This is a genomic window from Micromonospora saelicesensis (genome assembly GCF_900091575.1).
Lineage (GTDB): Bacteria > Actinomycetota > Actinomycetes > Mycobacteriales > Micromonosporaceae > Micromonospora > Micromonospora saelicesensis.
This window is the reverse complement of the sequence record NZ_FMCR01000011.1, coordinates 54,838-110,841: the sequence shown is the minus strand read 5'-3', so window position 1 is coordinate 110,841 and position 56,004 is coordinate 54,838. Positions and strand designations below refer to the sequence as shown.

The 56,004-nt window shown below is 71.8% G+C and carries 52 protein-coding genes (2 of these 52 cut by a window edge); 36 read left to right on the top strand and 16 right to left on the bottom strand.

Going from position 1 to position 56,004, the window contains the following annotated elements; translation table 11 throughout:
* Positions 1–609: the 5' portion of a hypothetical protein gene (locus GA0070561_RS32880; RefSeq protein ID WP_091409987.1), read on the bottom strand. The gene continues 78 nt to the left of window position 1, outside the view; 609 of the gene's 687 nt are visible here — the first part of the coding sequence; the start codon lies at positions 607–609; the stop codon falls past the left edge of the window.
* 69 nt (positions 610–678) lie between these two features.
* On the opposite strand from GA0070561_RS32880, the gene GA0070561_RS32875 reads away from it, so the two are divergent.
* Genes GA0070561_RS32875 through GA0070561_RS32865 form a run of 3 tightly spaced genes read left to right on the top strand, consistent with a single transcriptional unit; the run spans position 679 to position 5,059 of the window.
* The gene (locus GA0070561_RS32875; RefSeq protein ID WP_091409984.1) at positions 679–3,297 is read left to right on the top strand and encodes a valine--tRNA ligase; all 2,619 of its coding nucleotides are present in this window, start codon (positions 679–681) and stop codon (positions 3,295–3,297) included.
* On the top strand, positions 3,294–4,628 hold the full coding sequence (locus GA0070561_RS32870; protein ID WP_091409980.1) for a bifunctional folylpolyglutamate synthase/dihydrofolate synthase: 1,335 nt from the start codon (positions 3,294–3,296) through the stop codon (positions 4,626–4,628). Before GA0070561_RS32875 ends, GA0070561_RS32870 begins: the two co-directional genes overlap by 4 nt.
* Positions 4,625–5,059, top strand: coding sequence for a DUF4233 domain-containing protein (locus GA0070561_RS32865; RefSeq protein ID WP_091409976.1), 435 nt, complete (start codon positions 4,625–4,627; stop codon positions 5,057–5,059). Before GA0070561_RS32870 ends, GA0070561_RS32865 begins: the two co-directional genes overlap by 4 nt.
* A 38-nt stretch (positions 5,060–5,097) precedes the next feature.
* On the opposite strand, the gene GA0070561_RS32860 is transcribed toward GA0070561_RS32865, so the two are convergent.
* Complete coding sequence (locus tag GA0070561_RS32860) at positions 5,098–6,573, bottom strand: VOC family protein (protein ID WP_091409972.1); 1,476 nt, start codon at positions 6,571–6,573, stop codon at positions 5,098–5,100.
* Between the two features lie 141 nt (positions 6,574–6,714).
* Between GA0070561_RS32860 and ndk the strand changes: the two genes are divergently transcribed.
* Positions 6,715–7,140 carry a nucleoside-diphosphate kinase gene (ndk, locus tag GA0070561_RS32855; RefSeq protein WP_091409968.1) on the top strand — a complete coding sequence of 142 codons (426 nt, stop codon included), beginning with the start codon at positions 6,715–6,717 and terminating at the stop codon, positions 7,138–7,140.
* 37 nt (positions 7,141–7,177) lie between these two features.
* Here ndk and sigJ read toward each other — a convergent pair whose 3' ends face one another.
* Both sigJ and GA0070561_RS32845 read right to left on the bottom strand, forming a co-directional pair.
* Positions 7,178–8,056, bottom strand: coding sequence for an RNA polymerase sigma factor SigJ (gene sigJ / locus GA0070561_RS32850; RefSeq protein ID WP_091409965.1), 879 nt, complete (start codon positions 8,054–8,056; stop codon positions 7,178–7,180).
* Positions 8,053–8,484, bottom strand: a complete 432-nt coding sequence (locus tag GA0070561_RS32845; RefSeq protein ID WP_208603902.1) for a carboxymuconolactone decarboxylase family protein — start codon at positions 8,482–8,484, stop codon at positions 8,053–8,055. The genes sigJ and GA0070561_RS32845 overlap by 4 nt, the downstream gene beginning before the upstream one ends.
* A gap of 230 nt (positions 8,485–8,714) precedes the next feature.
* Here GA0070561_RS32845 and GA0070561_RS32840 point away from each other — a divergent pair, with 230 nt between their 5' ends.
* The gene (locus tag GA0070561_RS32840; protein WP_091409959.1) at positions 8,715–10,265 is read left to right on the top strand and encodes an alkaline phosphatase D family protein; all 1,551 of its coding nucleotides are present in this window, start codon (positions 8,715–8,717) and stop codon (positions 10,263–10,265) included.
* Positions 10,266–10,578: 313 nt separating this feature from the next.
* Here GA0070561_RS32840 and GA0070561_RS32835 read toward each other — a convergent pair whose 3' ends face one another.
* The gene (locus tag GA0070561_RS32835; protein WP_091409956.1) at positions 10,579–11,598 is read right to left on the bottom strand and encodes an ArsR family transcriptional regulator; all 1,020 of its coding nucleotides are present in this window, start codon (positions 11,596–11,598) and stop codon (positions 10,579–10,581) included.
* 308 nt (positions 11,599–11,906) lie between these two features.
* On the opposite strand from GA0070561_RS32835, the gene ileS reads away from it, so the two are divergent.
* Both ileS and GA0070561_RS32825 read left to right on the top strand, forming a co-directional pair.
* On the top strand, positions 11,907–15,053 hold the full coding sequence (ileS, locus tag GA0070561_RS32830; RefSeq protein WP_091409953.1) for an isoleucine--tRNA ligase: 3,147 nt from the start codon (positions 11,907–11,909) through the stop codon (positions 15,051–15,053).
* 105 nt (positions 15,054–15,158) lie between these two features.
* Complete coding sequence (locus GA0070561_RS32825) at positions 15,159–15,848, top strand: lysophospholipid acyltransferase family protein (RefSeq protein WP_091409949.1); 690 nt, start codon at positions 15,159–15,161, stop codon at positions 15,846–15,848.
* 268 nt (positions 15,849–16,116) lie between these two features.
* On the opposite strand, the gene GA0070561_RS34465 is transcribed toward GA0070561_RS32825, so the two are convergent.
* Positions 16,117–17,154: a hypothetical protein gene (locus tag GA0070561_RS34465; protein WP_244166532.1), complete on the bottom strand. Its 1,038-nt coding sequence runs from the start codon at positions 17,152–17,154 to the stop codon at positions 16,117–16,119.
* 398 nt (positions 17,155–17,552) lie between these two features.
* Between GA0070561_RS34465 and GA0070561_RS32815 the strand changes: the two genes are divergently transcribed.
* The 11 genes from GA0070561_RS32815 (at position 17,553) to GA0070561_RS32765 (ending at position 30,837) form a co-directional block, all read left to right on the top strand.
* Entirely contained in the window at positions 17,553–19,553 is a 2,001-nt protein-coding gene (locus tag GA0070561_RS32815; protein WP_091409946.1) for a TIGR03960 family B12-binding radical SAM protein, read from the top strand.
* 261 nt (positions 19,554–19,814) lie between these two features.
* Complete coding sequence (locus tag GA0070561_RS32810; RefSeq protein ID WP_091409942.1) at positions 19,815–20,255, top strand: hypothetical protein; 441 nt, start codon at positions 19,815–19,817, stop codon at positions 20,253–20,255.
* Positions 20,256–20,265: 10 nt separating this feature from the next.
* Entirely contained in the window at positions 20,266–21,753 is a 1,488-nt protein-coding gene (locus GA0070561_RS32805; protein WP_091409938.1) for a WXG100 family type VII secretion target, read from the top strand.
* A gap of 10 nt (positions 21,754–21,763) precedes the next feature.
* Positions 21,764–23,173, top strand: coding sequence for a type VII secretion-associated serine protease mycosin (gene mycP, locus GA0070561_RS32800; RefSeq protein WP_091409934.1), 1,410 nt, complete (start codon positions 21,764–21,766; stop codon positions 23,171–23,173).
* Positions 23,174–23,330: 157 nt separating this feature from the next.
* Entirely contained in the window at positions 23,331–24,143 is an 813-nt protein-coding gene (locus GA0070561_RS32795; RefSeq protein ID WP_091409931.1) for a TIGR03936 family radical SAM-associated protein, read from the top strand.
* A 131-nt stretch (positions 24,144–24,274) separates the two neighbouring features.
* Entirely contained in the window at positions 24,275–27,391 is a 3,117-nt protein-coding gene (locus tag GA0070561_RS32790) for an Rne/Rng family ribonuclease (protein WP_091409928.1), read from the top strand.
* Positions 27,392–27,507: 116 nt separating this feature from the next.
* Complete coding sequence (locus GA0070561_RS32785; RefSeq protein ID WP_091409926.1) at positions 27,508–28,008, top strand: hypothetical protein; 501 nt, start codon at positions 27,508–27,510, stop codon at positions 28,006–28,008.
* 166 nt (positions 28,009–28,174) lie between these two features.
* Positions 28,175–28,489, top strand: a complete 315-nt coding sequence (rplU, locus tag GA0070561_RS32780) for a 50S ribosomal protein L21 (RefSeq protein ID WP_007464063.1) — start codon at positions 28,175–28,177, stop codon at positions 28,487–28,489.
* A gap of 11 nt (positions 28,490–28,500) precedes the next feature.
* Entirely contained in the window at positions 28,501–28,755 is a 255-nt protein-coding gene (gene rpmA / locus GA0070561_RS32775) for a 50S ribosomal protein L27 (RefSeq protein ID WP_030491740.1), read from the top strand.
* Between the two features lie 95 nt (positions 28,756–28,850).
* Positions 28,851–30,317, top strand: coding sequence for a GTPase ObgE (obgE, locus tag GA0070561_RS32770; protein ID WP_091409923.1), 1,467 nt, complete (start codon positions 28,851–28,853; stop codon positions 30,315–30,317).
* A 70-nt stretch (positions 30,318–30,387) separates the two neighbouring features.
* Positions 30,388–30,837 carry a GNAT family N-acetyltransferase gene (locus GA0070561_RS32765; protein ID WP_091410017.1) on the top strand — a complete coding sequence of 150 codons (450 nt, stop codon included), beginning with the start codon at positions 30,388–30,390 and terminating at the stop codon, positions 30,835–30,837.
* A 30-nt stretch (positions 30,838–30,867) separates the two neighbouring features.
* Here the strand turns inward: GA0070561_RS32765 and GA0070561_RS32760 are convergent, their stop codons facing one another.
* Both GA0070561_RS32760 and GA0070561_RS32755 read right to left on the bottom strand, forming a co-directional pair.
* The gene (locus GA0070561_RS32760; protein ID WP_091409920.1) at positions 30,868–31,527 is read right to left on the bottom strand and encodes a DUF6766 family protein; all 660 of its coding nucleotides are present in this window, start codon (positions 31,525–31,527) and stop codon (positions 30,868–30,870) included.
* Between the two features lie 66 nt (positions 31,528–31,593).
* Positions 31,594–32,085 carry a DUF4383 domain-containing protein gene (locus GA0070561_RS32755; RefSeq protein ID WP_091409916.1) on the bottom strand — a complete coding sequence of 164 codons (492 nt, stop codon included), beginning with the start codon at positions 32,083–32,085 and terminating at the stop codon, positions 31,594–31,596.
* A gap of 229 nt (positions 32,086–32,314) precedes the next feature.
* Between GA0070561_RS32755 and GA0070561_RS32750 the strand changes: the two genes are divergently transcribed.
* Genes GA0070561_RS32750 through GA0070561_RS32740 form a run of 3 tightly spaced genes read left to right on the top strand, consistent with a single transcriptional unit; the run spans position 32,315 to position 34,273 of the window.
* Positions 32,315–33,160, top strand: a complete 846-nt coding sequence (locus GA0070561_RS32750) for a hypothetical protein (protein ID WP_091409913.1) — start codon at positions 32,315–32,317, stop codon at positions 33,158–33,160.
* Positions 33,161–33,191: 31 nt separating this feature from the next.
* Positions 33,192–33,659 carry a phage holin family protein gene (locus tag GA0070561_RS32745; protein ID WP_091409908.1) on the top strand — a complete coding sequence of 156 codons (468 nt, stop codon included), beginning with the start codon at positions 33,192–33,194 and terminating at the stop codon, positions 33,657–33,659.
* Complete coding sequence (locus GA0070561_RS32740) at positions 33,656–34,273, top strand: DUF3618 domain-containing protein (protein WP_091409904.1); 618 nt, start codon at positions 33,656–33,658, stop codon at positions 34,271–34,273. Before GA0070561_RS32745 ends, GA0070561_RS32740 begins: the two co-directional genes overlap by 4 nt.
* Before the next feature lie 105 nt (positions 34,274–34,378).
* Here GA0070561_RS32740 and GA0070561_RS32735 read toward each other — a convergent pair whose 3' ends face one another.
* Complete coding sequence (locus GA0070561_RS32735) at positions 34,379–35,458, bottom strand: glycosyltransferase family 2 protein (RefSeq protein WP_141710519.1); 1,080 nt, start codon at positions 35,456–35,458, stop codon at positions 34,379–34,381.
* A gap of 157 nt (positions 35,459–35,615) precedes the next feature.
* On the opposite strand from GA0070561_RS32735, the gene GA0070561_RS32730 reads away from it, so the two are divergent.
* Both GA0070561_RS32730 and GA0070561_RS32725 read left to right on the top strand, forming a co-directional pair.
* On the top strand, positions 35,616–36,254 hold the full coding sequence (locus tag GA0070561_RS32730) for an SRPBCC family protein (protein ID WP_091409900.1): 639 nt from the start codon (positions 35,616–35,618) through the stop codon (positions 36,252–36,254).
* A complete protein-coding gene (locus GA0070561_RS32725; RefSeq protein WP_091409897.1) occupies positions 36,251–37,420 on the top strand; it encodes a zinc-dependent alcohol dehydrogenase in 1,170 nt (389 codons plus the stop codon). Before GA0070561_RS32730 ends, GA0070561_RS32725 begins: the two co-directional genes overlap by 4 nt.
* Positions 37,421–37,467: 47 nt before the next feature.
* Here the strand turns inward: GA0070561_RS32725 and GA0070561_RS32720 are convergent, their stop codons facing one another.
* Positions 37,468–38,715: a cytochrome P450 gene (locus GA0070561_RS32720; RefSeq protein ID WP_091409894.1), complete on the bottom strand. Its 1,248-nt coding sequence runs from the start codon at positions 38,713–38,715 to the stop codon at positions 37,468–37,470.
* 146 nt (positions 38,716–38,861) lie between these two features.
* Between GA0070561_RS32720 and GA0070561_RS32715 the strand changes: the two genes are divergently transcribed.
* A complete protein-coding gene (locus GA0070561_RS32715; RefSeq protein WP_091409890.1) occupies positions 38,862–39,263 on the top strand; it encodes a hypothetical protein in 402 nt (133 codons plus the stop codon).
* Between the two features lie 120 nt (positions 39,264–39,383).
* On the opposite strand, the gene GA0070561_RS32710 is transcribed toward GA0070561_RS32715, so the two are convergent.
* Positions 39,384–39,602 carry a DUF397 domain-containing protein gene (locus GA0070561_RS32710; protein WP_030336536.1) on the bottom strand — a complete coding sequence of 73 codons (219 nt, stop codon included), beginning with the start codon at positions 39,600–39,602 and terminating at the stop codon, positions 39,384–39,386.
* 69 nt (positions 39,603–39,671) lie between these two features.
* Between GA0070561_RS32710 and pepN the strand changes: the two genes are divergently transcribed.
* Complete coding sequence (gene pepN, locus GA0070561_RS32705) at positions 39,672–42,188, top strand: aminopeptidase N (RefSeq protein ID WP_091409886.1); 2,517 nt, start codon at positions 39,672–39,674, stop codon at positions 42,186–42,188.
* 148 nt (positions 42,189–42,336) lie between these two features.
* Here pepN and GA0070561_RS32700 read toward each other — a convergent pair whose 3' ends face one another.
* Both GA0070561_RS32700 and GA0070561_RS32695 read right to left on the bottom strand, forming a co-directional pair.
* Positions 42,337–43,542: an FAD-dependent monooxygenase gene (locus GA0070561_RS32700; protein ID WP_091409882.1), complete on the bottom strand. Its 1,206-nt coding sequence runs from the start codon at positions 43,540–43,542 to the stop codon at positions 42,337–42,339.
* A 189-nt stretch (positions 43,543–43,731) separates the two neighbouring features.
* On the bottom strand, positions 43,732–44,475 hold the full coding sequence (locus GA0070561_RS32695; protein WP_091409879.1) for a PadR family transcriptional regulator: 744 nt from the start codon (positions 44,473–44,475) through the stop codon (positions 43,732–43,734).
* A gap of 277 nt (positions 44,476–44,752) precedes the next feature.
* On the opposite strand from GA0070561_RS32695, the gene nadD reads away from it, so the two are divergent.
* The 5 genes from nadD (at position 44,753) to GA0070561_RS32670 (ending at position 48,173) form a co-directional block, all read left to right on the top strand.
* Positions 44,753–45,349: a nicotinate-nucleotide adenylyltransferase gene (gene nadD, locus GA0070561_RS32690; RefSeq protein ID WP_091409875.1), complete on the top strand. Its 597-nt coding sequence runs from the start codon at positions 44,753–44,755 to the stop codon at positions 45,347–45,349.
* 110 nt (positions 45,350–45,459) lie between these two features.
* Positions 45,460–45,867 (top strand): ribosome silencing factor, encoded by a 408-nt coding sequence (gene rsfS, locus GA0070561_RS32685; protein ID WP_091409872.1) that lies wholly within the window; start codon positions 45,460–45,462, stop codon positions 45,865–45,867.
* Positions 45,864–46,493 carry a histidine phosphatase family protein gene (locus GA0070561_RS32680; RefSeq protein WP_091409869.1) on the top strand — a complete coding sequence of 210 codons (630 nt, stop codon included), beginning with the start codon at positions 45,864–45,866 and terminating at the stop codon, positions 46,491–46,493. Before rsfS ends, GA0070561_RS32680 begins: the two co-directional genes overlap by 4 nt.
* 48 nt (positions 46,494–46,541) lie before the next feature.
* On the top strand, positions 46,542–47,396 hold the full coding sequence (locus tag GA0070561_RS32675) for a DegV family protein (RefSeq protein WP_091409866.1): 855 nt from the start codon (positions 46,542–46,544) through the stop codon (positions 47,394–47,396).
* 3 nt (positions 47,397–47,399) lie between these two features.
* Entirely contained in the window at positions 47,400–48,173 is a 774-nt protein-coding gene (locus GA0070561_RS32670; RefSeq protein ID WP_091409864.1) for an SDR family NAD(P)-dependent oxidoreductase, read from the top strand.
* Positions 48,174–48,202: 29 nt separating this feature from the next.
* On the opposite strand, the gene GA0070561_RS32665 is transcribed toward GA0070561_RS32670, so the two are convergent.
* On the bottom strand, positions 48,203–48,424 hold the full coding sequence (locus GA0070561_RS32665; protein WP_091409860.1) for a GntR family transcriptional regulator: 222 nt from the start codon (positions 48,422–48,424) through the stop codon (positions 48,203–48,205).
* Between the two features lie 249 nt (positions 48,425–48,673).
* On the opposite strand from GA0070561_RS32665, the gene GA0070561_RS32660 reads away from it, so the two are divergent.
* Together GA0070561_RS32660 and GA0070561_RS32655 are read left to right on the top strand one after the other, a co-directional pair.
* Positions 48,674–48,877 (top strand): hypothetical protein, encoded by a 204-nt coding sequence (locus GA0070561_RS32660; protein WP_141710518.1) that lies wholly within the window; start codon positions 48,674–48,676, stop codon positions 48,875–48,877.
* Between the two features lie 228 nt (positions 48,878–49,105).
* On the top strand, positions 49,106–49,480 hold the full coding sequence (locus GA0070561_RS32655; RefSeq protein WP_091409853.1) for a VOC family protein: 375 nt from the start codon (positions 49,106–49,108) through the stop codon (positions 49,478–49,480).
* Between the two features lie 41 nt (positions 49,481–49,521).
* Here the strand turns inward: GA0070561_RS32655 and GA0070561_RS32650 are convergent, their stop codons facing one another.
* Together GA0070561_RS32650 and hemC are read right to left on the bottom strand one after the other, a co-directional pair.
* Positions 49,522–49,917: an integrase gene (locus tag GA0070561_RS32650; protein WP_112680979.1), complete on the bottom strand. Its 396-nt coding sequence runs from the start codon at positions 49,915–49,917 to the stop codon at positions 49,522–49,524.
* Positions 49,918–50,035: 118 nt separating this feature from the next.
* A complete protein-coding gene (hemC, locus tag GA0070561_RS32645; RefSeq protein WP_091410013.1) occupies positions 50,036–50,971 on the bottom strand; it encodes a hydroxymethylbilane synthase in 936 nt (311 codons plus the stop codon).
* A 187-nt stretch (positions 50,972–51,158) separates the two neighbouring features.
* Between hemC and GA0070561_RS32640 the strand changes: the two genes are divergently transcribed.
* The 4 genes from GA0070561_RS32640 to GA0070561_RS32625 all read left to right on the top strand — a co-directional run.
* Positions 51,159–52,001 carry a ComEA family DNA-binding protein gene (locus GA0070561_RS32640; RefSeq protein ID WP_091409848.1) on the top strand — a complete coding sequence of 281 codons (843 nt, stop codon included), beginning with the start codon at positions 51,159–51,161 and terminating at the stop codon, positions 51,999–52,001.
* A 53-nt stretch (positions 52,002–52,054) separates the two neighbouring features.
* Positions 52,055–54,457 (top strand): ComEC/Rec2 family competence protein, encoded by a 2,403-nt coding sequence (locus GA0070561_RS32635; protein ID WP_091410009.1) that lies wholly within the window; start codon positions 52,055–52,057, stop codon positions 54,455–54,457.
* Positions 54,458–54,758: 301 nt separating this feature from the next.
* Positions 54,759–55,739, top strand: coding sequence for a DNA polymerase III subunit delta (holA, locus tag GA0070561_RS32630; RefSeq protein WP_091409844.1), 981 nt, complete (start codon positions 54,759–54,761; stop codon positions 55,737–55,739).
* Positions 55,736–56,004 carry the 5' portion of a hypothetical protein gene (locus GA0070561_RS32625; protein WP_091409841.1) on the top strand. The gene runs 154 nt beyond the window's last position, so 269 of the gene's 423 nt are visible here — the first part of the coding sequence; its start codon is at positions 55,736–55,738; its stop codon lies off the right edge, out of view. Before holA ends, GA0070561_RS32625 begins: the two co-directional genes overlap by 4 nt.

Here is a 56,004-nt window from a genome sequence, read left to right as displayed (position 1 = left end):
CGCCATGACGACGCTGCCGTGGTCGGCCCAGCCGCACACCGCGAAGTCCCCACCCTCGCCGCTGGTGCTGCCACACTTCAGCACCCCTCCGAGATCACCCGCGGGCAGCTCCCGCAGGCCGTTCACCGCACCGGTCTCGTCCGACATCAGGCGGAAGAGGCTGTCCAGGTCCCGTTCCGGCTGCCAGAGCAGGGTGGTACCCCCGAAGATGAGCACCGAGCGCTTGTCGTCGGCGGGGTCGCGGTAGACCGTGCCGAAACTGCGGTCCAGTTCGATGTTCGCCGCCAGACCGTTGCGCAGATAGTCGGCCGTGCTCTTCGCCCGCTCGCTGTCGTCGCGGGTCAGACCCGCCACCCGATCGGGTGAGGCCAGTTGGGTGTCCTTCTGCTGCGCCACCCGCCACCCACCGACACCAAGCACGCCGGCACCGGCGAGACCAACCACCAGTGCGACCGTCCAACCGATCTTGCGGCGGCGTGACCAACCGCTGGACCGCTCGTCGGGGTCGCCTCCGGAGTCCCGGGTGCTCAGCTGGATCGGCTCTTCGGTCAGCTCGACCGGCTCGCGGCCGCCGTCGCGCGACCGCTCGGTGAGATGTGCGTCGGACATAGCCGACACCGTACGCGAACGGCAGGTGGCGCACGTCAGGTCTGCGAGAGCCCTCCGTAGACTTGTCCGGTGACCGAGAGACTGGATGCCCGACGCCCCGACGCCCCGACCCTTGCCGGCCAGTACCAGCCCGGTGAGGTAGAGCAGCGACGGTACGAGCAGTGGGTAGCCGGCGGGCACTTCCGGGCCTCCGCCGACAGCGACAAGCCCCCCTTCACCATCGTCATCCCGCCGCCGAACGTCACCGGCTCGCTGCACATGGGCCACGCGTTCGAGCACACGCTGATGGACGCGTTGACCCGGCGTAAGCGGATGCAGGGCTTCGAGGCGCTGTGGCTGCCGGGTATGGACCACGCCGGCATCGCCACCCAGAACCTGGTCGAGCGTCAGCTCGCCGCCGAAGGGCTGTCCCGGCACGATCTCGGCCGGGAGAAGTTCGTCGAGCGGGTCTGGCAGTGGAAGGCCGAGTCCGGTGGCGCCATCCTCGGCCAGATGCGCCGCCTCGGCGACTCCGTCGACTGGGACCGCGAGCGCTTCACCATGGACGAGGGGCTGACCCGCGCCGTCCAGACGATCTTCAAGAAGCTCTTCGACGACGGCCTCATCTACCGGGCCAACCGGATCATCAACTGGTGCCCGCGCTGCCTCACGGCGCTCTCCGACATCGAGGTCGAGCACACCGAGGACGACGGCGAGCTGATCTCGATCCGCTACAGCGACGAGGTCGTGGTGGCCACCACCCGGGCCGAGACGATGCTCGGCGACACCGCCGTGGCGGTGCACCCCGACGACGAGCGCTACCAGCACCTGATCGGCACCGAGGTTGAGCTGCCGTTGACCGGCCGCCGGATCCCGATCGTCGCCGACGCGCACGTCGACCCGTCCTTCGGCACCGGCATGGTCAAGGTGACGCCGGCGCACGACCCGAACGACTTCGAAATCGGCCAGCGGCACGACCTGCCCGCGCTGACGGTGATGGACGAGCGTGGTGTGATCACCGTGCCCGGCCCGTTCGAGGGGCTGGACCGGTTCGAGGCGCGACCGGCGATCGTGGCGGCGCTGCGGGAGCAGGGCCTGATCGTCGCCGAGAAGCGCCCGTACGTGCACGCGGTCGGGCACTGCTCGCGGTGCAAGACCACCGTCGAGCCGCGGCTGTCGCTGCAGTGGTTCGTCAACACCGCCCCGCTGGCCCAGGCCGCGGGTGACGCGGTGCGCGACGGTCGGGTGCGCATCGAGCCGGCCGAGCTGGCCAAGCGCTACTTCGCCTGGGTCGACAACATGCACGACTGGTGCATCTCCCGCCAGCTGTGGTGGGGGCACCGCATCCCGGTCTGGTACGGCCCGGCGGGCGAGATCGTCTGCGTCGGCCCCGACGAGGCGCCGCCGACCGGTGAGGGCTGGCACCAGGACGAGGACGTCCTGGACACCTGGTTCTCCAGCGGTCTGTGGCCGTTCTCCACACTGGGTTGGCCCGAGCAGACCCCGGACCTGGCGAAGTTCTACCCGACCAGCGTGCTGGTCACCGGGTACGACATCCTGTTCTTCTGGGTCGCCCGGATGATGATGTTTGGCCTCTACGCGATGGACGGCCGGCCGCCCTTCGACGTGGTCGCGCTGCACGGCATGGTCCGCGACCAGTTCGGCAAGAAGATGTCGAAGTCGTTCGGCAACGTGGTCGACCCGCTGGACTGGATCGACCGGTACGGCGCCGACGCCACCCGGTTCACCCTGGCGCGGGGCGCGAACCCCGGCCAGGACGTCCCGGTCAGCGAGGAGTGGTGCCAGGGCTCCCGCAACTTCTGCAACAAGCTCTGGAACGCCACCCGGTTCGCACTGATGAACGGCGCGCACACCACGGGGGACCTGCCCCCCACCGAGCAGCTCTCCACCGTCGACCGGTGGATCCTGTCCCGGTTGGCGCACGTCACCGCCGAGGTCGACGAGCAGTTCGAGGCGTACGAGTTCGCCAAGGTGTGCGACCTGCTGTACCACTTCGCCTGGGACGACGTCTGTGACTGGTACGTCGAGCTGAGCAAGCCGGTGCTCGCCGAGGGTGGTGAGCGCGCAGAGGCCAGCCGCCGGGTGCTCGGGCACGTGCTCGACCAGCTGCTGCGGCTGCTGCACCCGGTCATCCCGTTCGTCACCGAGGAGCTGTGGCTCGCGCTGACCGGCGGCGAGACGGTGCAGGCCGCCGCCTGGCCGGTGGCCGACCGGTCGCTGGTCGACGACGCCGCCGAGGCCGAGCTGGTCGGCGTGCAGCGGGTGGTCACCGAGATCCGCCGGTTCCGTTCCGACCAGGGTCTGCGCCCCACGCAGCGGGTGGCTGCCCGCCTGGACGGGCTGTCCGGCGCGGGTATCGCTGCCCACGAGCCGCTGATCCGTTCGCTGGTCCGGTTGGATCCGGCCGGTGACGACTTCCAGGCCAGCGCCACGTTGGCCATGCCCGGCGCCGTCGGTGTCGCGTTGGACACCCGGGGGTCGATCGACGTCGCCGCCGAGCGGGCCCGGCTGACGAAGGACCGCGCGGCAGCCGAGAAGGAGGTCGCGCAGGCCCGGGCGAAGCTCGACAACCCTGCCTTCATCGGCAAGGCCCCCGAGCCGGTGGTCGCGAAGATCCGCGACCGGCTCGCCACCGCCGAGGCCGACCTGGTCCGGATCGACGCTGCTCTGGAGACACTGCCCTCGTGACCGACCGTACCGATTTCGCCGCCGTCGAAGCCGAGCTGAACGCCCGCGGCTTCACCCGCATGGTCTTCGAGCTGGACCGGATCGAGTCGCTGCTCGACCTGCTCGGCAGCCCGCAGCGGGCGTACCCGGCGATCCACCTGACCGGCACCAACGGCAAGACCTCCACCGCGCGGATGATCGACTCGCTGTTGCGGGCGCACGGGCTGCACACCGGGCGGTACACCAGCCCGCACCTGGAGACCGTCCGGGAGCGGATCAGCCTGGACGGGGAACCGGTCAGCGAGGAACGGTTCGCGTCGGTGTACCGGGAGATCAAACCGCTGGCCGAGCTGGTCGACGCGCGGTCGGACGAGCCGCTGACGTACTTCGACATGACCACCGCGCTGGCGTTCGCCACCTTCGCCGACGCGCCGATCGACATCGCGGTGGTGGAGGTCGGCCTCGGCGGGGCCGAGGACGCCACAAACGTTCTCCAGGCCGGGGTCTGTGTGATCACCCCGATCGGGCTGGACCACACCGAGTGGCTCGGTGACACGCTCCAGGACATCGCGCTGGCCAAGGCCGGCATCATCCACCCGGGGGCCACCGTGATCTCGGCGGCCCAGGAGGAGGAGGCCGCTGGTCCCCTCCTCGAACGCTGCGCCGAGGTCGGGGCCACCATCGCCCGGGAGGGCGGCGAGTTCGGCGTGCTGGGTCGGGCGGTCGCGGTCGGCGGTCAGGTGCTCACCCTCCAGGGGCTGGGTGGCGTGTACGACGACGTGTTCATTCCGCTGCACGGTGCCCACCAGGCGCAGAACGCGGCCATGGCGCTCGCTGCCGTGGAGGCGTTCCTGGGCGCGGGGGCTCGACGTCAGCTGGACATCGAGGCGGTCCGGGAGGGCTTCGCCTCGACCAGTTCCCCGGGTCGGCTGGAGCGGGTCCGTAACGCCCCGACCATCCTGTTGGACGGTGCGCACAACCCGCACGGCATGAAGGCCACCGTCACCGCGCTCCAGGAGGAGTTCGCGTTCAGCAAGCTGGTGGCCGTGATCGGCGTACTGGCCGACAAGGACGCGGAAGCGCTGCTGGAGTTGCTGGAGCCGGTGGTCGACCAGGTGGTGGTCACCCGCAACACCTCGCCACGGGCGATGCCGACGGAGGAACTCGCCGCGCTGGCCGCCGAGATCTTCGGCGAGGAGCGGGTGGCCTCGGCCGAGGAGATGCCGGATGCGATCGAGCTGGCGGTGGCGATGGCCGAGGAGGACGTCCCCGGTGAGCTGAGCGGGGTCGGGGTGCTGGTCACGGGGTCCGTGGTGACGGTCGCCGACGCGCGCCGGCTGCTGAAGCGATGACCAGTTCGGAGCGGGACCCGCACCCCACCGAGGACCCGACCGGCGCGCCGGTCGAGCAGCCGGTGGGGGAGGAGCCCACGGCCGGGCAGCCGCGACGCTCCGGGTTGCGCAACCCGGAGCGGGCGGTACGCGGTCTTGGTGCTGGCACGCTCAGCCTGGAGGCGCTGGTGCTGTTGCTGGCGATCCAGCCGATCCGGGTGGTCGGCGGTGACCTCGGCGGCGCCGCGATCGGTGCGGTGGTGGCACTGGCGGTCGCCGCCGTGGTGCTCGCCGGCATGATGCGTCGCCAGTGGGCCTGGAACGCCGGCACCGTGCTCCAGGGCCTGCTGTTGCTGGGCGGTCTGCTGCACTGGTCGCTGCTCGGGCTGGGCATCATCTTCGCCCTGGTCTGGGCGTACGCGTTGCACGTTCGCCGCGTCATTCTCGGCTGACGCCGGACCCGGCGGGCGCCGTCCGAAGGCGGGCCGGGTCAGGCGTCGGCGCGTTCGCGCCACTGGGTGAGCGCGACGCCGTGGCCATCCGGGTCGCGGAAGGCCGCCGCCCACACCTCCAGCTTGGTGCCCCGGTTGACCACCCGGGGCGCGTACGTGAAGCGGACGCCCGACTCGCGCAAGCGCTCGTACGCCGCCTCGATGTCGCTCACCTCAAGGTTGACGTGCACGAGTCTGCGGCTGATGGGCGCCGCCCCGGTCACCTCGCGCAGGACGATCCGGGTCGTCCCGGAGGCCAGGACGGCGTTGTGGGCACCCTGGTCGACCTCGCTGAAGCCGAGCACGTCGCGGTAGAAGCCGAGCGACCGGGGCAGGTCGGTGACCAGCAGGGTGAGACCCACACCGCTGATCGGCGCGGCGGGGTCCGCGGCCGAGCCGGCCTCGAACCCGAAGATCGCCTGGTCCAGCTCCTCGTCGGTCACGGTCGTGCCTGCGGCCCCGGCCGGGGAGGGATCGTCCAGCGGAAGATCGAGTGGGTCCAACGGGTCGGCCGCTCCCGGGCCGGGCCGCTGCGCGGGCGGTGGGTCGAAGCGCCGCGCGCCGGGCTGCTCGAAGCGCTGCGCGCCGGGCGGGTCGACGGGGTCCTCGGCGGGTGGGGCGGTCGTGCCGCTCTCATCCGAAGCGTCGAACCGGTCGGCGGTGGGCTCGTCGAAGCGCTCCTCGGCGGGCGGGCGCGGTGCCGGAGTGGTCGCCCGTCGGGGCAGCCCACCGGACTGCGGCTCGACGACGACGCCCTCCAGAACCACCGGACCGCCCGGGCTCTGGTGCATCACCACGGGCTCGCGCTCCTCGGGCATGACGCCCGGGTCGTCGCGACGGAGGTCGTCGCGCGAAGGGTCGGTGCCCAGCGGGTCACCGAGCGGGTCGCGGAACGGGTCACCGACCGGGTCCCGGAAGTCGTCGCGGAAGTCGTCGTCGGGTGCGCGGTCGGCCCACGGCGGCGCGTCCTGCTGGATCAACAGCTCGTCCATCGCCTCCGCGTCGGCGAACTCCGGCGGAAGATCGGCGACGGCAGCGGCGGTCTCGGCATGGGTCGGCACCTCGTCCCAGAGGACCTTGACGTGCCGCTGGTCGTCCAAGGCGACCCGGATCGGCAGGGTCTGGCCCAGCGACGGCCACTTGGAGACCGGCACCCTGGGCTCAATGATCTTCTTGGACCGCGGCGGCAGGCCAGGGGCGTCAATCACCAGTTGCAGTTCGCAGCGGCCGAACGCGTACTGGGTGGGTGGTTCGGAGGCGCTGTGCACGTGCCCGACGCCGACGACCCACGTGCGACCGCCGCCGCGTACGGTCGCCAGCGCGATCGCCAGCACCAGCAGGGCGACCCCGAGAGCCACGATGGCCCAACTCGTCATGCCGAGCCCGAACAGGACGACGAACGTGGCCACGGTGCCCAGCACCGCGCCGATCAGCTTGCGTACCGGCGCGATGGGTCGGTTCCCGCCATTCGCCACAGTGGACCTCCCGGGGTCAGGACCAGGCTAGGCCGGATCGGCCACCGGGGGAAAGACCGGCCGCCGCGCCGGCGCCGGGACCGGGTCGCTAGGCTGACCGTACCGATCCCGAGCGTTCAGCGCGTACAGGAGGAACCCAGCGTGTCCAGCAACAGCCCGGATGAGCGCAGCCTCGTTCTGATCAAGCCCGACGCGGTTCGCCGCGGCCTGGTCGGCGAGGTCCTCTCCCGCTTCGAGCGCAAGGGGCTGCGGATCGACGCGATGGTGCACCGGACGATGGATGCCGCGCTCGCCGACGAGCACTACGCCGAGCACGTCGACAAGGCGTTCTACCCGCCGCTGAAGGACTTCATGACCGGCGGCCCGCTGGTCGCCCTGGTGCTCTCCGGCGACCAGGTCATCGACGTGGTCCGCGGGCTGGTCGGCGCCACCGACGGACGCAAGGCCGCCGCCGGCACCATCCGGGGTGACCTGTCGCTGTCCAACCGGGAGAACCTGGTGCACGCCTCCGACTCCACGGACAGCGCCAAGCGCGAGATCGCGCTCTGGTTCCCCGAGCTGGGCTGACGCCCACCGGCCCGGGGCCGACCGCCGAGGTCCGGGTTCAGCCGAGCGCCGGCACCTTCGCCGGGTTGCCGACCACGTAGATCCCGGTGATCCGTCCGTCGGCCGCGGCGATGGTCAGCGTGTACCGACTGCCGTCCGCGCGGGTGATCAGCATCGCCGGTTCCCCGTTGAGCTCGACCGGATCCATCGCCACTCGGTGACGCGGGCCGTAGACCCCGGCGTAGAACCGGGCGATCCGGTCCGCGCCGGTGACCGGGTTGAGGGCGGCCCGCGCCCGACCGCCGCCGTCGTTCCACGCGGTGGCGTCGGCGGCCACCAGGTCGGTGAGCCTCGCCAGGTCACCGTCGCGGGCGGCGGCGAGGAACGCGTTCAGCAGCCGCTCCCGCTCCGGGCGACTGGCGGTGAACCGACGCTGCTCCTGCCGTACCCGTGCGGTCGCCCGGTGGTACAGCTGCCGACAGTCGGCGACGGACCGGTCCAGGATCTCGGCGATCTCCGCGTACGGCAGGTCGAAGGCCGTGTGCAGGACGTACACCGCCCGCTCCGGCGGGGTGAGCCGCTCCAGGACGTGCAGCAACGCCGTGGAGAGCGAGTCGCGTAGCTCCACCCGGTCCAACGGCCCGAACGGCGAGGGCGCGGTCGGCACCGGCTCGGGCAGCCAGGTCCCGACGTACGTCTCGCGGGCCGCCTGCCGGGCGCGCAGCCGGTCCAGGGCCAACCGGGTGACCACCCTGGACAGGTACCGGCGCGGCTCCTCGACCCGGGCCCGGTCCACACCCAGCCAGCGCAGGTACGCCTCCTGGAGCACGTCCTCCGCGTCGTGCCGGCTGCCGAGCAGGCGGTACGCGAGCCCAAGCAGCATCGGCCGGTGCGCCTCGAGCGCACCGGCCGCCTCCGCTGCCGCCTCGGTGGTCACGCCTGGGCCGGAGGCTCCAGCCGCATCGTCACCCCGATCCGATTCCACACGTTGATTGTGGCAATCGCGATGACGAGGTCGGCCAGTTCCTTCTCCGACCAGACCTTCGCGGCGTCATTCCACACCTCGTCCGGCACCCCGTGCTCGCCGAGCCGGGTGACCGCGTCGGTGAGGGCCAGCGCGGCCCGCTCCCGCTCGTCGAAGAAGGGCGCCTCCCGCCAGGTGGCGACCGCGAACAGCCGCTGGCTCGACTCGCCGCCGGCGAGCGCGTCCCGGCTGTGCATGTCCACGCAGTACGCGCACCCGTTGATCATCGACGCCCGCAGCTTCACCAGTTCCAGCACGGTGTGGTCGACGTTCGTCTGGACGTACTTCTCCAACCCCATGACGGCCTTGTACGCCTGCGGTGCGACCTCGGCCGGGTTCATCCGTTGCACGACTACCTCCTGATCGGTCCGACGCCGGTACGACGGGTGGGCCGGGCCGGGTCGTGACAACACCGGCTGTGATCCCGCTCATACCGCCGAGGTGGCGGGGGTGGGCGGCACGCCGACCGACCGACCGACGACCGGCGTTCGCGTTCGCGTCACCCGGGCCGCCGCTCACGGTCACCTCCGCCCGATAGACCCACGGGGTCAACCCATGATCGGGAGGAAGCATGACCGAGCTTGATCGACGTACCCTGCTGCGGACCGGCCTGGTGGTCGGTGCCGGAGCCGCCGGCGGCGCCCTGCTGGGTGGTGCCGGCGCGAACGCCGCCCCGGCCTGGCGCCCGGCGGCGCGCCCGGTGCTCACCCATGGCGTGCAGAGCGGCGACGTGACCGCGGACTCTGCGCTGGTCTGGACGCGGGCCGACCGGCCGGGCCGGATGCTGGTCGAGGTGAGCCGTCGGCCGGACTTCCGGGGGGCGCGCAAGCTGCGCGGCCCGGTGCTCAGCCCGAACGGCGACTTCACCGGAAAGGTCCGGCTGCGGGGCCTGCCGGACGCCGAGCGGCTGCACTACCGGGTGCGGGTGGAGAGCCTGGATCGGCACGGGGTGGTCAGCGAGCCGCTGACCGGGACGCTGACCACCGCGCCGGGGCGGCACCGGCGGCGCGACGTGAAGTTCGTCTGGACCGGCGACGTGGTCGGGCAGGGCTGGGGGATCGACCCGAACTTCGGCGGCATGTCGATCTTCCGGGCGATGCGGCAGACCCGGCCGGACTTCTTCCTGTGCAGCGGGGACACGGTGTACGCCGACGGCCCGCTGGTCGAGTCGGTGACGCTGCCCGACGGGCGGATCTGGCGCAACCTGGTCACCCCGGAGAAGAGCAAGGTCGCCGAGACGCTGACCGAGTACCGCGGGCAGTTCGCGTACAACCTGCTCGACGAGCACCTGCGGGAGTTCGCCGCGGCGGTGCCGCAGATCAACCAGTGGGACGACCACGAGGTCCTGAACAACTGGTACCCGGGCGAGATCCTGGACGACCCGCGCTACACCGAGCGGCGGGTCGACGTGCTCGCCGCCCGGGCCCGCCAGGCGTTCAACGAGTGGCTACCGGTGCCGGTCGACGGGCCGATGTACCGGCGGCTGTCGTACGGGCCGTCGCTGGACGTGTTCGTGCTCGACATGCGTACCCACAAGGACCCGAACGACGGCAACACGTACGCCGACCCGAAGCGTGGTCTGCTCGGCCGGCAGCAACGGGAGTGGCTGATCCGGGAGCTGAAGCGCTCCACGGCGACCTGGAAGGTGATCGCCAACGACCTGCCGATCGGCGTGGTGGTGCCGGACGGCCCGGGCGCGCAGGAGGGTGTCGCGCAGGGCGACCCGGGCGCGCCGGCGGGCCGGGAGTTGGAGTTCGCCGAGGTGCTGCGGGCCACCCACCGGGCCGGGGTGACCGGCATGGTCTTCCTGACCGCCGACGTGCACTACTCCGCCGCGCACCACTACGACCCGTCCCGCGCGGCGGTCGGCGACTTCACCCCGTTCTGGGAGTTCGTCTCCGGCCCGGCGCACGCCGGTGCGTTCGGCCCGAACGCGCTGGACGGCACGTTCGGGCCGCAGGCGGCCTTCGTGCACGCACCGCCGGTGGCCAACACGGGCCCGGCGGGAGGCTTTCAGCACTTCGGTGAGGTCACCATCGACGGTGAGTCCGAGGCCCTGACGGTCCACCTGCGCGACCGCGAAGGTGCCTCGCTGTGGAGCACCACCCTCCCGGCCCCCTGACCGCACCCCCCGGTTGATCATGAAGTTGTTGCCACGACACGCCGACGAGGGAGGCGACAACTTCATGGTCAACCGGGAATGGGGTTGGGGGTGCCCAGCGCCGTTCGGCCCGAGCAGGCCGAACAGCTCCCCGTTGCCAACCGTCAGGTTGACGCCGCGGACTGCCTGAACCTCCCGGCGCTGGGTCGCCACCATCCCCTGCGGCTGCGGTACCTGCGGCACCCCCGACCGCCTCGATCGCGTGTTCGTTCGTGACCCGCACGCTAGGAGCGACCGGGACGGGTGGGAAACGAATTCGGATCGAGCCGAATGCTCAGGCCGAGGCGCTCGCCGGCTCGTCGCCGATGAGCTGCACCAGTGCCACGCCGGCCGGTTCCAGGCCGTACAGCACCCGTCGGCCCACCCGACGGCGGTGCACCACACCGGCGGTGAGCAGCGCGGAGAGCTGCTCCGAGACGGTGCTCGGGGCCAGCCCCAGGGTGGCCGCGAGGCCGGCGGTGGTCGCCGGCCGGGTCAGCGCCCGCAGCACCTGGGCACGACCTCGGCCGACCAGCACCGCCAGCCGATCCGTGGCCGGTGCCGCCCGGGGCGCCGAGCTGGGCCCACCCTCGGCGAGCACCACCGCCCCGCGCGCCTGGTAGGAGACGGCGATTATCTCCGGATGGTCGGTGGCGCAGATGAGTGCTCCCTGCGAGAAGATCAGTGGAATCAGCAGGAGCCGTTGGTCCACCACCGCGAACTGCTGCTCCGACGGCTTCACCAGCGTCAGCACCGGCTTCTCCCAGCGCACCCGCTCGTGCAGGTCGGCCAGCAACGCGTCCGGACCGTGCGCGGCGAGCGCCCGCGCCCGGTGCAGCACCTCCTCGTCCAGCGCCGCCCGCATCGCCGGCCACCACGGCGCGATGGCCGCGTCCCAATACGCCTCGATGCCGTCGGCGAGCCGGTCCAGGGCGGCCCGCCGGTCCCTGACGAACGGGCCGAGCCATCCCGGCAGGTCGTCCGGGTCGTGGTAGCGGGGGATCTGCTCGGCGATCACCTCAGCTGGCGTCGCGCGCAGTTCGGCGAGCTGTTCGGCCAGGGTCGGCGCGGCCGACGTGGGGACCGGGCTGAGGAAGTCCGGTGCGGGTAGGCCGATGGTCAGCAGCCGGGCCGGTGCGGTCGCCGGCACCTCGTCGAGCACCCGCCGTGCGTGCCGCGCCCAGGCGGTGTACGGCCAGGGCGCCTCTTTCGGATGGCGTTGCAGCACGAACAGGCTGGTCAGCACCTCCCAGAGCGGGCTGGTGGCGATCCGGGTGCGGGCCAGCGTCGGCTCGTCCAACTCGATCCGGATCATCCGGACAGCCTAGGGTGCCGGCGCGTGCGTTCACTCGGCGGCGGGTTGGGGGTGGGGTCTTGTATCGTTGGGCACCGTAAGGCGATGACCCGGCCATCACCGGTGAGCCTCCGGAAGAACAGCCGGGCAACCGGCCCAGTAGAACCGGACGGGTGCGGCCCGTCACAGCCAACAATGAGCGGGCGGTCGATCCTGACCGCCAAGCGGGGTGGTACCGCGGGCCACCCGGGAGCGCCGTTCCAGGCGTACCCGGAGGTTCGTCCTCGCAGACCCACGTTGAGTGAGCTGCATGAGGAGAGCGACCCCCGATGGCCTATCCGTTGCACGACCCGACCGCCGCCGGTGTGCCGGCGAGCCCGGACCTGCCCGCGGTCGAGCGCCGGGTGCTGGAGCACTGGACGGCCGACAAGACCTTCGAGGCCAGCATCGAGGCCCGCCCTGCCGGCACGGACGGCAAGAACGAGTACGTCTTCTACGACGGCCCGCCGTTCGCCAACGGCCTGCCGCACTACGGTCACCTCTTCACCGGCTACGTCAAGGACGTGGTGCCGCGCTACCAGACCATGCGCGGCCGGCACGTCGAGCGGCGCTTCGGCTGGGACTGCCACGGCCTGCCCGCCGAGGTGGTGGCCGAGAAGCAGCTCGGCATCACGAGCAAGGCGGAGATCATCGACCTGGGCGTGGACCGGTTCAACGAGGCGTGCCGTACCTCGGTGCTGGAGTTCACCCAGGACTGGGAGCGGTACATCAACCGGCAGGCCCGCTGGGTCGACTTCACCAACGACTACAAGACCCTCGACCTGGACTACATGGAAAGCGTCATGTGGGCCTTCAAGACCCTGCACGACAAGGGTCTGATCTACGAGGGCTTCCGGGTGCTGGCGTACTGCTGGCGCTGTGAGACGCCGCTGTCGAACACCGAGACCCGGATGGACGACGTCTACCGGGACCGGCACGACCCCACCCTGTCGGTGTGGTTCGAGCTGACCGCCGACGAGTCCGCGCCGGAACTGGTGCGCGGGCCGGTCAAACTGGGCGTCTGGACCACCACGCCGTGGACCCTGCCGTCGAACCTGGCGCTCGCCGTCGGGCCCGACATCGAGTACGCGGTGCTCGAACACGACGCCGACCGCTACCTGGTGGGGGCGGCGCGGCTGGCCGCGTACGCCAAGGAGCTGGAGGGCTACGAGCAGGTCGGCACGGTGTACGGCCGGGACCTGGCCGGACGCCGCTACACGCCGCTGTTCGACTTCCTCGTCGAGCAGGCCGGGGAGAACGCCTACCAGGTGCTCGGCGCGGAGTTCGTCACCACCGAGGACGGCACCGGGATCGTGCACCTGGCCCCGGCCTTCGGTGAGGATGACCAGAACGTCTGCAACGCCGCAGGCATCCCCACCATCGTCACTGTGGACGACCACACCCGGTTCACCGCGCTGGTCCCGCCGTACCAGGGTGAGCAGGTCTTCGACGTCAACAAGCCGGTGATCCGGGAGCTGAAGGACCGGGGGGTGGTGCTCAAGCAGGACACCTACACCCACTCGTACCCGCACTGCTGGCGATGCGACACCCCGCTGGTCTACAAGGCGGTGTCGTCGTGGTTCGTCGCGGTGACGCAGTTCCGGGACCGGATGGTCGAGCTGAACCAGGAGATCAACTGGACGCCCGGCCACATCAAGGACGGCTCGTTCGGCAAGTGGCTGGCCAACGCCCGGGACTGGTCGATCAGTCGGAACCGGTTCTGGGGCTCGCCGATCCCGGCGTGGAAGTCCGACGACCCGAACTACCCGCGCCTGGACGTCTACGGTTCGCTGGCCGACATCGAGCGGGACTTCGGCGTACGCCTGACCGACCTGCACCGGCCGGCGGTGGACGACCTGGTCCGCCCCAACCCGGACGACCCGACCGGGCAGTCGATGATGCGCCGGGTGCCGGAGGTGCTGGACTGCTGGTTCGAGTCCGGGTCGATGCCGTTCGCCCAGGTGCACTACCCGTTCGAGAACGCCGACTGGTTCGAGCACCACTACCCGGGTGACTTCATCGTCGAGTACATCGGGCAGACTCGCGGCTGGTTCTACACGATGCACGTGCTGGCCACCGCGCTGTTCGACCGGCCGGCGTTCCGCAACTGCCTGAGCCACGGCATCCTGCTCGGCTCGGACGGGCGCAAGATGTCCAAGAGCCTGCGCAACTACCCGGACGTGTACCACGTCTTCGACGCGTACGGCTCGGACGCGATGCGCTGGATGCTGATGTCCTCGCCGGTGCTGCGCGGTGGGGACATGGCGGTCACCGAGGCGGGCATCCGCGACGCCGTCCGGCAGGTGCTGCTGCCGCTGTGGAACGTGTGGTACTTCTTCACGCTCTACGCCAACGCCGACGGGTACCAGGCGCGGCGACGCACCGACTCCACCCACCTGCTCGACCGGTACGTGCTGGCGAAGACGAACGAGCTGGTGTCCACGGTCGGCGCGCAGATGGACGCGTACGACATCTCCGGTGCCTGCGCCACCGTCCGGTCCTACCTGGACGCGTTGACCAACTGGTACGTGCGCCGGTCCCGGGACCGGTTCTGGTCCGGTGACGCCAACGCCTTCGACACCCTGTCGACGGTGCTGGAGACCCTCTGCCGGGTGGTGGCGCCGCTCGCGCCGCTGACGGCTGAGGAGATCTGGCGTGGCCTGACCGGGGAGCGTTCGGTGCACCTGACCGACTGGCCGGAGGCGAGCGAGTTCCCGGCCGACCACGACCTGGTCGCCGCGATGGACAACGTCCGGGCGGTCGCCTCGGCGGCGCTGTCGCTGCGCAAGGCCAAGGGACTGCGGGTGCGACTGCCGCTGTCGAAGCTGACCGTGGCCTCGCCGGCCGCGGAGCAGCTGCGGCCGTTCGCCGACCTGGTCGCCGACGAGGTCAACGTGAAGGATGTGGAGTTCAGCGCGGAGCTGTCCGCGTACTGCGAGCAGGTGTTGACGGTGGTGCCCCGGGCGCTCGGCCCGCGGGTCGGCAAGCAGGTGCAGCAGGTGATCAAGGCGGTCAAGGCGGGCGAGTGGGAGCTGGTCGACGGCGCCCCGGTGGCCGCCGGCGTCACCCTCGCCGAGGGTGAGTACGAGTTGCGCCTGGTCGCCGCCGACGCGGAGCACTCCGCGCCGCTGCCCGGCGGCGAGGGCGTGGTGGTGCTGGACACCGATGTCACCCCGCAGTTGGCCGCCGAGGGGCTTGCCCGCGACGTGGTGCGGGTGGTGCAGCAGGCCCGCCGGGACGCCAACCTGGATGTCTCGGACCGGATCGTGGTGTCGGTGTCGGCGTCCGACGAGGTACGCGCGGCGGTGTCCGCGTACGTCGACTTCGTCTCCGCGGAGGTGCTGGCCGACTCGGTGGACTTCGCCGAGGGCCCGGATGGCTTCGCCGGCGAGGTCGGCGATGGTGAGCCGGTAACGGTGGTCGTCCGCCGGGTATAACGGACCATCGCCAGGGTGCGGGCGCCTCACCACCTCCGTCCGGGAGGTGTGGAGGCGTCCGCTACCGTGACACCGCCTGTTCGCACCTGATCTGCCGGAGGACCAGTGCCCCTGCTCTACACCATCGGCAAGCTCACCGTGGCGCCCACGCTGCGGTTGGCGTTCCGCCCGACCGTGGAGGGGCTGGAACACGTGCCGGAGATCGGTGGCGCGGTCTTCGCCGGCAACCACCTCTCGGTGGCCGACGAGTTGTTCCTCGGCACGGTCGTGCCCCGGCACCTGGCGTTCTGGGCCAAGTCGGAATATTTCAAGGGCACCGGCGTGAAGGGTGCGATCTCCAAGTTCGTCCTCACCGGCCTGGGTGCGATCCCGGTCGAGCGGGCCGGTGGCCGGGCGGCGCTGTCCGCGTTCGACGCGGCGATCCCGGCGCTCAAGGGCGGTGACCTGGTGGTGGTCTACCCGGAGGGCACCCGCTCGCCGGACGGCAAGCTCTACCGGGGGCGGACCGGCGCGGCCCGGCTGGCGATCTCGGCCGGCGTGCCGATCATCCCGGTCGGCATGATCGGCACGGACAAGGCGCAGCCGATCGGTGCCCGGGTGCCCCGGCCGGGCACTGCCAAGATCACGGTTCGATTCGGCAAGCCGCTGGACTTCACCGGCCGACCGGACGACCGCACCTCGCTGCGGCAGATGACCGACGAGCTGATGAGTGAGATCCAGAAGCTCACCGGCCAGGAGTACGTGCCCCGCTACGCCCCGCCGCGCGCCCACCCGGACCCGACCCGCGACGCCTGACCCCGTCGGGCACACCCTGCCCGTCAATCAGCCGCCCGGCACGTGGTCGAGGGGCCTCCCGCCCCCTGGCCTCGCGGCCGGGAGGCACCCGCTCTCAAAGGCGCTATACCTCTGAGTCATAAATATGACTCAGAGGTATAGCGCCTTTTGCCTTGTGGCCTTGCCGTGGCGCGTGACGCTACGTCACGGCTGCTGCCGCTGGTGCGCGTGCCGCGCGGGCCGAGCGCCCCGGGTGCGGATCACCGCACCCCGGCCGGCGGGGTGCGGATCAGCCCCGCTCGGGTTGGACGATCTGGGCGCGCAGGGTGCCCAGCAGTTCGGCACTGTCGGCGACGGAGAGCCGGGTGAACACGCCGGTGGCGATGCTGCCGTGGTCGACCGACGTGCAGACCACCACGGCACTGCCGTCGGCGCTACCCACCGCGCACCGTTCGTGCCTGCCCCGCACACCGGTGTCCACGCTCTCCGGGGCATCCAACGCGTACCGCTCGGTGAGCCGGCTGATCTCGGCCTCCGCGTCCGACTCCGGGCTCAGCCGGAAGCCGGTGCCGCCGAAGACCGTCACCCGCTTGCCGCTCGTCGTGGCGTAGACGCCGGCGAACGTGTCCTCGGCGAGCCAGTGCTCCTTGCGTACCTCGCCCTCCAACTTCTTGGCCGTCTCCGTGCTGCGGCTGTCCTGTCGCAGGCTGAGGTCGTCCACCTGGACGGGCACTGTCGCGCGCGCCGGGTACTGGGCCGAGATCGGGAACCCGTAGTAGGCGGGGCAGCCACAGCAGCAGGCCAGGGTGAGCAGCAGCAGCCACGGCCAGCGGCGTCGTCGGCGTACCGGGACCGGCACGTACCCCTTGGGGGCCTGCCAGCCGGGCGGTGGCGTCGGTGGCGCGGTGGATCGCCGACCCCGGCGCTGCTTCGGCACCTTCGGCGGCGCGGGTGGTGCGGGTGGCGACATCGGCCGGGCCGGAACCATGGGTCCGATGGCCCGCGGTGCGCTCGGGGCGGCCGGCGGCGGCACCGGGTGCGGCCCGGCCGGGGAAGCGGGCGGCCCGGACCACTGCCGGGTGTCCCGCGATACGGCCGGAGGAGCGGGCGGCCCGGACCACTGCCGGGTGTCCGGCGGCGTCGGATACGAAATCGTGGGCGGCAGCGGGGGCAGTTCGGCGGAGGGCAGGTCCCAGCCGCCGGTGTCCACGCCGGCCCACGGGTCGACCGGGGTCTGGTGCTCCGGCGGCCCGACGGCCACCGGCGGGGGAGGGGTCGGCTCGGCCGACTCGCCCCAGACGGGTCGGCGGGGCAGCGGCGGTGGCACCGGGGCCGAACCGCTCCACCTGGGCGCCGGCACCTCCGCGGTCGCGGCAGGCTTCGGCTGGTCCGAGGGTTCTGGCGGGCCCGGGGCTTCCGGCTGGTCCGAGGGATCCGGGGGTTCCGGCTGGCCCGGAGGTTCTGACTCGCCCGGGGGTTCCGGCTGGTCCGAGGGTTCCGGCTGGTCCGGGGGTACGGGTGGGGAGGTCGGCTCGTCGGCGACCGCCCGGTCCCGCTCCGGCTCCGCGCCTGGCGTGCTCCCGTCGGCCGGCCGTGCTCCCGGCTGGGGCTCCGGCATCGCGGCAATCTCCTCTCGCGCCGATCCGAGGTTAGTACCGCGCCGCCACCAACGCCGATCGGGCGTGCGCGCGATCGCCGCCGGACGAACGCGTACCCTTGGGCATCATGAGTGCCCCGTCCACGACGCCGCGCCCGGCCGCGACCAACTCCGTGTGGTCCCAGCTCGAGCCGCTGCTACCCCAGGTCTCCAAGCCCATCCAGTACGTCGGGGGCGAGTTGGGTGCGGTGACGAAGGACTGGGACGCCGCGACCGTGCGTTGGGCGCTGATGTATCCCGACGCCTACGAGGTGGGCCTGCCCAACCAGGGCGTGCAGATCCTCTACGAGGTGCTCAACGAGCTGCCCGACACCCTCGCCGAGCGGACGTACGCGGTCTGGCCGGACCTGGAGACGCTGATGCGCAAGCACGGCGTGCCGCAGTTCACCGTCGACGCGCACCGGGCGGTGCGCGGGTTCGACGTGTTCGGCATCTCCTTCTCCACCGAGCTGGGTTACACCAACATGCTCACCGCGATCGACCTGGCCGGCATCCCGATGCTGGCGGCCGACCGCACCGACGCCGACCCGGTGATCGTGGCCGGCGGGCACGCCGCGTTCAACCCGGAGCCGATCGCCGACTTCATCGACGCCGCGGTGCTCGGCGACGGCGAGGAGGCGGTCCTGGAGATCACCGCGATCGTCCGGGAGTGGAAGGCCGAGGGCTCGCCGGGCGGCCGCGACGAACTGCTGCTGCGGCTGGCCCGCACCGAGAGCGTCTACGTGCCGCGCTTCTACGACGTCGACTACCTGCCAGACGGCCGGATCCAGCGGGTCGTACCGAACCGGGCGGACGTGCCGTTCCGGGTGCACAAGCGCACGACGATGGACCTGGACGCCTGGCCGTACCCGAAGAAGCCCCTCGTTCCGCTGGCCGAGACGGTGCACGAGCGGTACGCGGTGGAGATCTTCCGGGGCTGCACCCGGGGTTGCCGATTCTGCCAGGCCGGGATGATCACCCGCCCGGTGCGCGAGCGGTCGATCACCACTGTCGCGCAGATGGTTCGCGAGGGCCTGGAGTTCTCCGGCTTCTCCGAGGTCGGCCTGCTGTCGCTCTCCTCGGCGGACCACTCCGAGATCGGCGACATGTGCTCGGGCCTCGCCCAGCAGTACGAGGGCACGAACGTTTCGCTGTCGCTGCCCTCGACCCGGGTGGACGCCTTCAACATCGACCTCGCCCAGGAGTTGTCCCGCAACGGGCGGCGTACCGGCCTGACCTTCGCCCCGGAGGGCGGGTCGGAGCGGATCCGCAAGGTCATCAACAAGATGGTGTCGAAGGAAGACCTGATCCGTACGGTCGTCACCGCGTACACCAACGGGTGGCGGCAGGTGAAGCTCTACTTCATGTGCGGCCTGCCCACCGAGACCGACGAGGACGTCCTCGAGATCGCCGAGATGGCCCACGAGGTGATCAGGGCCGGCCGGGCCGCGACCGGCTCCAAGGACATCCGCTGCACGGTCTCCATCGGCGGGTTCGTGCCGAAGCCGCACACCCCGTTCCAGTGGGCCGCGATGGACCGTCCGGAGGTCATCGACCACCGGCTCAAGATCCTCAAGCAGGCCATCAACGCGGACCGCTCGCTGGGCCGGGCCATCGGCTACCGCTACCACGACGGTGAGCCGTCGCTCATCGAAGGGCTGCTCTCCAGGGGTGACCGCCGGGTCGGTTCGGTCATCCGCAAGGTCTGGGAGAACGGCGGCCGGTTCGACGGGTGGAGCGAGCACTTCTCGTACCAGCGCTGGGTGGACGCGGCGGCCGAGACGCTGCCCGCGTTCGGGGTGGACCTCGACTGGTACACCACCCGTCAGCGCGACGAGCTGGAGGTCCTGCCCTGGGACCACCTCGACTCGGGCCTGGACAAGGACTGGCTCTGGCAGGACTGGCAGGACTCGTTCAGCGAGTTCGAGCAGGACGACTGCCGGTGGACGCCCTGCTTCGACTGCGGCGTCTGCCCATCGATGGACACCGAGATCCAGATCGGCCCCACCGGCAAGAAGCTGCTGCCGCTCACCCCGCTGGGCGGCAACGGCATGAAGGTCCCGTCGGGCCACTCGCACTCGCACCCCTGACCGCGCTGCCTTCGGCCAGCGCCGGCTGGCGGTGACCCTCCACCCTCCACATCCGACATGTCGCCCAACGGGTCCGCGTCTCGCGGGCCCGTTGGCGTTGTTCGGGGTCGGCCGTACGGTGGCCCGGCGCCGAGCCTTCCGCGAGATCGGCGTCCATCTGTACCAGGTGCTGGTGGCTGGGGCTGCCCCGACTAGGTCAGACTCGATACGCTGCGTCTGACATGGACCGACCCGGCGGGTCGGGGACGGGGGAGGAATCGCATGGGTAGCATCCCGCCGCCGAGCATCGGCGATCTGCAAGTCAGCGTCGAGGACCTGGACGCCGCCGCCACGTACGTCGAGCGGCTCAGGCAGTACATCGACGACACCATCAAGTACGAGATGGAACGCATCAAGGAGCGGATGAAGGGCGACAGCAACAACGCCCAGACCGTCCCGAACGGCACTCCCTTCGGCGCGTACGAGGACGCCCGCATGCAGTGGCGGGCCCTGGAGACGTCAACGGCGAACATGGAAGCGCACCTCACGACGCTCTCCCAGAAGCTCGCCGCGCTGAAGGAGGGCACCGAGGAGATCGCCAAGGCGTTCCGCGACACCGAGGCGCGCAACGGCGCCAACGGCAAGGAGATCGAGCGGCTGCTGGAGTCGGCGGCGCCACCGCCCACCGCCAGTGGTGCACCCACCTACCCGTACACGGCCTGAGGGGGACGTCATGGCTGGAGGAACCTGGGAGCGGTGCGTCCGCGAGGTGACGCTCTCCGCGGACCCGGAGACGGTCGGATCGGTCGGAGCGGGCTGGAGCAATCTCTCCAGCGGCCTGCAACAACTGCGGGACGCGCTCGTCGGTCGCTCGTTCGTCGGCCCGATCGCGACCGGCCAGGAACGCCCGCACGTCGGCGGTCTGCCGGGGATGCTCGCCGGTTGGAAGGGCAGCGGCGGCGACGCGTACCGCGAGCACCTCGGCAAGATCGGCAAGCAGATCGAGGATCTCATCACCGACGCGACGAACGTCAGTGGCGCGTTGACGCGGATCGAGGGCGACATCCGCAAGTCGGTCTCCACGATCCCGATCCCGCTGATGGACGACTTCGGCTTCAACGAGTGGAGCCTGCCCAACGGCACCGAGCTCGACGATGCCCGCGACGGCGAGAGCTCGTCGGGGTTCCTCGCCGCGCTGCGCAAGGACTACCAGAGCAATCCCGGCTCGTACGCCGACGGCGCGTTCCGTGACAAGGCCGACGACCTGGAAGCGACGATGAAGGTCGACGGCCAGGCCGGCGACCAGAAGCGGGGCGGCTGGTGGGACACCGGAGCCCACCTGGACAACTGGTACCGGGACAATCAGAACGCGGCGAACACCGCGATGGCCCCGCTGCCCCAGGCGGTCTACACGGAGCGCCCCAAGCTCACCGTCAACGGCCCGGATGCCGGAGCCGAGGTCAACGACATCACTCGTGACACCCGGGTTCCGCCAACGGGGCGACCCGACATCGGTGGTGGCGACTTCGGCGGGAAGCCCGACATCGGTGGTGGCGGCCCCACGATCGGCAGCAGGCCGCCGGGCATCGGCGACACGGGCGGTCCGACGTCCACAGTCGACTCGTTCTCCCCGACCAAGCCCGGTGGGATCGGCGATGGCTCGCCCACCGGCGGCACCGGTCAGCTCACATCCCCGTCAACCGGCTCCGGTTACCCGGGCTACCCGGACGGCGACGCCGGCTACAGCAGCGGTCTGGCTGGCGCTAGCCCGAGCGGCGTCGGTGGCCTGGGCGGTGGCATCGGCGGTGGCGGGGTCGGCAGCGCCGGCCTCGGTGGCGCCGGCGGTGGTTTCGGCGGCGGTGCCGGCGTCGGCTCGGCCGGCGGAATCGGCGGCGGTGCCGGCGGTGGCCTGGGCGGTGGTGCCGGGATCGGCGTGGGCGGCATCCCCGGCATGGTGGGTGGCGGCAACGGAAAGCTGCCGCCGATGACGAGCGCGGCGAACGCGTTGCGCACCGCCCAGGCTGCCGGTGGCGCCGGGATGGCGGGCGGCGCGCGTGGTGCGGGCGTCGGCGGTGCCGGAATGATGGGCGGCGGCATGATGGGCGGCGCGGGTGGCGCCGGGCAGGGTGGCGGCACCGGCTCCGAGCACTCGTCGTGGTTGACTGAGGATGACGATCCGTGGGGCCCTGGTGACGGGGCGTCCCCGGGTGTCCTTCGATGAGGATGGACGGATGAGGGTGAACGTCGGAAGCCTCAGGCCGGTGGTCGCCTGTCTGCTGGCGGGGTTCCTGGTGGTGGGAGCCGCTCAACCGGCGGCCGCCGCGCCCCGACGGGCCGAGCAGTGGTATCTGGACGAGCTCCGGATCGACCAGGTGCACAAGATCTCGACCGGGCGGGGCGTGGTCGTGGCCGTGATCGACAGTGGCGTCGAGGCCAGCCACCCGGATCTGCGCGGTCAGGTGCTTCCCGGTGGTCGCAGCTACGGCACCTCCGGCGACGGCCGGTCCGACGACGACGGACACGGCACGCACATGGCCGGCATCATCGCGGCGAAACCCAGCGGCGACGGGGTGGTCGGCATCGCCCCCGGTGTGAAGATCCTGCCCATCAAGATGCGCAAGGACGACGGGGTCTACAGGGGCGCGGGGATCGCCCGGGGCGTCCGGATGGCCGTCGACGGCGGCGCCAAGGTAATCAACATTTCCATTAGTGGCCCGGGCCTCGCCAACCCGGTGGAGCGGGACGCGATCAAGTACGCGTTGGACCGTGACGTCGTGGTGGTCGCCTCCGCCGGTAACACCGCCAAGGGCCACGTCGCGGTCGGAACCCCGGCCAACACCCCTGGTGTGATCGCGGTGACCGGGACGACCAAGGGCGGCGCGTTCTGGTCCGGCTCCGTCCAGGGGCCGGAGGCGGTGGTCGCCGCTCCTGGCGACAGCGTTTACAACGTCACCAACGAGGGGGGCTACGGCTGGGGTGACGGCACCTCCGACTCCGGTGCGATCGTCTCCGCTCTGGCCGCGCTGATCCGGGCCAAGTACCCCGACCTCAACGCTCCGAGCGTGATCGACCGGATCATCCGGACCGCGCGGGACGCGGGCCCGTCCGGGCGAGATCCGCAGTACGGCTTCGGGGTGATCGACCCGATGAAGGCGCTGACCGCGAACGTGCCACCGGTCACTGCCAACCCGCTACTCGACCCGGCCGCGGCGGCGTCGACCGATCCGGGCGCGACCCGTGCCGAGGGTGCGGACGAGGAGTTCGACGTCACTCAGCACGGCGACCGCGGCGGCCCCACCGACCAGCAGGTCATGGTGGTCGGCATCGGCATCGCCGTGGTGCTGGTGTTGCTGCTGGGTCTGGTGGTCTTCCTCATCTGGAACCGCCGTCGGTACCGGCGGGAGGCGGCCCGGGCCGCCGACATCCCGGACGAGGTGCTCGACCGGGCGGCCCAGGGCGGGTACCCGCCGCCTGACGCGGGTTACGCCCCACCGCCGGGCTACCCGGCCCCACCCGGCCACGCCCCTCCTGCCGGGTATGCCCCGCCTTCCGGTTACGCCCCGCCCTCGGGCTACAACCCGCCCCCCGGTTACGGCCCGCCGCCGGGCGGGGTACCGCCCGCCCCGCCGAGGGAGCGGTAACCGGTCCCGATCATGGTGGCCGGCCGGTGACCTCCGCGTCACCGGCCGGCCACCGGCTTTCGTGGCGGGTTGTCGCGACCCTGGCGACCGGTTCGTCCCCGACTGCCGGGGCGATCCGGCCGCCCCGGTTGGGTACCGTCACGAGCACTGCGCCAGGATGGGCGAACACGCAGGTACACCCGAGGAGCCCACGATCGCCAGAAAGCCTCAACCCGAGGGCGGCCAGGCACCGGTCGTCCAGCGCGTCCGCATCCGGTACGCCAAGCGCGGGCCGCTGCGATTCACCTCGCACCGGGACTTCGCCCGGGCGTTCGAGCGCGCGCTACGCCGGGCCGCCGTGCCGGTCGCCTTCTCCCAGGGTTTCCACCCGCACCCGAAGATCTCCTACGCCAGCGCAGCCCCGACCGGGGTGGCGAGCGAGGCGGAGTACCTGGAAATCGCCCTTCAGACGGCCGTCGACCCGGAGGCGTTGCGTGCCGCGTTGGACGCCGCGCTCTCCCCGGGGCTGGACGTCCTGGACGCCGTGATCGCCGAAGGCGGCAACCTGCCGGACCGGATCGAGGCGTCGCACTGGCACATCGAGTTGCCTGAGGTCGACACGGCGGTGCTGCGCGCCGCGGTGGACGCCTTCGTCGCGGCCGAGGAGGTGCTGGTCGAGCGGATGACCAAGCAGGGTCGACGCACTTTCGACGCCCGAGCCGCCGTGATATCGATCGATGTCCAAATGCCTACGCCGACGCCTTCCGGGGCGCCGGCCGTACCGTGTGCGATACTCGAACTGGTCGTGCGGCAGGTCACCCCGTCCGTACGGCCCGATGACGTCCTTTCCGGCCTCCGCGTGGTGGCCGACCTGGAGCCGCCGGTTTCGCCGAGGGTGACCCGGCTGGCTCAGGGCACGTTGACCGCGCAGGGTGCGATCGTGGATCCGTTGGATGCGGACCGCGACGGGGCAGCCATCGTTGGGCACTGACCGACGGTCGGTGTTCTGGCAGGCAGACTTCGGCGGTCGCGCACCACGCGCGCCCGGCGGAAACACTTTTGCGGCGACCCTGCGTGGCAGCGCTCACCCGCGCCCGGGCTAGCCAGAACTGGAGAACGTCCATGCTCGAGAACGAGCCCGAGGGCGGCGAACGGACCGGTTCACAGCCGGCCGGTGAGTCCGCCGACCAGAGCACCACGGCCGACGGCGCCGCCGTCGAGACCTCCACCACGGCCGTCGGTTCGGCCTCGGTGGAACCGGCCGGCGCGGAGAGCGCTCCCGCTGAGGCCGCCGAACCGGCCGCACCGGTGCGGCGCACCCGGGCGACCCGTCGTCGGGCCGCTCCGCTCAACCAGCCGGAGCAGACCGACGCCCCGATCGAGGCGCCCACCGGTGGCGCCGGCAACGTCGAGTCGCCGCAGGCGGAGGTCTTCGCCCCGGTCTCCGGCGACCTGGACGTCGCACCGAAGACTCCCCGGCGCCGCCGCAAGGCCACCCCCGTCGAGACGACCGCTGAGGAGCCGCTGGTCGCCGCCTCTGCGGAGGAGGCCTCGGCCGAGGTGGTGCCGCCGGTCAAGGTGACCCGTACCCGGCGCAAGAAGGCCACACCGGCGGCCGTCGAGGAGCCGCCCGCCACCGAGGAGCCGGTCGCCGCCGACGAGGTGCCCGCGGTCGAGGAGCCGGTCGTCGAGGAGCCGGACCTCACCGAGGAGCCGGCGGAGTCCGACCTGCGCGAGGCCGAGGCCGAGCTGAACGACTCCGAGGCCCTCCCGAGCACGTCCGCCGCCGAGCTGGCCTGGAGCAGCGGGGCGCAGGACCGCTCCGGCGAGGTGCCACCGGGTGCGGCCGTCTCCAACGTGACAGCTGAGCCGGCCGAGATCGAGCCGGAGCAGCCCCGTACCCGTCGTCGGCGTGCCGCGCTCTCCGCGCCCACCGTGCTGTTCATGGCACCCCAGCCGGACGCCGTGCCGGTGACCCGACCGGTGGAGCCCGCCGCAGCGACCGAGGAGCCGGCCGTCGAAGAGGCCGCCGAGCCGTCCCGCCGCCGTCGGCGTGGTCGCCGCGAGGTCGAGCCGGTGGAGCCGATCGAGGCCGTCGAGGCCGAAGAGGAGCCGACCGAGGAGGCCGACGAGGCCGCCGAGGCGGATGAGGACGACGAGGACAGCGCCGCCGCGCGCCGCCGCCGCCGGCGTGGTCGCCGCGGCCGGGGCCGGGGCAAGGGCGGGGCCGACGACGCCGAGGACGAGGAGTCCGAGGAGGCGGCGCAGGCCGACGAGGAAGAGACCGCCGAGGTCGAGGCCGAGAGCGACGAGGACGAGGAGTCCGAGGGTGGGGACGGCCTGACCCGTCGTCGTCGCCGCCGTCGCCGTCGTGGCGCCGGTGAGACCGAGGGAGGCGCGGCCGACGACGGCGTGCCGACCGTTGTGAAGATCCGCGAGCCGCGTCGGAGCGTCGACGAGGTGCAGGGTGTGTCCGGCTCGACCCGGCTGGAGGCCAAGCGCCAGCGCCGCCGGGACGGTCGGGAGCAGCGCCGTACCCGCCCGCCGATCCTCAGCGAGTCGGAGTTCCTGGCGCGCCGGGAGGCCGTCGACCGGGTGATGGCGGTCCGCCAGCGCGGCGACCGCACCCAGATCGCCGTCCTGGAGGACGGCGTGCTGGTCGAGCACTACGTCACCCGCAACTCCTCCGGGACGATGGCCGGCAACGTGTACCTCGGCAAGGTGCAGAACGTGCTGCCGAGCATGGAGGCCGCGTTCGTCGACGTCGGTCGGGGCCGCAACGCAGTGCTGTACGCCGGTGAGGTCAACTGGGACACCTCCGGGCTGGAGGGGCGGGCCCGCTCGATCGAGCAGGCGCTGCGCTCCGGCGACTCGGTGCTGGTCCAGGTCACCAAGGACCCGATCGGGCACAAGGGCGCACGGCTGACCAGCCACATCGCGCTCTCGGGCCGGCACCTGGTCTACGTGCCCAACGGCAACGCCTCCGGGATCAGCCGGAAGCTTCCGGACAACGAGCGCAAGCGGCTGCGGGACGTGCTCAAGAAGCTGGTCCCGGACGGCGCGGGCGTGATCGTCCGGACGGCCGCCGAGGGCGCCACCGAGGACGAGCTGGCCCGTGACGTCAAGCGGCTCCAGGCGCAGTGGGAGGACATCCAGGCCAAGGCCGCCGAGGGTGGCGCTCCGGTGCTGCTGTACGGGGAGCCCGACCTGGTCATCCGGGTGGTCCGGGACCTGTTCAACGAGGACTTCCGCGAGCTGGTGATCGAGGGCGAGCAGTCGTACGACATGGTCGAGTCGTACCTGTCGCACGTCTCCCCGGACCTGGTCGACCGGGTGCGCCGGCACGTCGGCACGAGCGACGTCTTCGCCGAGTACCGGATCGACGAGCAGATCATCAAGGGCCTGGACCGCAAGGTCTTCCTGCCCTCCGGCGGCTCGCTGGTGATCGACCGCACCGAGGCGATGACGGTCGTCGACGTCAACACCGGCAAGTACACCGGCTCCGGGGGCAACCTGGAGGAGACCGTCACCCGCAACAACCTGGAGGCGGCGGAGGAAATCGTCCGCCAGCTCCGCCTGCGGGACATCGGCGGCATCGTGGTGATCGACTTCATCGACATGGTGCTGGAGTCGAACCGTGAGCTGGTGCTGCGCCGGCTCACCGAGTGCCTGGGCCGGGACCGCACCAAGCACCAGGTCACCGAGATCACGTCGCTCGGCCTGGTGCAGATGACCCGTAAGCGGATCGGCGCGGGCCTGCTGGAGGCGTTCAGCGAGACCTGCGAGTGCTGCAAGGGCCGGGGCGTCATCATCCACACCGAGCCGGTGCCGGAGAAGCCGCGTCCCGCCGGTGCGGGGGAGAAGGTCAAGGCGGTTGCCTCGGCGGTGGCTCCCGCTCCGGCGGCCGAGGCTGCTGGCACCTCGTCCCGCCGCCGGGCGCGCAAGAACGCCCCGGCTGCGGCCGAGCGGACCGCGGTCGAGGTCGTCGACACCGACACGTCGGCCGAGCCGGACGCCGACTACCAGGACACCATGGGCTACGACCTGTCCCGCTACGAGTCGGACACCGCCGCCGCACCGGCGATCTCCGACGCTCAGCAGGGCGAGTCGGCTCGCCTGGCCGCGGCGGACGACCCGGACGCACTCGCCGACGGTGAGGGCGACGAGGAGACCAGCGAGGGTGGTGGCGGCCGTCGCCGGTCGCGTCGCGGTGGCGCCCGTCGGCGGACCCGCCCCTGAGCGCCTGACCGGCCACGTGTTTGACGAGGTCCCTCTCCCGGCAAAGTGACGGGGGAGGGACCTCGCCGTTGCGGCCACCCGGCCCTCGATCGGCCGTCCCAGGTCAGGAGAAGAAGATGCGCCGTCTGCTCGCGGTCACCGCGCTGCTCACCATGCTCTCCGGCGCGGCCGGCTGCTCGACCGGTGGGACCGGCGATGGCGCTGGCCCGGCGGCGGCGGGCACTCCTCCCGGCCCGACCGGCATGCCGGCCAGCAGCGGTGTGGCGGCCAGCAACGGTGTGACGGGCGGCAACGCCACCCAGGTCTGCGCCGCCGCGCAGGAGGCCAGCACCACTGCCGTCCGGACGTACGTGGCGGAACTGGGTCAGATGCTCGCGGCGGTGGGCGCCGGGGACAGCCGCACGGCCGAGGCCGCCCGGGGACGGGCCGAGGCGGCGCTGGCGACCTGGCGGACCGTGCTGCGGGAGCAGTCGGAGCGGACCGACGATCCGCAGCTCAAGACGCTGCTCACCGACCTCGGCACCGAGGTTTCCGCGCTCGGTGCCGACGTCGAGTCGATCGACGAGACCGAACTCGACCGGCTCCAGCAGCGCCTCGACCAGCTCTGCGCGCGCTGACCAGGGCGGGCCGGTTTGGGGTCCGGGCCAGCGATGGCGTACTCTTGCCTGCGGCCCACCTTTGGTGTGCCGAGTTCCCGTGTGCCCGCGCCGCCGTGCACTGCTACCCGGCGAGCCGCTGCGGGAACGACCGCCAGCAGCCTCAACGACAGGGAGTCCGCCTCCGATGTACGCGATCGTCAAGACCGGCGGCAAGCAGTACAAGGTCGCCGAGGGCGACGTGATCGAGGTCGAGAAGCTCACCGGTGCCCCCGGTGACGCGGTGAAGCTCACCGCGGTGCTCCTCGTCGACGGTGACGACCTGGTGACCGACGCGGCGAAGCTTGCCGAGGTCGCGGTGTCCGGCGAAATCGCCGCGCACACCAAGGGCCCGAAGATCCGGATCCACAAGTTCAAGAACAAGACTGGCTACCACAAGCGCCAGGGTCACCGCCAGCCGTTGACCCAGGTCAAGGTGACCGGCATCTCCAGCGGGAAGTAGGTCGTCCTCCAATGGCTCACAAAAAGGGTGCGTCCAGCTCGCGTAACGGTCGTGACTCCGCGGCCCAGCGACTCGGCGTGAAGCGCTTCGGTGGTCAGGTCGTCAGCGCCGGTGAGATCATCATCCGGCAGCGTGGCACCAAGTTCCACCCCGGTGACCTGGTCGGCCGTGGCGGCGACGACACGCTGTTCGCGCTGTCCGCCGGTTCGGTCCTGTTCGGCACCAAGCGCGGTCGCAAGACCGTCAGCATCGTTCCGCAGCAGTAGTTCTCGGGCTAAGCGGGCCGCGGACCTCCGGGTCCCGGCCCGCTTAGCCTTTTTCGCGAAGTGCGAGGTCGAGCCTCGCTGGAAGGATTGACGCCGTGGCAACGTTCGTTGACCGGGTCGTTCTGCATCTGCAGGCCGGCGATGGCGGGCACGGTTGTGCCTCGATCCACCGCGAGAAGTTCAAGCCCTTCGGTGGGCCGGACGGCGGCAACGGTGGGCACGGGGGCAGCGTGTCCCTGGTGGTCGACCCGCAGGTGACCACGCTGCTCGACTTCCACTTCCACCCGCACGTCAAGGCCGACAACGGCAAGGGCGGCGCCGGCTCGAACCGGGACGGGGCCAACGGCCACAACCTGGTGCTGAAGGTGCCCAACGGCACCGTGGTGCAGACCACCGACGGCACCGTGCTGGCCGACATGGTCGGCGCCGGCACCACCTTCGAGGTCGCCCGCGGCGGGCGTGGCGGGCGGGGCAACGCCTCGCTGGCCAACGCCAAGCGCAAGGCGCCCGGCTTCGCCGAGCTGGGGGAGCCCGGCGACCAACTGGACATCGTGCTGGAGCTGAAGAGCGTCGCCGATGTGGGTCTGGTGGGCTTCCCGTCCGCCGGAAAGTCGTCGCTGATCTCGGTGATCTCCGCCGCGAAGCCGAAGATCGCCGACTACCCGTTCACCACCCTGGTGCCCAACCTCGGCGTGGTCCGGATGGACAACCACACCTTCACCGTCGCGGACGTGCCGGGCCTGATCCCCGGCGCGGCCACGGGTAAGGGCCTGGGCCTGGAGTTCCTGCGGCACATCGAGCGCTGCGCCGTGCTGGTGCACGTCATCGACTCGGCGACCCTGGAGCCCGGCCGTGACCCGGTGGCCGACATCGACGCCATCGAGGCCGAGCTGAGCCAGTACGGCGGCCTGACCGACCGCCCACGGCTGGTCGCCATCAACAAGGTCGACGTGCCGGACGGCCGCGACCTCGCCGAGATCGTGCGCCCCGACCTGGAGGAGCGCGGTTACCAGGTGTACGAGGTCTCCGCGGCCACCCGGGAGGGGCTCAAGGAGCTGACCTACGCGATGGCCGAGCTGGTCGACGCAGAGCGTAAGGCCGCTCCGCCTGCCGAGCCGACCCGGATCGTCATCCGCCCGATCGCCGTGGACGACGACGGTTTCACCATCACGGCCGAGACGGACGGCTCGTTCACCGTGCGCGGTGTCCGGCCGGAACGCTGGGTCAAGCAGACCAACTTCGACAACGACGAGGCGGTCGGCTACCTGGCTGACCGGCTGGCCCGGCTCGGGGTCGAGGACAAGCTGGCCAAGGCCGGCGCGCAGCCCGGTGATCTGGTCCGGATCGGCGCGCGCGAGTTCGACTGGCAGCCGACGCTCTTCGCTGGTGTGGACTTCGTACCCGGCAATCGGGGCACCGACGTCCGCCTGGAGGAGAAGTCGAACCGGGCCTCCGCTGCGGATCGGCTCGCCGCCCGAAAGGCTCGCCGGGTGCGCTCGGCCGACGAGGTGGGCGCGGACGCGTCCGACGACAACATCGACGACGAGGACGACGCCGAGTAGTTCGTTGCGGTCCGTGGTGGGGTTGATTTCCGGAAACCTCCCCGAAATCCACGCGTCCTAGCGTGGGGTGATGCTGATCGAGTCCCGGCCTGCCACCGATCCGGAGATCGCCGCCATGGTCATCGCGCAGCAGCGTGAGCTGCGCGAGGCCGATGGTGGGTTGGACGGGCAGGTCTTCGTCCCCCATGACGACGTCCGCTACCTGGCGGTGGTCGTGAACGGTCGGGCGGTCGCCTGCGGCGGGCTCCAGGCGCTCGATGCCGAGACCGGCGAGGTCAAGCGGATGTACGTCCGGCCCGCGTACCGGGGGCGGGGGATCGGTCGCCAGTTGCTCGCCGCGCTGGAGGAGTGCGCGTTCCGGCAGGGGCACTCGGTGGTCTGCCTGGAGACGGGCACCTACCTGCCGGCCGCTGTCGCCCTGTACACCGCGTGTGGCTACCAGCAGATCCCGGTCTACGGCGAGTACGTCGGCAACCCGTACAGCGTCTGTTTCGCCAAGCGGTTGCCGGTCGCGGCCTGACGGCCGCGTCGCCGCTGCCGCGTCGCCGTTTCAGGCGCCGGTGCTGGCGTGCTCGACGGTCACCGGCTTCGACTCCGGCGAGGCGTGCTGGCGCAGCACGATGCTCAGCAGGATCAGCGCGCCGACCGCGAGAAACTCGCTCTGCCAGTTCTGCATGGACTGGAACCAGAAGTCGCTGGTGCCGAGGAACTCCCACACCCCGATCGGCGGCGCCCCGCTCTGGAGCGCCTGCTCCTGGTTGTACGCGGCGGTGCCACCGAGCAGGTGACCGACGAACGAACCGGCGAAGATCAGCAGCAGCGCGAGGGAGAGGCTGTTCCGGTAGATCACCAGCGGCAGGCCGCCGACGCGCACCGGCCAGGGTGACTGCGGGGTCGCCCGGCGCTCGTCGTCCTCCGGTCGGTCGGTCTGGTCCATCGGCTTCGACTCGGCCGAGCCCCGCTGCACCAGGTACGCGGTGAGCAGCACGTACCCGCCCATCTGGAGGAACTCGGACTCCCAGTTCTCGAAGACCGACTCGGCGAAGTGCCCACTGGTCAGGTACGCCGGCCAGCTCAGCGGCGCGGCCCCGAACTCGGTCAGCTCCTCATTGTGGGTCTGCCACCCGAAGACGCTCTGCAACACCAGAAAGACCAGGAACGCCCCCAGCATGGCGACTGCCAGGGCGTTGTCACGTAGCCAACGAGGCATGATCGCACCTCCTTCGCCGGTCGATTTACCCCTGCGGGCGTGACCGCGAAACCACAGAAGTCCAGTTCAGCGCCGGTCGGCGGGGCTGTCCAGGCGTCCGCCGGTGCCGGCCTGGTTCGACAGCAGCAGCCCGAGCGCGAGCATCCCGAAGCCGAGCGCGAGGTGCAGCCAGTTGTCGGCGTCGTTCAGCGGCAGGATGTTCGCCCCGCCCTCCGGGTTGATCGCCTCGATCCCCAGACCGTACAGCCAGAGGGCGAGGTAGATCGCGCCACCGGCGGCCAGGAAGACGCGGGCCCCGGCGACGCTGCGGGCCAGCACCAGGCCGACCAACCCGAAGAGCAGGTGCACCGCGTTGTGCAGGATCGACACCTGGAACAGCCCGAGCAGGCGCGCGTCCGAGTGGTGCCCGGCGAACCGCAGCTCGCCGTAGTCGGTGGTGATGCCGGGTATGAAGCCGAGGACGCCGATCAACAGGAAGACCCCGGCCACGACCAGCGCGGCCAGCTGGACCCGGGGTCGTGGGCCGGCCGCTCGGCCGCCTCGTGCGTCTCGTGCCATCGCTGCCCCCTCCGTGGATCTACCGGCCTCGCGAACCTCACTGTCCGCAGCGGCGACGTGACGCAGCCCGACGATCCTCCATTTTGAAGACCAACCAGTGGCCTGCGCAGATAAATGCACGAAGAGGTATGGAAGCCAGAACGCAGGGTAGGTGAATGGTCAGCGGCGGCGGCAACGCGTCGCATCCCCCCAGCACAACCGCGACGACTTTCTGAGCGGAAGGGAAATCATGACTTACGATCTTTCACCCACGTCTTCCACGTACGGGCAGCAGTCGACCAACGGCGGTGGCGTCCGCGACCAGGCGCGCCAGGTCGGCTCGGAGGCCGCACAGGCTGGTGGCGCGGTCGCCCAGACCGCCAAGGAGCAGGGCACCGAGGTCGGCCGTGAGGCGGCCCGGCAGGCCCGCAACCTGTACGGCGAGGCCCGCAGCCAGCTCGCCAGCCAGACCGGCGAGCAGCAGCGCCGAGCCGCCGGTGGGCTGCGTTCGCTGGCCGACGAGATGCGCTCGATGGCCGAGCAGGGTGGCCAGGCCGGCCCGGTGACCGAGCTGGCCCGCCAGGCCGCCGACCGGGTGCAGGGCGTCGCCGGTTGGCTTGAGCAGCGCGAGCCCGGTGACCTGATCACCGAGGTACGCGACTACGCGCGGCGTAACCCGGGCACCTTCCTGGTCGGCGCGGCGGTGCTCGGTGTGCTGGCCGGCCGGCTGACCCGTGGCATCTCGGCCGCCGGCGACGACTCCGGCAACGGGTCCTCGACCTTCCGGGGCGCCGGGGCGTACGACCCGGAGCAGACCGCCGTGATCCCGACGCAGCCTCCGGCGCCCCGCGCGGTGCCGGACGCCGTTCCGCCGGGCGGCTACCTCGACCCGACCCCCGGTACGCACACCCCGCCGACGTCCGGTGGCTACACCGACCAGACGCCCGGTACCTACGCCGACCCGGCGCCCGGCGGCTCCGTCGAGCCGGGCCAGGGCGACTACCCGGAGCACTCCGGCACCGGCCAGCCGCTGCCGCCGGTGACCCAGACCGACCCGCTGCCGGGCGTGCCGTCCAGCGGCAGCCCTCGCCCGTGAGCCGCCGAGTCATCCGAAGGGAGGCGACGGCATGAGCATGCCGACGCAGGGGTCCGGACTGGACTCCGGTTACCACCCTGACGCGGGTGCCCCGCACACCGCGTCGGAGGTGAAGGGCAGCTCGCTGGGTGACCTGATGCGTCAGGTCACCACCGACCTGTCGACGCTGATGCGTCAGGAGGTCGAGCTGGCCAAGGCCGAGATCCGCCAGGAGGGCAAGAAGGCCGGCAAGGCCGCAGGCCTCTTCGGCGGTGCCGGCTTCGGCGGCTACATGGTGGCCCTCTTCGTGTCCATCGCCGTATGGCAGTTCCTGGACAACGTCATGGACTCCGGCCTGGCCGCGCTGATCGTGGCCGTGATCTGGGCCGTGGTCGCCGCGGTCCTCTACTCGAAGGCCAAGAAGAACGCCCAGCACGTACGCGGGCTCAAGCAGACCAACGACAGCGTGCAGCGGATCCCCGACGCGCTCAAGCCGCACCCGGAGGGAGTCACCCGATGAGCACCGATCCCGATCAGATCCGCCGGGAGATCGAAGCCACCCGTAACAGCCTCAGCTCCGATGTGGATGCGCTGGCGTACAAGGTCAGCCCGAGCCGCATCGTCGACGACCGTAAGCAGCGGGCCCGTTCCGCTCTGCAGAATGTGAGGGACAAGGTCATGGGAACCGCGTCTGACCTCGGCCACGGCACCGGCCAGGCCGCCCACTCGGTGGGTGACCGCGCCTCGTCGGCGGCCTCCAGCGTCAGCGACGCCGCGCACTCGGCGGCGACCACTGTCAGCGACGCCGCGCACAGCGCGCCGCAGGTGATCCGGCAGAAGTCCCAGGGCAACCCTCTCGCCGCCGGCCTGATCGCGTTCGGGGTCGGCTGGCTGGCCTCGTCGCTGATCCCGGCCTCCCGCCGCGAGCAGCAGGCCGCCACCCAGGTGAAGGCCAAGGTCAGCGAGCACAGCGGGGCCGTGAAGGAGAAGCTGGGCGAGGTGGCCAGCGAGCTGCGCGAGCCGGCCCAGCAGGCCGCCGAGTCGGTGAAGTCCACCGCTCAGGACGCCGTGCACGCGGTCAAGGACGACACGAAGTCCGCCGCCCACCAGGTCAAGGACCACGCCACTCCCTGACCCACCCCCAACCAGCACGACAGCTCGCGGTCACCCTCCGGTGCCCGCGAGCTGTCGCGTTGGGGTCAGCGCCGATCTTGCGGTTTCGGCTGGAGTTCTGTGGTTCTACCGACGGTTTTGTCCCAACCGGAAGTGCAAGATCGCGGGGAGCCGTGGGTTGCGCGGAGCGGGGTTGGCGGCTCGGCGGATTCGGGTGTCGCCGTAGCGGACGCCGCCCAGCAGGAGGCGTCGGGTGACCGCCAGCCAGCCGCACACACCGCGTTCCAGCAGCCAGAGTGGGGCCGCCAGCGCCGTGGCCGGCGGGAACACCCGGGTGCCGCCGGCGCGGCGGCGACCCGTCTCGGCCAGGGCAACGACACCGGCCGCCGCGCCGACCAGCAGCCTGGGGCGGCGCGACGCGACCGCCGCCACCAGCGCCGGCAGCACCGCGAGCGAGGTCAGCAGGCGAGCTGGCTGAGCCAGATCGTCGTACGCCTGACGGACCCGTTGACCACGGAAATGCGCGGCGTCCGGAGGGAGCCGGCGGACGTACAGCCAGGCCGGGGCGGCCTCGGTGCCGCCGTACCCGCGCACCGTGCGGATCAGCTCCAGGTTCTCGAAGAGCACGTCCGGGTCGTACCCGCCCATGGCGACGAAGGTGCTGCGCCGCACGGCAAGGGTGCCCGGGTAGTCCGCCCCGAGCGCCCGGTTGAGCAGCGTGCGGCCGGTGTCCCACCAGGCGTGCCAGGGCAGCGGGTCGAAGTAGTTCTGCGGTCGTACCAGGTCGGCCCGGCCCAGCAGCCGGTGTACCGCGCTCAGCGCGGACTCGTCGTACCGGACGTCGTCGTCGGCGATCACCACGTGCTCGTGGCCGGCCGCGCGGACGCCGGTGTGTACGCCCAGCACCTTGCCGTTGAGCCCACGCTCGCTCGGATCCGGTGGGAGGTGCCGGACCAACCCCCGCCACGCCTCGGCGTGCCGGGCGAAGAGGGGCGGAGGGGAGCCGTCGACCACCAGCACCTCCACCCGGTCACCGAGCCAACGCAGGTAGTCGGTCAGCTCGGCCAGGCCGGTGTCGGTGTGCCAGCGCAGCGGCAGCACGTACGTCATCGGTAGGCGGACCGGCGACGTGCTGGCGCCCCCGGGTGCGACCTCCCACCGGCGGGTGGCGCACCGGGCGTCTTCAGTAGGGCTGAACGAGGACATGGCAACTCCGTGGCGGACAGGGTCGCGGTCGGTGTTGAGCAGCATCTGCCCGCATTTCCGTCGATCAAACAGCGGGCCGTTTCGACTGCCGGACCCGGGGTAGCGCTGCCCTGAGAGCTGTCCATGCCCGGTTGTCCGGGTGGAGGAGATAGACGTGATGACCAACAACGGAACCAGGTGGGCGCTGCTCGGCGTCACCGCGGCGACGGCGGTCGGCGTGGGGCGGGCGGTGGCGCGCCGCCGGCATCGGCATCAGCCGGAGCGACAGGACGGTTGGTACGTGGTGCGTCGCGGGGTGACCGTGGACCGGTCCCGGGACGAGGTGATCGGCTTCTGGACCGACCGCGAACGGCTGGACCGCGCGCTGGCCGGGTGGGCCACGTTGCAGCAGCTCGACGAGCGGCGTTGGCGGTGCGTGGCCCGCGACCGGGCCGGTGGGGAGACGCAGTGGCAGGCCGAGATCACCGTCGAGGGGACAGGCACCCTGATGTGGCGGGTCGAGGACGGGCAGACGCCACAGCTGGGACGGATCGAGCTGACCGAAGCACCCCAGGGCCGGGGCACGGAGATCCGGGCCGAGCTGCGCTACCGCTCCGGTCCGGTGCGTCGGTTGGCTGGCCTGGTCGGGGGCGATGAGCCGGACCTGGCCCTGCGGGACGCACTGCGGCGGGTGAAGGCGCTGATCGAGTGTGGCCAGGTGGTGGACACCCGGGACGACCCGTCCGGCCGGAGCCCCGCCCAGGAGAAGGCGACCGACAAGGTCCGGGAGAAGCTGATGACGGGAGGACGGGCGTGAGGGCGCTCTGCTGGGAAGGCGTTGGCAAGCTGGCCGTCCGGGACGTGCCGGAGCCCCAGATCCGCGCCGAGGGGGACATCATCGTCCGGGTCCGGGCCAGCAGCGTCTGCGGCTCCGACCTGCACCTGATCAACGGGTACCTGCCGGCGATGCGGGAGGGGGACATCCTCGGCCACGAGTTCATGGGCGAGGTGGTGGAGACCGGGCCCGGCGTACGGCGACACCGGGTCGGCGACCGGGTGGTGGTGGGGTCGGTGGTTGCCTGCGGTGGCTGTTGGTACTGCCGGACCGAGCAGTACTCGCTCTGCGACAACTCCAATCCGCAACCGGTGTTCACCGAGAAGCTGTGGGGGCACTCGCCGGCCGGCATCCTGGGCTACTCGCACGCCGCCGGCGGCTACTCGGGATCACACGCCGAGTACATCCGGGTGCCGTTCGGCGACATCGGCGCCTTCGCCGTACCCGACGGGGTACCGGACGATTCGGTGGTGTTCGCCTCCGACGCGATGCCCACCGGGTGGATGGCGGCGGACTTCTGCGGGCTCACCGGTGGCGAGGTGGTGGCCGTCTGGGGTGCCGGTGGAGTCGGTCAGATGGCGGCCCGTTCGGCGCAACTCCTGGGCGCCGAGCGGGTCATCATGATCGACCGATTCCCGGATCGGCTCAAGACCGCCACCGAACGGATCGGGGTCGAGACGATCAACTACGCGGAGACCGACGTGCTGGAGGCGCTGCGTGAGCTGACCGCCGGGCGCGGGCCGGACGCCTGCATCGAGGCCGTCGGCATGGAGTCGCACGACGTCGGACCGACCTACGCGTACGACCGGGTGAAGCAGGCGGCGCGGTTGCAGACCGACCGCCCGACCTCGGTCCGCCAGGCGATCATGGCGTGTCGCAAGGGCGGCACGGTGAGCATCGTCGGTGTGTACGCCGGCCTGGTCGACAAGTTTCCGCTCGGCGCGGCCATGAACAAGGCCCTGGTGCTGCGGATGGGGCAGATGCACGCGCAGCGCTACATCCCGATGCTGCTCGACCGGCTCGCCGCCGGTGAGATCGACCCCGGTTATCTCGCCACCCACCCGCTCTCCCTGGAGCAGGGCGCCCAGGGGTACGAGCTGTTCGAGAAGAAGGAGGACGGCTGTCTGCGCAGCGTCCTGCATCCCTGACGGCTGGGCGTACCCGCCTCGCCGGTCGCTGCGATCGGCGGGGCGGGTCAGCCGGCGCGGCGGACGTTGGTGAGGGTCAGCCCGAGGGGCGGCAGCGCTGGCATCCGGTGCAGATCCAGGGCCAGGTTCTGGACGGGAACGTCGTAACGCATGGTGGTGACGAGGTTGGTGACCGCCCGCTTCATCAGGTCGATGGTGATCCACTCGCCGGCGCAGCGGTGCCCGGCCCAGTGGTCGCCGCCGCCCTGCGGGATCAGCTCGAACGGGTCCACCCGGCGGCCGGCGAACCGCTCCGGGCGGAACAGCTCCGGTTGCGGCCAGAGCGCCGGGTGGTGGTTGGTGCCGTAGAGGTCGAGCAGCACCCGCCGGCCGCGCGGAAAGTGGTGGCCCTGCCAGTCGAAGGTCCGCCGGACCCGGGCCGCCGCGATCGGGAAGAACGGGTAGTAGCGGCGTACTTCCTGGACGAAGTGCTCGGTTGCCTCGTCGTCGTCGCGGACCCGATCCCGCCAGGTCGGATGGTCGTGCAGGGCGAGCGCGGCGAAGGTCATGTACTGGTCGACGGCGACCACCGGGCGCAGCACGTTGAGCAGCTCCACCGCCGCGATCCGCCGGGGGAGGAGGTTGCCGCGCACGTCCCGGTGTTCGGCGATCACGGCGAGGGCGCTACCGGCCGGCGCCGGCGCGAAACCGACCCGGGTCCGTTCGATGAGGTCGGCGAGCCAGCGTTCGGCGCGGTACCGGGCCAGCCGTCCCCGCCAGTGCCGGGGTCCCAGCACGGCCGGAGCCTCGATCATGGCGTGCAGCTCGACGGCGCGGCGCTCGACCTGCGACGCGGGCAGCGGCACCCCGGCCCAGGCACAGACCACCCGGGTCAGCATTCGGCCCAGCTCGTCGTAGAGCGACACCGGGCCGGCGCCCTCCCAGGCCGCGACCCGGGTCCGCCACTCGTCGTCGAAGAGCTGACCGAGCCGCTGGATCGCCGCCGGTGTCATGATCGACATGAACATGGCCTTGCGGTCGGAGTGTTCCGGCCCGTCCAGCCCCTGCACCCCGCCCCGCCCGGTCAGGGTTCGTTGCACCCGTAGCGGCATCGCGGTGGCGCGTTGGAAGCGGTCGTTGTCGTAGAACAGCTCCGCCGCCGGCCGGCCGCGCAGGCAGATGGTCGGGGCGAGCAGGATCCGGGTCTTGAAGACGTCGCTGCGGTACCGCTCGCAGCGTTCGCCGATGAACCGGTAACCGGCGCGGAGCAGCGCGAGTGTGCTGTCCGGGCTGCGGTCGGCCGGCATGGTCGCCATCGGGTCTCCTCACGAGCAGGTGCGGCTGGTCGCCGTTTGCCGGTGCGCTTACCCCCGTCCACGCCGCTGAACCCCGCCCGGCTGGCCCCTCCCAGGGGCGGCGGAACCTGGTTTGCTGCTGGTGGGACGAGCACGGGGAGGGCGCAATGCGCGACAACAGATCACCGCACTGGCGGCAGCGGCGAGCGGCCGGGGCACTCGGCGGAGGCCGCGACGGGCGGTCACTGATCGGGCCGCCGCGGCGGCCCACCCGTCCGCACCGGTTCTTCACAGTGCACCTGGGCTTCACCGCGCCCGGCCCGGCCGAGGCCCGCGAGCTGGCCGTGGCGTACGCGGAGGCGCTGAGCCTGCTCCGCTCGGAGGTCGCACTCGGTGCGGCGGCCCTGTCACCGGCGGACGCCTGGCAGCGGGCCGAGCGGCTGTTCTGCGGCGCGGTCGGCCCGGACGGCGAACGCTGCGTCGACGTGGCCGACCATCCGGGCTTCCACCACGCCCCGGGCCCGGGTGGCCTCGGCTGGGGCGGCGGCGACGGCCCCGCCGATGGTTGACCACCAGCCCCGGGTGGCCGATCCGGGGGTGCGCCGGCCGACCGGCCAGCGTGGCCGTGCCGGTGTCCCGACCACGGGCACCGGCACGGCGATCCACCACCGACGGGTCGGCGGGCACGCTCAGTCCAGGTCGAACTCGCCGTCCTGCGCGCCGGCCACGAAGGCGTCCCACTCGGCCTGGGTGAAGACCAGCACCGGCCCGTCCGGCTCGGCCGAGTTGCGCATCCCGATCAGGTCGTCGACGAAGGCGACCTCGACGGCGCTGTCGGAGGTGTCCCCCTCGGCCCGCTGCCAGACCGCCCGAGAGAGGTCGAAGTCGCCCTTGGGGTGCTGCGCCATGGTTCTTTCCTCCAGTGCCGAGGGTCGTGTGGTGACCGGGTGCCGATCCCCATCGGGCAGGATAAGCGGATGCCGAGCCTGACCCGTGTAGAGGCGACCGCGCGTGGCGCGGCGATTACCGTCGAGTCCTATCAGGTGGACCTCGACCTGACCGGTGACGGCGACCTGTTCCGCTCCCGCGTCCAGATCCGGTTCCGGGCCACCGCCGGCACCGCGACCTTCGTCGAGGTCAAGCCCGCCAAACTGCGCGGTGTACGCCTCAACGACCGCGACCTGGATCCCGGGCTGCTCACCGACAACCGGCTGCCGCTCGACGGCCTGGCCGAGGAGAACACCCTCGTCGTCGAGGCCGAGATGGCGTACTCCAAGACGGGGGAGGGGATGCACCGCTTCGTCGACCCGGCCGACGGCGAGACCTACCTCTACGCCGAGTCCTTCCTCGACAACGCGCCGCGCATCTTCGCCGCCTTCGACCAACCCGACCTCAAGGCCCCGGTCACCCTCTCGGTCACCGCGCCGCCGCAGTGGATCGTCGCCGGCAACGCCGAGCTGGCCGCCAACCCGGCCCCCGGGCGCTGGGAGTTCGCCCCGAGCGCGCCCCTGGCCACGTACTTCTTCTCGCTGATCGCCGGGCCGTACCACGTCCGGCGGGCCGAGCACGACGGCATACCCCTGGGCATCTACTGCCGCCGGTCGCTCGCCGAGCACCTGGACGCCGACGCCGAGGAGATCCTCACCATCACCCGGCAGTGCCTGGACCGGTTCCACCAGCTCTTCACCGAGCGCTATCCGTTCGGCAAGTACGACCAGGCGTTCGTGCCCGAGTTCAACGGCGGCGCGATGGAGAACCCGGGCCTGGTCACCTTCCGCGACGACTACGTGTTCCGCTCGGCGGTCACCGACACCCAGCGCGAGCAGCGGGCCGGCACCATCGCCCACGAGATGGCCCACATGTGGTTCGGTGACCTGGTCACCATGCGCTGGTGGGACGACCTGTGGTTGAACGAGTCCTTCGCCGAGTACCTCGGCACCCGGGTCACCGCCGAGGCGACCCGCTTCGATCAGGCCTGGACCACCTTCGCCATGCGGCGCAAGGCCTGGGGTTACGCCGCCGACCAGCGGCCCTCCACCCACCCGATCGCCCCACAGGAGGTCGTCGACGCCGAGGCGGGCCTGCTCAACTTCGACGGCATCTCGTACGCCAAGGGCGCCAGCGTGCTGCGGCAGTTGGTCGCGTGGCTCGGCGACGAGGCATTCCTCGCCGGCCTGAACGCGCACTTCGCCGCACACCGCTTCGGCAACGCCACCCTCGCCGACCTGCTGGCCAGCCTCTCCGCCAGCAGCGGGCGGGACCTGTCCGACTGGGCCGAGCTGTGGTTGCGCCGCCCGCAGGTCAACACGCTGCGTGCCGAGGTCGCCGTCGACGCCGACGGCCGCTACACCGAGGTGGCCGTGGTGCAGACCGCGCCCGAGTCGTACCCGGTGCTGCGCCCACACCGGATCGGCGTGGGCCGCTACTCGATGGACGGCACCGGGCGGCGCGACGAGGTGGACATCGACCCGAACGCCGACGGAGGCCGCACCGTGCTCGGTGCGTTGACCGGCGAGCCGGCGGCCCGGTTGTTGCTGCTCAACGACGGTGACCTCACCTTCGCGAAGGTACGCCTCGACCCGGCGTCGGCGGACGCCGTCCCGCAGGTGCTGCCCGGTCTGGCCGACCCGTTGGCGCGAGCGGTGCTCTGGCGCGAGGCACTGGACGCGGCGACCGACGGCGAGCGGCCGGTCACCGGCCTGGTCGACCTGATGGCCGCCGCGCTGCCCACCGAGACCGAGGTGATCATCGCGGAGGACGTGCTGACACTCAGCCGGTCCCTGGTCGACCGCTACCTCGACCCGCTGACCCGCACCGCGGCGCTGGCCAGGGTCGCGGGGACGTGCCAGCGGCTGCTCGACGACGCGCCGGCCGGTGAGTCGTTGCAGCTCGCCGCCGCACGGGGTTGGATCGCCGCGACCACCGACGCCGATCTGCTCGTCGGTTGGCTCGCCGGCCGGGACGTGCCGGCCGGTCTGAAGGTCGACGCGGAGCTGCGCTGGGCAGTGCTGCGTCGCCTGGTGGTGCTGGGCGCCGCCGGCGAGGAGGAGATCGCCATCGAGGCCGCCGCCGACAACAGCTCCACGGGCGCGGAACGGGCCGCCCACTGTCGGGCCGCCCTCCCCGACCCGGTGACGAAGCAGGCGACCTGGGAGACCATCCTGCGGGACACCGAGCTGTCCGGTCGGCTGCTGGAGGCGATCACCGAGGGGTTCTGGCAACCCGAACAGGCCGACCTGACCACCGCGTACGTCGATCGGTACTTCGCGGAGATGCCGGCCGCCGCGCACCGGCGTACCCCCTGGACGGCCGACCGGGTGGCCGCCCTGGCGTTCCCCCGCTACGCCGTGGCGCAGCCCACCCGGGAGGCGGCCGCGGCCCTGCTGGCCCGCGACGACCTGACCCCCGGCCTGCGCCGGGTGGTGACCGACGCCGACGACGACCTGCGCCGCGCGCTGGTCGCCAGGACGGCGGTGGCCGCCGCCTCGGCCTGACCGCTGAGCAGCGCGGCCTGACGCCGTGGGCTGGCCCGGCGGGGCCTGGCCGGCGCCGGTTGGCCCGGCGCCGGTTGGCCCGGCGCCGGTTGGCCCGGCGTGGGCTGGCCGCTGCGGGGTGGCTGGCCGGCCACCCCGCAGCCACAGCTCAGCGCACTGCGGGCTCCGCCGTGACCGGCGCGTCCCAGTCGATGACGTAGCGCTGCTCGTCGGCGACGGTCTTCTCCGGGTCCAGCACCGTGCGCACCATCAGCGGCATCAGCAACGGCATCAGCGTTCGCGCGACCGCACCGGGGGCCTTCGCGTGGTTGATCCGGGCCGCGCGGGCCGCGACCTTCTCCACCCGGGTACGACGCAGCCGCACGTACGCGGCGAACGCCGCCTGGACGTCCGGCAGGTCGCGCAGGCAGCGGGCGAGTTGCACACCGCTCTCGATGGCCAACGACGCGCCCTGCCCCGAACTGTTCGACGGTGCGTGCGCCGCGTCGCCGACCAGCACCATCCGGCCCCGATACCAGTGCGGCACGGGCGGCATGATCTGCAACGACCCGACCACCTGGAGGTCGTCGGCGTTGCTGGTCGCGACCAACTCCCGGCCCGGGTCGTCGTCGCCGTAGGTGGCGCGCAGCGTGTCCAGCCACTGCTCCGCCGGCACCGCCCGGGCCTCGACGAGGCTCATCGGCCGCTGCTGCGGCAGGTTGGCCCCCCACCGGGTGCCGCCGCCGGGCTCCGGCCAGTACAGGTAGTAGCCGCGCCGGCCGAACGCGAACGTCATCGTGCCCGGCTCGGCGTCCACCTCGTGCCGGGCGACCGCCTCGACGCCGAGCAGCCCGGTGAACCGGGGACCGGGCGCGGCCGGGTCGATGAGACCCCGGACCGTGGAGCGGATCCCGTCCGCGCCGACGAGGATGTCGGCCGTCGCCGTGCTGCCGTCCTCGAAGCGTGCGGTCACGCCGTCGCCGGTCTGCTCGGCGTCGACCAGCCGCTTGCCGTACGCGAACGGCACGCCCTCGGCGAATGCCTGGTTGTGCAGCACCTGGTACAGCTCGGCCCGGTGCACCACGTGCAGCGGTGGCACCCCGGTCAGCGTGGGCATGTCGATGCGGCGGCGGCCGACGGCCAGAGCGCTGCGGTCGATCGGTGTGGCGATCGCCGTCACCGCCTCGTACGCGCCGACCGTACGCAGAGCCGCCACGCCGTTGGGCGCGAGGGCGAGGGTGCCGCCGATGCCGCTGGCCGTGGTCGGGTACGCCTCGTAGACGGTTGCGGTGATGCCGGCGCGGCGCAGCGCGAGCGCTGTCACCGGCCCGGCGATGCCACCGCCGATGACGATCGCGGTTCGTACCGTGGTCATGCTCTCTCCCTGGGTGTGGTCGTTGGTGCGCGGGCGCGCGGACCTTGTGCGGTCGGTGCGCGTGCGCGCGGACCTGGGAGGGAGCCCGGTTATCCTCGTGGTTGCCGCTTCGGGCCGGGTGCCTTCCCAGGCGTCGGTTCGGGGTCAGGGCCCCGGTGAGGTGTTGGCGCACCTCGCCGGGGCCGCTCTTCAGCCGGTGGTGTCGGCTCTCCGGCTGCTGCTGTCGGGGCGTTCGGAGCTGTCGGGGCCGGCCTCCGGGGTGTGGGTGGTTGGGGTGTCGGGGTTGGCCTTCGGGGTGCTGCTTTTCTGAGCCAGCTCGGTCAGCTCGGCCGGCATCTCGCCGGTCTCGTGGAAGGCCCGCCAGGTGTCCAACCCGGGGTAGCTGCCCGAGGTCAGCTCGGCGAGCAGCGCCCGCAGCCAGGCCGCCTCCGCGTCCCGCATGGCGAGGTCGTACTCCGACTCCACCAGGAACAGTCGCGGGATCTCCCGCAGGTGCGCGTCGAGCGCTTCGCGGTCCTGGCGGATCGCGGCTTCCAGCAGGTCGAGCCGTTGCCGCAGCAGGCCGGTGGCCTCGTCCGGGTGCAGCGCGGCGAGGACGGACAACCCGGCCCGGAAACGGGGATGCTCCGTCATCGGGGTGGAGACCAGCTCGCGGGCCCAGTCGACCAGCTCCGCCCGCCCAGCGTCGGTGATCCGGTAGACGGTGCGTTCCGGGCGTCGGCCCTCGCGCACGCTCTCGACCGCCTCGATCAGGTGGTGTTTGTCCAGGTTGCCGATCACCGTGTAGAAGGACCCCCACTTGAACTCCATGTCCTGGTCCTTGCCCCAGGCACGCAGTGCGGTGGCGATCTCGTACGGGTGCATCGGCCGCTGGGCCAGGGCGGACAGCGCGGCCAGCGCCAGCAGATTGCCGACCTTGCGCCGCTTCGGCACGATGACCTCCTGGCTCGTCGACGGTTACTCGTAGACGAATATACGCCGACGGGCGGGGTGTTGCGACCCCTGCGCATGGCCGTTCTGCGCGTGGCCGTGCGCGTGGCCGTTCTGCGCGGCGCGGCCCGGCAGCCGAGTCGATCGCCGCGCCGGGCCGAGTCGACCACCGCGGGGCGTTGGGTAGTCGCGGGGCGCGGGGTTGTGACTCGGAGTGGGGTGACGTACAGCGGTGCCGGGCCGGGACGGTCGGCCACGACGCTCGGCCTACGATCATTGGGTGGAGGAAGATATCCGGCGGATCGGGATCATGGGTGGCACCTTCGACCCGATCCACCACGGGCACCTCGTCGCGGCCAGCGAGGTGGCGGACCGGTTCGGCCTGGACGAGGTGGTCTTCGTGCCCACCGGGCAGCCCTGGCAGAAGGCCGACGAGCCGGTCAGCCCGGCCGAGGACCGGTACCTGATGACCGTGATCGCCACCGCCTCCAACCCTCGCTTCCAGGTCAGCCGGGTCGACATCGACCGCAGTGGCCCGACCTACACCGTCGACACGCTGCGTGACCTGCACGCCGAGTACGGCCCGAAGGTGCAGTTGTTCTTCATCACCGGCGCGGACGCCCTGCAACGCATCCTGTCCTGGAAGGACCTGGACGAGATCTTCGAGCTGGCCCATTTCATCGGCGTGACCCGGCCCGGTTTCCCGCTGAGTGACAAGCACCTTCCGGCGGATACCGTCAGTCTGATCCAGGTGCCCGCGATGTCCATTTCGTCGACCGACTGTCGTGCTCGGGTCGCCAGAGGTGAGCCGGTCTGGTATCTGGTGCCCGACGGTGTGGTGCAGTACATCGCCAAGCGGAGCCTCTATCAGCGCTGAGTGCACCCGTTATGCCCAGGTTCGTGGCGCTAACCGACCAGAACTGGACGATCGGGGTGCCGCCGGGTATGAGACGCTTGGAGGATCGCACGCTTGATCGAAGGAGAACGGTGACGATTTCCGAACGCGCTCACGAGCTGGCTATCGCGGCCGCACAGGCCGCCGCCGACAAGAAGGCGCAGGACATCACGATCATTGACGTCGGCGACCAGCTCGCCATCACCGACGCGTTCGTGCTCGCCGCTGCCCCCAACGAGCGTCAGGTGCTGGCCATCGTCGACGCCATCGAGGAGAGCCTGCTGGAGCTGCCGGAGAAGGCGAAGCCGGTGCGGCGCGAGGGCGAGCGTGGTGGCCGCTGGGTGCTGCTCGACTACGTCGACATCGTGGTGCACGTCCAGCACACCGAGGAGCGCGAGTTCTACGGGCTCGACCGCCTCTGGAAGGACTGCCCCACCATCCCGTTCGTCGATCGCGACCTGGTCGAGGCCGACGCCAGCGGGTCCGCCACCGCCGAATGACCCGACTGATCGTCTGGCGGCACGGCAACACCGACTGGAACGCCGCCAACCGCGTCCAGGGGCAGACCGACGTACCCCTCAACGAGCTTGGCCGCGACCAGGCCCGCGCCGCCGCCCCGCTGCTTGCGGGGCTGCGGCCCGACGCCATCGTGGCCAGCGACCTGAGCCGCGCCGCCGACACCGCCGCCGCGCTCGCCGCGCTGACCGGTCTACCGGTACGCACCGACGCCCGGCTGCGCGAGCGGCACTTCGGCCAGTGGCAGGGTCTGCACCTCACCGAGGTCGCCGAGCGTTTTCCCGAGGAGTACGCGCGCTGGCGGGCCGGCGACCCCGACCCGGGCGCGGATCTGGAGCCCCTGCGCGACCTCGGTGAGCGGGTCGGTGCCGCGCTACAGGAGGCAGCCGACGCGGCCCCGGGCGGCACCGTGGTGATCGCCACTCACGGGGGCGGCTCCCGGCAGGGCATCGGTCACCTGCTCGGTTGGGACACTGCCGTGCTGCGCACCGTCGGTTCGCTGGCCAACTGCCACTGGACCGAGCTGCGCCACGACGACGTCCGCGGATGGCAGTTGCGGGCGCACAACGTCGGCCTGATCACCGCCCCGGTCGCCGTCGACGCGGTCTGAGCACTCGCGCCTCGGCGTTCGGGGCCTCGATCGGCTAGCGTGCCGGGCATGCCCGTCGCGGTTGTCATCGACTCCACCGCCTACCTTCCGTCCGAGCTGGTGCAGGCGCACCGGCTGACCGTCGTGCCGTTGACCGTCGTGCTCAACGGCGCGGAGGGGCTGGAGGGGGTGGAGACCCAGCCGGCCGACGCCACCCTGGCGTTGAGCGCCCGCCGGGTCACGGCGACCACCTCCCGCCCGGCGCCCGAGCAGTTCGCCCGGACGTACCGCCGACTGCTCGACGCCGGCGCCGACGGGATCGTCTCGGTGCACATCTCCGCCGCGCTGTCCGGCACGGTGGAGGCCGCCCGGCTCGCCGCCGCCGACCTGGACGGCCGGGTCGAGGTCGTGGACAGCCGCTCGACGGGCATGGGGCTGGGCTTTCCGGCCATCGCCGCCGCCACCGCCGCCGAGGCCGGCGCCGACCTTGCCGCTGTACGCGACGCGGCGCTCGCCGCCATCGCCCGCACCACCGTCTGGTTCTACGTCGACACGCTGGAGTTCCTGCGCCGGGGCGGCCGGATCAACGCGGCCGAGGCGTTGGTCGGCACCGCGCTGTCCGTCAAGCCGATCATGCACATGCCGGACGGGGCGATCGTGCTGCGCGAGAAGGTCCGCACCGCCAGCCGGGGAGTGGCCCGTCTCGTGGACCTGGCCGTCGAGGCGGCCGACGGCGACGACGTGGATCTCGGGGTGCACCACCTGGCCGCACCGCAACGGGCCGAGGCGTTGCGCGCCGCGCTGACCGAGCGGTTCGGTGACCGGCTGCACGACACGTACGTCTCCGAGGCGGGTGCCGTCGTCGCCGCGCACGCCGGGCCGGGCCTGGCCTGCGTGGTCGTCCACCGCCGACCGGAGGGCTGAGCCGTGCCCACGTCGTGCGTGGTGACCGGAGGCGGTCGCGGTGTCGGCCGGGCCGTTGTGGAACGGCTGCTGGCGACCGGCGCCACTATCGTCGTCCTGGAACGCGACGCCGACGCGGTCGACTGGTTGGCCGACCATCCGGCCGCCGATCGGCTCGTCGCGGTGGTCGGCGACGCCGCCGACGAGCAGGTGGCCGAGCGCGCCGCCGAGCTAGCGGACCGCGCCGCGCCGCTGACCGGCTGGGTGAACAACGCAGCGGTGTTCCGCGACGCCACGCTGCACTCCGCGTCGGCCGACACGGTGCTGGAGCTGATCGGGTTGAACCTGCGCCCGGCCGTGGTGGGCGCCGCGGTCGCCGTCCGCCGCTTCCTGGCCCGCGCCGCCGGCGGCGCGATCGTCAACGTCTCGTCGCACCAGGCCCGTCGACCGGTGTCCGGTGCACTGCCGTACGCGACGGCGAAGGCCGCCGTGGAAGGGCTCACCCGAGCGCTGGCCGTCGAGTACGGGCGGCACGGCATCCGCGCCAACGCGGTCGCGCTCGGCTCGATCGCCACCGAGCGGCACGCCGAATTCCTCGCCACGCAGGAGCCCACCCAGGCCCAGTGGATCGACGCCGAGCTGACCCGGCTGCACCCGGTGGGCCGCATCGGGCGGGCCGAGGAGGTGGCCGAGGCGGTCGCGTACCTGCTGTCGCCCGCGGCGAGCTTCGTCAACGGGGTGACGTTGCCGGTGGACGGCGGACGGGCCGTACTCGGCCTCGACCCAGAGGCCCGCTGACCGTCGCGTAGCTCTCGTGCCGGCGGAGCCTAGCTGTCGGCGACGAACACGCCCTGGCCCTGCTGACCGTAGATCAGGTTCCGTTCGTGCAGCTCCTTGACGGCTCGATAGGCCGTGGAGCGTGCCACGTTGTACAGCTCGCCGATCTCGGACACCGACGGCAGTTGTTGGCCAGGCGAGTATTCGCCCGAGCGGATCTTCTGCTCGATGTCATCCGCTACGCGGCGGTAGTGCGGTGGTCTCGTCGGCATGAGCGGCTCTCCCGGACTTCAGCGGAGATCATGTTTCCAGCCGGGACGTGATCGAGACAAGGCGGCAACGCAGCAAAGTGGAGATAGTGAGAACTTGACTACAGTGAGACAGTGGATACAGTGAGACAGTGATCGGGTGCTCCTGGACTTCAGCACTCCTGAGGTATCCGGTCTGCCCGCCCTGAGGGAATTCATCGCAAGGCTTCGGCCCTCAGGGCGGGCTACTTCGGATCGCGCGGAGGGCCGAACATGCCAATCGATGAACCGGTGTCCACCGCGACCGAACTGTTCATGGCCAAGCGGGTGCTGGATGCTCACTGGACCCGGGCGCTCGACCGGCCGTGGCGGGCAGGAGGGTGCCTGGAGTGCCGAGGACGCAGCGAGTGCCGACAACTCGACTGGGCGTTGGCGGTCATGGCAGAAGTCGCCTCGGTCATGCTCCAGAAACGGTGAATGATCCTGCCCGCGCCGCTGTGTTAGCCTCCGTGCGCGCCCCAGATGGGCCTACCCCCCGGAGGTTTTGGCTACTTCAGCCACCACGCCGAGATCGACGCGATGTACGCGTCTCTCGTGCGGGATCCGGGGCGTCGGTGCCCTCGGGGCTTCGTCATCTGCGTGGCTGGCTGAACGCTGTGGGCCTCCGGTCGGGTCTTCGGATCGACCGGGAAGAAGACGGTACGGATGGCAGTCACGTTCAACCACACCATCATCGCCAGCAAGGACAAGAACGCCTCGGCCGCGTTCTACCGGGAGTTGTTCGAGCTGCCGGAGGCGCCTTCGTGGGGGCCGTTCGCCAACGTCCAACTGGATGAGGGTGTGCTGCTCCAGTTCGCCGAGCCGCCGGTGGACATCCAGATGCAGCACTACGCGTTCCTCGTCGACGACGAGTTGTTCGTGCGGTGCCTGGCGTTTGTCGAGGGGCGCGGCATCACGTACTGGGCCGACCCGCAGTTGAAGCGCGAGGGGGAGACCAACACCGAGCACGGTGGCCGGGGCTTCTACTTCTTCGACCCGGCTGGCCACGCGATCGAAATCATCACCCGGCCGTACCTGTAGCAGGCCCGTCGGCCGGTCGGGCGCGGTTGCCCCACCGGCCGTCAGCCTCGCTGCCGAGCCTCGTGGGTCGTGGGGCCGCTCTCGCCCGGGCGTACGGGATCAGTCAGTTGGAACCCCGTCGCCGCGAAGTTGGCCCCATGCTCGCGGTCGGACAGCACGAACGTTCCGCCCCGCTGCTCTGGCTGCCAGCCACTCTTCAGGCCGCAGACGATGACCGCCCGCACGTCGGCGGGTGTGGGGTAACCGTTGTCGACAACGTACGGCCCGGGGGTCGACAACAGATCCGCTTCGAGTTTCTGGCTGGTCTTGCCGCCGGGTCCCCAGGCGCGAACGTGGACGGCTCGGCGGTAGAAACCGTTGACCTGCACGGTGTGCAGCGCCGCGCGCCACGTGAAGGTGTGCCCGTCGATGTGTATCCGCCGTAGTCGAGCCCGCATCTGAGCCACCTCCGTGGTCGGACCCGTCAAGATCGACACGACGTACTCTACTTCCAAATCCCCAATGGACCGGTTGGAATTTGCCTACCGGCGCGCGACGGCGGTACCCGGCGGACGGTCAGGCGTGCGCGGACAGGTCGAGGAGGTCACGGGCACCCTGCCGGAGCAGGGCGGCGGCCACGGAGGTCCCGAGGGTGATCGGATCCGCTGCCCATTCGTGTGCGTCGAGCACTGTCTTGCCGTCGACGCTGATCACCCTCGCCCGTAGGCCGAGGCGTCCGTCGGGCTCGGTGCGGGCAAGCGCAGCGATGGGGGAATGACAGTTCCCCTGCAGGATGTGCAGCATCGTCCGTTCCGCCACGGTCTCCCGCCAGGCCCGTGGGTCGCCGAGGCTGGCTGCCAGGTCACGGGTGCTGGTGTCGTCTTCGCGGCATTGCAGGACCAGAGTGCCGGAGCCGACGGCCGGGACCATCGTGTCGACGTCGATCGGATGCGTGATCCGGGCGGCCTGCCCGATCCGCTCCAGCCCGGAGTACGCGAGCAGCAGCGCGTCGTACCTGTCGCCGGCGTCGAGTTTGGCGAGCCTGCTGTTCGCGTTGCCGCGGATGGGCACCGGCACCAGGCTCGGCCAGTGCAGTGCCAGCTGCGCGACCCGCCGGACGGCGGAGGTGCCGATCCGGGTGCCGGGGGGCAGTTGGTCGATTCGCAGCCCGCCCGGGTGCACAAGGCAGTCCCGGACATCGTCACGGGCCAGGTAGGCGGCCATCACCGTGCCGGCTGGTGCCGGCCGGTCTCCGGGGACGTCCTTGACGCAGTGCACCACCAGGTCCACATCCCCGGCGATCAGGGCGGTGTCCACCTCCTTGGTGAACGCCCCCTTGCCGCCCAGGGCGGCAAGGTCACCGTGCCAGCGGTCCCCGCTTGCCGACATCGACAACACGTCCACGGTGACCTCATGGTGCCGTTCGGCGAGCATCGCGCGAACCCGCTCGACCTGCGCGAGAGCCATCGGAGAGTTGCGCGTGCCGATGCGCAGCAGGCGGGAGTCGGCCATACCGGCGAGGGTAGTCCGCTCGATGCGGGTGCCGTCGACCAGACCGGTTGCCCAGGCCAAGCGCCGACATTCGACTGCGGCCTACCAGATCCGGGCATGATCAGGGCGTTGTCCACAAGGGCGGTGGTTGTCCACAGGGCAGCGCGGTGACCCTCCGCCGTCCCGACCGCCGTCATAGCGTCGCGTTGTGTCGCACGACGAGGAGACAGAGGTACGCCAGCGCCTGCGCCGGTTGACGGAGACGGTTGTCGCACCGTTACCCCGGCCCGAGGCGTCGGCGGCGGGCGTACCCCCGTTTGGTGCGCCGCTCGTGGACGCAACCCCGGGTGGCGTGTTGCCGTCCCAGCTTGCGGCATCGGTCGCGGAGCCAGCACCGGACGGCCTTGCGGTCCCGCCCGAGTTGCGGTTGCCCGGCCCGTCGGCGTTCGACCCGGGGCGGCGGGGCGTGCGGGCGTTGGCGGTGGTCGCCGTGGTGGTGGTCGCGGGTGCGGCAGGTTGGGCCTGGCAGGCCCGGCCGCAGTCGGAGCCGGTCGCCCCGCTGGCCAGCGACGCCGCGTCGGCCGCACCGGCGGGCGACCCCAGCGCGTCCAGCTCCGGCGAGTTGGTGGTGGCGGTCGCCGGCAAGGTCCGAAAACCCGGTTTGGTACGCCTGCCGGCCGGGTCCCGTCTCGCCGACGCGGTGCAGGCGGCCGGCGGCGCGCTCCCGGGGGTCGACGTGGCGCTGCTCAACCCCGCCCGCAAGGTCACCGATGGCGAGCTGATCGTGGTCGGGGTGACGCCACCGCCGGCGCCGGGCGGTGCGGCCGGGCCTGCGGCGGGCGGTGCGGCTCCCGCCGCCGGGCCGCTGAACCTCAACACCGCGACACTGGCGCAGCTCGACACGCTGCCCGGGGTCGGGCCGGTGCTCGCCCAACGGATCCTCACCCATCGAGATCATCACGGCGGGTTCAAGTCCGTTGGCGACCTACGCCAGGTCGACGGGATCGGCGATGCTCGTTACGAGCAGCTCAAGGATCTGGTGACGGTGTGAGCGAGTCCGCCGTCGCCGCAGACCCACCACCGGTCGGCCGGCCCCAGCCCCGGATGCCGGCCGGGCCGGCGCAGCCCGCGCCGTCGGCCGGCCCGGCCCGGTCCGAGCCGCCGGATCTGCGACTGGCCGGGCTCGCCGTGGCGGCCTGGCTCACCGCGCTCGCCGGCCTGCACCTCGGCAGCCGCACCACGCTGCTGGTGGCCGGCGCGGCGGCCGGTCTGACGGCAATTGGCGCCGTGCATCTGCTCGGCCGCCTCGGCCGTCCCCGAGCCGTGGTGCGGCGCTACGGGTGGGTGGCCGTGGCGGTCGGCCTCGGGGTGGTCTGCGCTGGTGCGGCCACCGCCGCCCGGCTCGCCGTTCGCGACGCGCCGGCGATACGCGCCCTCGCCGAGCAACGCGCTCCGATCACCGCCGACCTGGTCGTCCGGGACGACCCGCGGCCAATCCGGAGCGCCGGGCGACCGGGCATGCTGCTGGTGTCGTCCGAGCTGGTCCGGCTCACCGGCCCGGATGGTCGACGGATCCACGCATCGGTGCGGCTGCTCGTCCTGGCCGCCGATCCGGCGTGGCGGGGCCTGCTGCCCGGGCAGCGCCTCACCGTCGACGGCCGGCTCGGGGTTCCGCGCGGCGGCGACCTCACCGCGGCGGTGCTCAGCACCAACGATCCGCCGCAGCGGCACGGCGTGCCGTCCTGGGCGCAGCGCGCCGCCGGGACGCTGCGTACCGGCCTGCAACGGGCCTGCGCGCCGCTGCCCGACGACCCCGGTGGGCTGCTGCCCGGTCTGGTGGTGGGCGACACCAGCCGACTGCCACCCGCCGTCGAGGAAGACTTCCAGGCAACCGGGATGACCCATCTCAATGCGGTCTCCGGCTCCAACGTGGCAATCGTGGTGGGTGCGGTGCTGTTGCTGGCCCGGTGGTCGCGTGCCGGTCCGTGGCTCGCCGCCGCGCTGTGCGGGGTGGCGCTGGTGGGTTTCGTCATCCTGGTCCGCCCGTCGCCGAGCGTCGTACGGGCAGCCACGATGGGAGCGATCGGGCTCGCCGCGCTCGCAGCCGGTCGACCTCGGGCGGCGCTTCCCGCGCTGGCCGCCGCCGTGACCGTGCTGGTGCTCGTCGACCCCGAGTTGGCCGGGGATCCCGGGTTCGCCCTCTCCGTGCTGGCCACCGGTGGCCTGCTGCTGCTCGCGCCGCGTTGGCGGGACGGACTGCGTCGGCGAGGCGTCCCGCCTGGGCTGGCCGAGGCACTGGCAGTGCCGGCGGCTGCCCAACTTGCCTGCGGCCCGGTCGTCGCCGGGATCTCCGGCACGGTGAGCGTGGTGGCGGTGCCGGCGAACCTGCTGGCGGTACCGGCCATCGCGCCAGCGACCGTGCTGGGCGTGCTGGCGGCCATGGTGTCGCCGATCTGGCCGGCCGGCGCCGAGTTCGTCGCGTGGCTGGCGAGTTGGCCGGCCTGGTGGCTGGTGGTCATCGCCCGCCACGGTGCTCGACTGCCAGGTGGAACCCTCCCGTGGCCGGGCGGGGTGCCCGGTGCCCTGCTACTGACCGGGCTGACCGTCGCGCTGCTGATCGCGGTGCGCCGGCCACTCGTACGCCGGCTGGTGACGGTGGTTGGGGTCGCCGCAGTGCTGGGTGCCCTGCCGGTTCGGCTGCTGGCCGCCGGCTGGCCGCCCGCCGGGTGGGTGGTGGTGGCCTGCGCGGTGGGGCAGGGCGACGCACTGGTGCTCCCGGTCGACCCCGGCCGTGCCGTGGTGGTGGACGCCGGGCCGGAACCGGGTGCGGTGGACGGTTGCCTGCGACGGCTCGGCGTACGGGAGGTGCCCCTGCTGGTGATCAGTCACTTTCACGTGGACCACGTGGGCGGGGTGGCCGGCGTGTTCCGGGGGCGGCGGGTGGGTGCCGTCCTGATGCCGTCGTCCACCGACCCGGAGAGCGGTCGGGAACTGGTTCGGGCGGCGGCCAACGGCGGGCGGGCCGCGCTGCTGACCACCGTGGCCGGCGCTCGCCATCCCGTGGGCGGGGTCGACCTGCTGGTGCTCGGCCCGCCGTACCCGCTGGCCGGGACCAGGTCCGACCCGAACAACAACTCGCTGGTGCTGCGCGCCACGGTGGCCGGGGTACGGATCCTGTTGGCCGGCGACGCGGAGACCGAGGAACAGCACGCGATGGTGGCGCGGGCGGCCCCCGGTCAGTTACGGGCGGACGTGTTGAAGGTCGCGCACCACGGCTCGGCGTACCAGGACCAGGGCTTCCTCGACGCGGTGCGGCCGACAGTGGCGCTCGTGCCGGTGGGCACCGGCAACACGTACGGGCATCCGAGTCCGGGGCTGCTCACCCAACTGGGCAGGGACGGCGTGCGGGTGCTGCGCACCGACACGGACGGCGACGTGGCTGCGGTCCGGACGGGTGACGGCCTGGCGGTAGCCCGGCGAGGTGTGCCCGCGGGCCGCCAGCCCTGACCCGCGGGCCGGCGGCGCTGATCCGCAGGCCGGCAGCCTTGCGGCGCGGGCCGGCGGCCTGACCCGCGTTGACCGTCCGGTCGTTGATCGACTCGGGATCGCTGACCTCGGGGTATCAGCGGCGGTCCGACACCGCAGTTTCCTTGATCCCGTGTGGATCAAGGAAACTGGCTTCCGATTAATCGGGCGACTTGCGAATTAAACGGGGAATTGAGTTGGATGTCTGGATTTGCGCTGTGTGCGGGCTGCGCCGATCAAGCAGCGAATGAGCAGGCACGATCCCGCCGCAGGCCGTGCGAATATGGGCGGCGTGACCCCCGCCAGCCTCGCCCCCATTCTGCTCGTCCTCGGTGACGAGGAACTGCTCGCCACGCGCGCGGTCACCGAGGCTGTCGCGAAGGTTCGCAGTGTCGACCCTGAGGTGGACGTCCGCGAGTACCAGGCCAGCGCGCTCACCGTCGGCGAGATCGCCGAGATGCTCAGCCCCTCGCTGTTCGGCGGGCGGCGGCTGCTGATCCTGCGTTCCGGCCAGGACGCCCGCAAGGACCTGGTCGCCGCGCTGTTGGCGTACGCGAAGAATCCCGACCCGGAGGTCCAGCTGCTGGTGCTGCACCTGGGCGGTGCCAAGGGCAAGGCCTTCGCCGACGGTCTGCGGGCGGCCGGCGCGACGGTGGTCCCGGCCGCCAAGCTCAAGGGGCACCGTGACCGGGTGGCCTTCGTTCGCGACGAGATCCGCAGGGCCGGCGGAAAGTGCACCGACGACGCCGCCGAGGCGCTCATCGCCGCGGTCGGCAACGACATGCGTGAGCTGGCCGCCGCCTGCTCCCAACTGGTCGCGGACACCGATGGGCGGATCAGTGCCGAGACGGTCTCCCGTTACTACCGGGGTCGGGTCGAGGTGACCGGCTTCACGGTGGCGGACGCCACCATGGTCGGCGACGTGCCGGCGGCGCTTGAGGCACTGCGCTGGGCCCTGCACGTCGGGGTCGACCCGGTGCCCATCGCCGACGCCCTGGCCGACGGGGTGCGCACGGTGGCCCGGGTGGCGTCGGCCGGACGAGGTAGTCCGTACCAGCTCGCCAGCAGCCTCGGAATGCCCGCCTGGAAGATCGAGCGGGCGCAGCGGCAGGGGCGGGGCTGGACGCCGGAGGGCCTGGTCCAGGCCATGCAGGCCGCCGCCGAGTGCAACGCGGCCGTCAAGGGCGGCTCCGACGACCGGGCGTACGCCCTGGAGCGTGCGGTCTTCTCGGTCGCGGCGGCCCGGCAGGGCAGCACCAGGTGACGGGGGCGAACCGCCCGGCGTGGGCCACCATTCCCGTGGACGAGGAGCGTTACCGGCCGCTCTACGCCCGGCTCCTCGGCCTGCGGTTCGTCAACCCCGGCGGCGTGCTGTGCTTCCTCTTCTTCGAGGGTGCCATCGCACTGGCGGTGCTGCTCGCCCTCGCCGAGCTGGTCAGTTGGTGGGCGGTGCTGGTGTTGCCGGTCGTGGTGGCCGCCATGGTGAAGCTCAACGACATGGTGGCCGCGATCGTGGTCCGCTCCGCCGC

What these genes read in the sequence shown, in the direction of transcription:
- GA0070561_RS32865 (WP_091409976.1), top strand. Translation starts at nt 4,625, where the DNA reads ATGACCAGTTCGGAGCGGGACCCGCACCCCACCGAGGACCCGACCGGC.
- GA0070561_RS32845 (WP_208603902.1), bottom strand. Translation starts at nt 8,484, where the DNA reads ATGAACCCGGCCGAGGTCGCACCGCAGGCGTACAAGGCCGTCATGGGG.
- GA0070561_RS32840 (WP_091409959.1), top strand. Translation starts at nt 8,715, where the DNA reads ATGACCGAGCTTGATCGACGTACCCTGCTGCGGACCGGCCTGGTGGTC.
- GA0070561_RS32835 (WP_091409956.1), bottom strand. Translation starts at nt 11,598, where the DNA reads ATGATCCGGATCGAGTTGGACGAGCCGACGCTGGCCCGCACCCGGATC.
- ileS (WP_091409953.1), top strand. Translation starts at nt 11,907, where the DNA reads ATGGCCTATCCGTTGCACGACCCGACCGCCGCCGGTGTGCCGGCGAGC.
- GA0070561_RS32815 (WP_091409946.1), top strand. Translation starts at nt 17,553, where the DNA reads ATGAGTGCCCCGTCCACGACGCCGCGCCCGGCCGCGACCAACTCCGTG.
- GA0070561_RS32810 (WP_091409942.1), top strand. Translation starts at nt 19,815, where the DNA reads ATGGGTAGCATCCCGCCGCCGAGCATCGGCGATCTGCAAGTCAGCGTC.
- GA0070561_RS32805 (WP_091409938.1), top strand. Translation starts at nt 20,266, where the DNA reads ATGGCTGGAGGAACCTGGGAGCGGTGCGTCCGCGAGGTGACGCTCTCC.
- mycP (WP_091409934.1), top strand. Translation starts at nt 21,764, where the DNA reads ATGAGGGTGAACGTCGGAAGCCTCAGGCCGGTGGTCGCCTGTCTGCTG.
- GA0070561_RS32795 (WP_091409931.1), top strand. Translation starts at nt 23,331, where the DNA reads ATGGGCGAACACGCAGGTACACCCGAGGAGCCCACGATCGCCAGAAAG.
- GA0070561_RS32790 (WP_091409928.1), top strand. Translation starts at nt 24,275, where the DNA reads ATGCTCGAGAACGAGCCCGAGGGCGGCGAACGGACCGGTTCACAGCCG.
- GA0070561_RS32785 (WP_091409926.1), top strand. Translation starts at nt 27,508, where the DNA reads ATGCGCCGTCTGCTCGCGGTCACCGCGCTGCTCACCATGCTCTCCGGC.
- rplU (WP_007464063.1), top strand. Translation starts at nt 28,175, where the DNA reads ATGTACGCGATCGTCAAGACCGGCGGCAAGCAGTACAAGGTCGCCGAG.
- rpmA (WP_030491740.1), top strand. Translation starts at nt 28,501, where the DNA reads ATGGCTCACAAAAAGGGTGCGTCCAGCTCGCGTAACGGTCGTGACTCC.
- GA0070561_RS32765 (WP_091410017.1), top strand. Translation starts at nt 30,388, where the DNA reads ATGCTGATCGAGTCCCGGCCTGCCACCGATCCGGAGATCGCCGCCATG.
- GA0070561_RS32760 (WP_091409920.1), bottom strand. Translation starts at nt 31,527, where the DNA reads ATGCCTCGTTGGCTACGTGACAACGCCCTGGCAGTCGCCATGCTGGGG.
- GA0070561_RS32755 (WP_091409916.1), bottom strand. Translation starts at nt 32,085, where the DNA reads ATGGCACGAGACGCACGAGGCGGCCGAGCGGCCGGCCCACGACCCCGG.
- GA0070561_RS32750 (WP_091409913.1), top strand. Translation starts at nt 32,315, where the DNA reads ATGACTTACGATCTTTCACCCACGTCTTCCACGTACGGGCAGCAGTCG.
- GA0070561_RS32745 (WP_091409908.1), top strand. Translation starts at nt 33,192, where the DNA reads ATGAGCATGCCGACGCAGGGGTCCGGACTGGACTCCGGTTACCACCCT.
- GA0070561_RS32740 (WP_091409904.1), top strand. Translation starts at nt 33,656, where the DNA reads ATGAGCACCGATCCCGATCAGATCCGCCGGGAGATCGAAGCCACCCGT.
- GA0070561_RS32735 (WP_141710519.1), bottom strand. Translation starts at nt 35,458, where the DNA reads ATGTCCTCGTTCAGCCCTACTGAAGACGCCCGGTGCGCCACCCGCCGG.
- GA0070561_RS32730 (WP_091409900.1), top strand. Translation starts at nt 35,616, where the DNA reads ATGACCAACAACGGAACCAGGTGGGCGCTGCTCGGCGTCACCGCGGCG.
- GA0070561_RS32720 (WP_091409894.1), bottom strand. Translation starts at nt 38,715, where the DNA reads ATGGCGACCATGCCGGCCGACCGCAGCCCGGACAGCACACTCGCGCTG.
- GA0070561_RS32715 (WP_091409890.1), top strand. Translation starts at nt 38,862, where the DNA reads ATGCGCGACAACAGATCACCGCACTGGCGGCAGCGGCGAGCGGCCGGG.
- GA0070561_RS32710 (WP_030336536.1), bottom strand. Translation starts at nt 39,602, where the DNA reads ATGGCGCAGCACCCCAAGGGCGACTTCGACCTCTCTCGGGCGGTCTGG.
- pepN (WP_091409886.1), top strand. Translation starts at nt 39,672, where the DNA reads ATGCCGAGCCTGACCCGTGTAGAGGCGACCGCGCGTGGCGCGGCGATT.
- GA0070561_RS32700 (WP_091409882.1), bottom strand. Translation starts at nt 43,542, where the DNA reads ATGACCACGGTACGAACCGCGATCGTCATCGGCGGTGGCATCGCCGGG.
- GA0070561_RS32680 (WP_091409869.1), top strand. Translation starts at nt 45,864, where the DNA reads ATGACCCGACTGATCGTCTGGCGGCACGGCAACACCGACTGGAACGCC.
- GA0070561_RS32675 (WP_091409866.1), top strand. Translation starts at nt 46,542, where the DNA reads ATGCCCGTCGCGGTTGTCATCGACTCCACCGCCTACCTTCCGTCCGAG.
- GA0070561_RS32665 (WP_091409860.1), bottom strand. Translation starts at nt 48,424, where the DNA reads ATGCCGACGAGACCACCGCACTACCGCCGCGTAGCGGATGACATCGAG.
- GA0070561_RS32660 (WP_141710518.1), top strand. Translation starts at nt 48,674, where the DNA reads ATGCCAATCGATGAACCGGTGTCCACCGCGACCGAACTGTTCATGGCC.
- GA0070561_RS32655 (WP_091409853.1), top strand. Translation starts at nt 49,106, where the DNA reads ATGGCAGTCACGTTCAACCACACCATCATCGCCAGCAAGGACAAGAAC.
- GA0070561_RS32650 (WP_112680979.1), bottom strand. Translation starts at nt 49,917, where the DNA reads ATGCGGGCTCGACTACGGCGGATACACATCGACGGGCACACCTTCACG.
- hemC (WP_091410013.1), bottom strand. Translation starts at nt 50,971, where the DNA reads ATGGCCGACTCCCGCCTGCTGCGCATCGGCACGCGCAACTCTCCGATG.
- GA0070561_RS32635 (WP_091410009.1), top strand. Translation starts at nt 52,055, where the DNA reads ATGCCGGCCGGGCCGGCGCAGCCCGCGCCGTCGGCCGGCCCGGCCCGG.
- holA (WP_091409844.1), top strand. Translation starts at nt 54,759, where the DNA reads ATGGGCGGCGTGACCCCCGCCAGCCTCGCCCCCATTCTGCTCGTCCTC.